The organism is Blautia sp. An249 (assembly GCF_002159835.1).
Lineage (GTDB): Bacteria > Bacillota > Clostridia > Lachnospirales > Lachnospiraceae > Blautia_A > Blautia_A avistercoris.
Genome location: NZ_NFJL01000018.1, coordinates 1 through 57,671, shown reverse-complemented (window position 1 = coordinate 57,671; position 57,671 = coordinate 1). Strand labels below are relative to the sequence as shown.

Genomic DNA, 57,671 nt, shown 5'->3' with positions numbered 1-57,671 from the left:
GGATGCTTATCATATGGAGCCTAAAGAGGTAAGAAGACGAATCCGCCGGGGGGAAATTACATCTCCCACTTCCGGTATGTGCGCCGGATATGCCCAGGCCAATCTGGTGATTTTACCGAAAGATCTGGCCTATGATTTTTTACTGTTTACCCAGAGAAATCCCAAGTCCTGTCCTGTCCTGGAAGTAAGTGACGTGGGAAGCCGGAATCTTTCTTATATTGCAGAGGATGTGGATATTGCCCGGGATATTCCCCGGTACCGCGTTTACGAAAAAGGAGTTCTCACAGGAGAATATACAGACGTGGAGAAATTCTGGAGAGAGGATTTCGTAAGCTTTTTAATCGGATGCAGTTTCTCCTTTGAATCGGAGCTGCTGGAGGCCGGTGTGCCGGTTCGCCATATTGAGGAAAACTGTAACGTTCCCATGTTTAAAACCAGTATTCCCTGTACTCCGGCAGGAATCTTCCATGGAAATATGGTAGTTTCCATGCGTCCCATTCCCTATGAGCAGGTACCGAAAGCGGTTCTGGTAACAGGGGAAATGCCCAGGGTACACGGCGCGCCGGTACACATTGGAAGTCCGGAGGCCATTGGGATTATCGATGTTGCGAAACCGGATTTCGGAGATCCGGTCACCATGAAAGAAGGGGAAGTACCGGTCTTCTGGCCATGTGGAGTTACCCCCCAGAACGTGGTGATGAATGTGAAGCCGGAACTTGTAATCACCCATGCGCCGGGCCATATGCTGATTACAGATATAAAAAATGTAGAGTTAAAATATTAGACCTGCGGGATGGAGGGACCTATGTACGTCGTAGATTTAAACTGTGATTTAGGAGAAAGTTTTGGAAATTATAAATGCGGAATGGATGAAGAAGTTCTTCCCTATATTTCTTCAGCCAATGTGGCCTGCGGATTCCATGCATCGGATCCCCTGGTAATGGAACATACGGTGCAGAAAGCCAGGGAGAATCAGGTCTGTGTGGGAGCCCATCCGGGATTCCCGGATCTGGTTGGCTTCGGAAGAAGAAATATGCAGGTATCCTTTGCAGAGGCAAAGGCAATGGTGAAGTATCAGATTGGAGCCCTGGAAGCATTTCTTCGGGCGGAGGGGATGAAACTGCAGCATGTCAAACCCCATGGAGCCATGTACAATATGGCGGCCAAAGATCCGGAACTGGCCAGAGCCATCTGCCAGGGGATTTATGAAGTGGATCCCGCCCTTGTGCTTCTGGGACAGCCGGGAAGTCAGATGTTAAAAGAAGCCCGGAAGCTGGGGCTGAAAGTGGCAAATGAAGTCTTTGCCGACCGGGCTTATGAAGAGGACGGAACCCTGGTGGCCAGGTCGAAAGCCGGTTCTATGATTACCGATGAAGAAGAGGCAGTGGCCCGGGTAATAAAAATGATTAAAGAAGGGAAAGTAACGGCCATTACCGGGAAAGAGATTGAAGTTCAGGCAGATTCCGTATGTGTTCACGGAGACGGCCCCAAGGCGCTGGCCTTTGTGAAAAAGATCCATAAAGCGCTGGAAGAAGAAGGAATTCAGATACGATCCCTGGGAGAAATCAGCAGAGGAAGGGAATAAATACCATGAGAACCAATCAGAGATGTTATGCGGATATTGATTTAAGAGCCATCGGCCACAACATTGACCAGGTAAAAGGGAAAATCCCTGAAGGTGTAAAGGTAATGGCCGTAATTAAAGCAGATGCCTACGGACATGGAGCCGTGCAGGTGGGAAAATACCTGGAAAATCAGGTGGATTACTTCGGGGTAGCAACCATTGAAGAAGCTGTGGAATTAAGAAAAAGCGGTCTGCAGCTTCCTATTCTGATTCTGGGATATACCCTGAAAGAACAGTATAAAAATGTGGTTTCCTACGGAATCACACAGACCATTTACAGCTATCAGGCCGCCTGCGCTTTAAACGAAGAAGCGCAGAAACAGCAGAAGAAGGCGGTCGTTCATATTGCCCTGGATACCGGGATGACCCGCATCGGATTCCAGACTGAGGAAGAAAGCATTGGAGAAATCCAAAAGATCAAAGAACTTCCCTGGCTGGAAGTGGAAGGAATTTTCTCCCATTTTTCCTGCGCTGATGAAAAAGATAAAACCTATGCCAACATGCAGATGGAAAAATATGACAGTTTCCTGGATCGTCTGGAAGAGGCAGGAGTGGAGATTCCCATAAAACACCTCTGCAACAGCGCGGGAATTATGGAGTTTGATCACCATCGGTACCAGATGGTGCGCTCCGGCATTATTACCTATGGACTTTATCCTTCTGAAGAAGTTGATAAAACAGCTCTGGATCTGCAGCCGGCCCTTACCTGGAAATCCCATGTGGCTCATGTGAAAACAGTGAAAGCCGGACTGGGTGTCAGCTACGGAGCCACGTTTATCACCAGGGAAAATATGAAAATTGCTACCGTGCTGGTGGGATATGCCGACGGGTATCCACGTTCCCTGTCCAATAAAGGAAGGATGCTCATTCACGGAAAATCCGTTCCCATTATCGGCCGCGTGTGCATGGATCAGGTCATGATTGATGTAACTGATGTGGAAAATGTCCAGGTGGAAGATGAAGTGACCCTGGTGGGACGGGACGGAGACGAAGTGATTCCGGTAGAAGAGCTGGCAGCTATGAGCTACAGCTTTAACTATGAATTTGTATGCGATATTAACAAGAGAGTAATTCGTAATTATCTGAAATAACAGAGAAATTAAGGACAAAAGCCGGCGCCGCCTTGAAAAATGGGCAGGGATGGATTATAATAATCCCGTCATGCAGTTTCAGACCGCGCAGGCGTCTTGTCCGCACAAATAAAGGAGTGTGGGGAAAGATGGAGACAGGAACCAGACCAATGGAGGAAACCGTGGAGGACGTGGTACTTCGTCATTCAAATCGTGGTATGAATATCCTGCGTGAATATATGGAAGAAGATTACTGCAAAAAAGCAGTAGAGAGACTTCTTTCACTGGAAAAAGGAAATGTGTTGCTGACTACCGGATTTTATGTTGCAGGACATGCGGAAACCGACGGGCCTGTGGGAACTATGGCAGTGGCAAAAGCGCTGGATAAGCTGGGTTTTCAGCCTACGATTGTAACGGATCAGTACTGCAGAGGATTTTTCGAGATTGAGAACTTAAACGTGGAATATATGGAGCTTCATGCAGGAAGCCGGGATTATGAAGAACTGTTAGAAAAATATCAGCCGGTGTGCCTGATTTCCATTGAACGATGCGGACATAATGTGGAAAATGATTATGCCAATATGAGAGGAATCAGCATTAAGAAAGAGACAGCAAGGGTGGATCGTTTATTTGAACTGGCCATGGACAGAGAGATTCCTACCTTTGGCATCGGGGACGGAGGAAATGAAATCGGGATGGGAAATCTGAAAGAGATTATCGCCGGAAAATTATCCCTGGTTCCCTGTGAAGTGGAGGTGGATGATTTAATTATTGCCACCGTATCCAATTGGGGCGCTTATGCTATGACCGCCTATATGCAGATGATGGAGAATGTTCCCGTACTTCCCAGCTATGAGGAAGTAAAAGCGTATCTGAAAGAGATTGTGAAAATGGGCAGCGTAGACGGCGTAACCAAAGAGCAGGTTCTCAGTGTAGACGGCTTTTCCCTGGAAGTGGAAAAGGAAATCCTGAATGATTTACATAAGGTAGTGGCAACTTCATAGAGAAGAAAGGAGCAGCCATGCCTTCATATCAGGAATTAAGAAAATCATATCCGGAATTTATTTATAAAAATTATAAGATAGAAGAAAACAGCGAGAGGGTACGCCTGGAATTTCAGTTTGAAATTCCGGGCTTATCCTCTTTTTCTCCGTACTGGGAATTCCCCAGGAAAAAAGGGGATACCGCAAGCTACAGCCAAAACGGAACCTTCCATAAAATGGCCTTTTCCCTGGGAATGGTAGAGCTGGTCAGCTACTGGAAACTGACCTGTTCCCCTCTGGTAAAAGTAGAAGCCTCCCGTTTGGATCAGGAACAGATTCAGTGGTGGAAGGACTTATATTTTAATGGTCTGGGAGAGTTTTATTACACCAATGGAATTGAAGAAAACATAGAAGACTTTATGGAGATTCAGTCTGCGGGAGAGGAGACGGACTATCCGGACATGCCCAAAACCGATGCGAAAGGATGTCTGATTCCTGTGGGCGGAGGGAAGGATTCTGCCGTAACCTTAAGCCTTTTAAAAGAAAGCAAACCACAGAATCACTGTTACATCATCAATCCCAGAGGGGCTACCTTAAAGACTGCAGAGCGGGCAGGCTATGGGGAAGATCAGATTGTGGCGGTGAAGAGAACCCTTCATAAAAATATGCTGGAATTAAACGCCAGAGGATTCTTAAACGGACATACCCCCTATTCTGCAATTGTGGCTTTTTCCTCCACCATTGCCGCTTATATGAACGGACTTCGCTATATTGTTTTGTCCAATGAATCCAGCGCCAATGAAAGTACGGTGGAAGGAAGTACGGTCAATCACCAGTACTCCAAAAGTTTCCGTTTTGAGAAGGCGTTCCATGATTATGAAAAGAAATATATACAGAGCAATACCTATTACTTCAGTATGCTGCGTCCTTTAAGTGAATTTCAGATTGCCCGGTATTTCTCCCGCTGCCGTCAGTTCCATGATATTTTCAGGAGCTGTAACGTGGGAAGCAAAGAGGATATCTGGTGCGGCCATTGTCCCAAGTGCCTGTTTGTCTGTCTGATTCTTTCACCCTTTCTGGAGAGGGAGGAAATCTGTACGATTTTTGGGTGCGATATGTTAAATGACGGAAATATGCAGAAGTATTTCGATCAATTGATCGGACTGGAGAAGGAGAAACCCTTTGAATGCGTGGGAAGCCGCGATGAGATCAATGCCGCGGTTCTGCTGACCATAGAGAAACTGGAAAAAGAGAAAAAAGAGCTCCCCCTTCTGCTGAAACACTATCAAGAGACTGGCCTGTATGAGAAGAATTATCCTTACAGAAATCAGTTTTTTACCTATTACGACGAGAGCCATCTGCTTCCGGAAGAGTTTTTGGACATTCTGAAAAAGGAATGTTATTAGAAAGGGGTAAGGACATGCAGAAGTTGATAAGAGAAACCATAGAAGGACAGAGAGTTCTGATTCTGGGATTCGGAAGAGAGGGGAAGTCCACTCTGCGGATGATTGAAAAAGTGGGCGGCTATCAGTCCCTTGCAGTAGCGGATCAGAAACCGCTGCAGATCGATACCCTCTTTTATCCGGAGGATATGGAAGTCATTTATGGAGAGACTTATCAGGATTATCTCAATGAGTTTGACGTAGTATTTAAAAGCCCGGGAATTGTTTTAAAACAGGATCCCGGAGAGTATACCTGCCGGATCGTCTCGCAGACGGAACTGTTTCTGAAACGATTCGGAAAACAGACGGTGGGAATCACAGGGACAAAGGGAAAAAGTACTGTTACCACCCTTTTGCATCACATTCTCTGTAAAGCAGGAAAAAAGGCGATCCTTGCAGGAAACATCGGGATTCCTGTCTTTGATATTGTGGATCAGATTGGGGAAGAGACACCGGTGGTTCTGGAGCTTTCCTGCCATCAGTTGGAATATGCCTCTGTTTCTCCTCGTACGGCAGTCCTTTTGAATCTGTATGAGGAACATCTGGATCATTATAAGACCCTGGAGCGTTATATTGCTGCCAAGCAGAATATCTATGCAAATCAGAAAGCCGGCGATACCTTATTCTGCAATGAGGAAATTCTTCCTGGAAAGCCCGTTCTGGGACTGGAAGGAGAAACGGCCTGTCGGAGATGCCAGGGAGAGGTGATCTCTGTGGGACTAGACAGCAGCAGCGCCCGGATACAGATAAACGGATGCAGGGTTACATGTGAGAATCATGTGTTCCAGATACCGGAAGAGGAAATTTCTCTGGTAGGACAGCATAATTACTTTGACATTGGAGTTGTCTATGGAATCTGCAGAGAAATTTTCCGGATACCGGACGAAGAGTTTTCTCAGGCCCTGAAGACCTATAAACCCCTTCCTCACCGGATGGAATATGTGGGAACCATAGACGGCGTCCGCTATTACGACGACTCCATTTCCACCATCTGCGAAACTACAATACAGGCCTTAAGCAGTATTCCCAAAGTAGACGCAGTGCTGATAGGAGGGATGGACCGGGGGATTGACTATGGTCCTCTGGAAGAGTATTTATCGTCCTCTCAGGTGAAGTTCATTATATTAATGGCAGAAACGGGAAAAAGGATTTATCAGGAAATTATGGAAAAAAATACCAGCTTCAGAAAAAAAGAACGGCTTATCCGGAGGGACACTCTGGAAGAAGCCGTGGCGTATGCGAAAGAAGTCTGTCACCCCGGAAGCTGCTGCGTATTGTCGCCTGCAGCGGCCAGCTATGGAATCTTCAGAAATTTTGAAGAGCGGGGCGATGTGTTTAAAAAACTGGTGAAAGAATAGTATAAAAATACAGGGTGTTACCGTTTGCAGAGCAAAGGTAACACCTTAAGTATGTTTGTAAGTTCTTCATTCCTTCGGATTCGTATCTGTAATATCATTCATTTCATCTAAAATCGGTAAGGAAGTGTAAATGTTTTTAATGGTACGCAGCACATAATGGGTTTTTGTCTGCCGAATCCCGGGCTGATTTTTCAACTGCCGGTGAATCTGCTCCAGATGTTCGGAAGACTGGCAGTTAATCTTTAAAAGAAAATCAAACTCTCCTGTAAGGTAATAACAGGAAATAATAAAAGGATTTTCCTGTATGTGCTTGATAAAAGATTCGTTGTAACTGGGGTGCTCCAGACTGATCTCCATAAGGACTGTTACATCATTGCCGATTTTAGATTCATCCGTAATCACTGTATAGGATTTAATAATTCCGGAAGCTTCCAGTTTTCGGATACGTTCAATGACTGTGGAAACAGAAAGATGAATCTCCTTGCTAATGTCGGAGGCTTTTTTACGGGCGTTTTGTTTCAGCTTTTTCAGAATTTGGTAATCTAGTAAGTCCATGTAACATCTCTCCTTTTTATTTCCTTTATTTTATCATAAACAAGAAGAAAAATGCAAAAAAAATAGAAAAAAGTAGTTGACAGTCTGCCTCACGTTTAAGTGAAAATAATTATGTGATTTCTACTTGAAATATGATTAATTATGTTGTATAATTTTTTTATTCATTTAAATCAATAAGCACAAGTACAAAGGCGTATCATAATCTTATGGTGCGCCTTTCTCTTTACCTGGGTGTCTTCATGGTGCTTACAAAAGTGTTTCAGGTAAAGAAAACAGATGCGGGAGGGAGAAAAAGATGTTTGACGCAATTAATTCATTTGTAACTACGGTAAATGGTTACGTATGGGGATGGGGGATGATTCTGCTGCTGCTTGGAACCCATGTCTTTATGACCATACGAACCAAAGGAATTCAGAGAAAGCTCTTTAAAGGTATCCGTCTTTCTTTTCAGAAAGATCCGGATGCAGAAGGAGAGGTCAGTCAGTTCGGAGCTCTGACTACAGCTCTGGCGGCCACCATTGGAACCGGTAATATTATCGGCGTAGGAACAGCCATCGCCATGGGTGGACCGGGAGCCGTTTTATGGTGCTGGCTGACGGGTGTTTTCGGTATTGCAACTAAGTACAGCGAATCACTGATCGCAGTTAAATACAGAGTGAAGACCAAAGACGGACGGATGCAGGGCGGCGCCATGTATGCCCTGGAACGCGGACTTCATATGAAATGGCTGGCAATTTTATTTGCTGTTTTCGGCGGAGTTGCCTCTTTCGGTATCGGTTGTGCCACACAGGTCAACGCTATTGCCACCGTATGTGAAGAAAATCTGAATATTCCGAACGTAGTGGTAGGCGTTGTAGTAGGACTGCTGACAGCAGTGGTTATTTTCGGCGGTATCCGTTCCATCGCAAATGTATGTGAGAAATTAGTTCCGTTTATGGCAATCTTCTATGTACTGGGATGTATCATTATTCTTGGTATTAATTATGACTTTATTATTCCTGCTTTAAAGACAATTGTTGTTATGGCCTTTAAGCCAGGCGCTGCCGCAGGCGGTCTGGTTGGTTCCGGTATTATGATGGCTATGCGTTTCGGTGTGGCAAGAGGACTGTTTTCCAACGAATCCGGTATGGGTTCTGCTCCTATCGCCGCTGCTGCAGCACAGACCAGAAACCCGGTTCGTCAGGCGCTGGTTTCCAGTACAGGAACTTTCTGGGATACGGTAGTTGTATGCGCCATGACAGGACTGGTATTGGTTACAAGTATTATGAAAAACCCGTCCATTGATATGGGCTCTGTATCTGACGGAGGCGTGCTGACTTCTCTGGCCTTTTCACAGATTCCCTATCTGGGACCGGTAATCCTGGTAATGGGTATGATTTCCTTCGCTTATTCCACCATTCTCGGCTGGGCTTATTACGGAGAGAGATGTGTAGAATATTTCTCAGGGAAGAAAGGGCTGATTCCTTACCGGATTTTATACGTACTTGTAGCAGTGATTGCGCCGGTGGTTTCCCTGAACCTGGTATGGCTGATTGCAGATACCTTAAACGCCTTAATGGCCATTCCGAACTTAATTGCCGTGCTTTTGTTATCCAATGTAATTGTTAAGGAGACCAATAAGTACATCAATAATCTGGACGCCAGGGACGATACAGAGATTCCGACCATAGAAAAATAACTGCCATAGAGCAGAGAGAACAGAAAGTCCGCCTGCAAAGCCGTAAGATGGCTTTTGGGCGGGCTTTTTCCTTGCGCTTGTTTCGGGGAGAGGGTATAATAAAAAAGAATTGCAACGAGAAAAAACAGATGGGGTGGAGAGTATGGAGAAACAGCCTTCGTTTCACATTTATATCTTTGACGGTGCGGAACTGCCGCAGAAAGTGGATTTGAAAAGTTTTCACAGGCCGTTCGTGTCTTTTGGAAGAGGCCAGGACAATGATATTGTGTTAAAGTCCAAATATGTGTCTAAACATCACGGAAGGCTTCATTTGGTAGAGGACCAGATTGTAATTGAGGATACCAACAGTTCCAACGGAACTTTTTTAAATGGAATCAAAGTAAGAGAAAGCATTTTCCGCAGCGGAGATATTCTGCGGATCGACGATATGCAGCAGGGAAAGCGGGACGGTGTTTTAATTATCCGGGACGTTCAGGATTCTATGCTTAGCTGGCAGTGCATTGACATGAGCAAGTTAAATGCCATCCGGATCGGAAGGGAGAAAAGCTGTGAGATCTGCCTTCCCCATATGGGGGTTTCCAAATATCATGCAGTTATTTCCCGCAGTGGGAACCAGTATCAGTTAGAGGACTGTCACAGTACCAACGGAACCTTTCTGAACGGTCATCCAGTCAGGGGAAAGGTGACTCTTGGGGAAAAAGACATCCTCATGATTACCAACAGCAAACTGATTTTTACCAATGGGAGAATTTATTTCTGCAGTTACCGGAGCGGTATCGGTGTAGATGCCCTTCATGTGGTCAAAACGGTTAAGAACCAGGGGAAAACATTTAATATCTGTAATGATGTTACCTTATCCATAGAGCCGGGCGAACTGGTGGCGATTATCGGAGGATCCGGCGCAGGAAAAACTACTTTTATGAATGCCATCAGCGGTTACAGCCAGCCCACCGGCGGCCGGGTATTAATTAATGGAGAAGAACTTTATGAAACCTATGACGCTCTGAAAAATATTATCGGATATGTCCCCCAGCAGGATATTGTTTACGATAATCTGACCCTGTTTTCCATGTTGGAATATGCGGCCAAGCTGCGCCTGCCCGATGATACCACCCAGCAGGAACGTCAGGCCAGAGTTCAGCAGGTTATTGATACGGTAGAGCTGACAGGGAAGGAGCAGACCATGATACGCCGTCTCTCCGGAGGTCAGAAGAAAAGAGCCAGTATAGCGGTGGAACTGTTATCAGATCCCAACCTGTTTTTCCTGGATGAACCGGCCTCCGGCCTGGATCCGGGAACGGAACGAAACTTGATGCAGACGCTGAAAAACATGACCTATTCGGGAAAAACGGTTATTTTAGTCACGCACAGTACTTTGAATCTGCAGGTCTGCGATAAGATTATCTTTATGGGAAGAGGCGGAAATCTGTGTTTCTTCGGCAGTGACCGGGAGGCAAAACAGTTCTTCCAGGTGGATAATCTGGTGGACGTGTACAATATGATAACGGAAGAACCGGAAAAATGGCGGAGAAAATACGATGAAATGGTTCGCAGGAACGGGGAGCAGCCTTCGGGACGAAATGGGGGAGACTTCGGAGGCAAGACCCGCAACAAGCACAGTTCCTTCCGTCAGATGGGCGTTTTAAGCAGCCGGTATTTCCATCTGATGATTAACGACAGACAGAGGCTGATGATGCTGATGCTGCAGGCCCCGATCCTGGCCTTTCTGATTTCTCTGGTAAAAGACGGAAATCAGTTTGAGTATTACGGGACAACCAAATCTCTTCTGTTCGCTCTGTCCTGTTCTGCTTTCTGGGTGGGTATCTTAAACGCCATTCAGGAAGTGTGTAAAGAGCGCAATATACTGAGAAGGGAATATATGACGGGACTTCATCTGGGGCCGTATATTTTATCCAAATTCCTGATTCTGGGCGGGATGTGTCTGGTACAGAGCTTTTTGCTGTCAGGAGTCTTCGCTCTGCTGGTGGGAATGCCGGAAGAGGGGCTTTTATTCCCTGCTTATCTGGAGTTGTTTTTGACCACGTTTTTGACAGCGTTTTCCGCGGCGGCGATGGGTATTTTTGCCTCCTCCTTATTTAAAAACCCGGATCGGGCCATGACAGTTGCCCCTATTTTGCTGATGCCCCAGATTCTGTTTTCCGGTCTTTTATTTGAACTGAGCGGAGCAACCAAGATTATTTCCTGGTTTGCCATCTGCCGCTGGTCCATGGAGGCCTACGGAAGCAGCGCCAATTTAAACGACCTGACTTACATTGTGGAAATGAATGGGAAAGAGACGGAAGTGGTACGGGAAGCAGAAGAATTTTTTGAATATACCAAAGGACATCTGGGAAAAGACTGGCTGCTGATGCTGGCCTTTGTACTGGTTTTCGGTATTTTAAGCGGAATTGTGCTGAGAAATATAAAGAAAAAAGAATAGTAAGAAGAGAAATAGCTGTGGGAGAAACCCTGCAGCTATTTTTATGCAATAGGATCTGCATCTGGCGCGCGAAGAGTACAAGTCCCTCATGAGTGAGGGATATAAGGAGTTGAAGAGGACTTGTACTCTTTGTACAACTTTATATATGAAAAAATTAAATATATGTATTGAAAATATATATTATATGATATATAATATATCAAAAGATGATATATGAAAGGAGGATAATAATGGTTTTTACGTTAAATGCCGGGATGTATGATTTTTTAGTTTTGTCGATTTTGAGGCAGCAGGAAGCCTACGGCTATCAGATTAGCCAGACCATTAAAAAGGTATCTAATATGAAGGACTCTGCGCTCTATCCGGTGCTGCACCGTCTGTTGGAGAAAGAACTGGTAACCGCCTATGATCAGCAGTTCCAGGGAAGGAACCGGAAGTACTATAAAATTACTGCAAAGGGGCTTGCCCAGTGGGAACTGCTGAAAGAAGAGTGGGAGCTTTATACCGAAGAGATTGAGAAGATAGTGAATGGAGGGAATGAATCGTGAGAAAAGAAGAATATATGAAGTGTCTTGCGAAAAGACTGAAAAAGCTCCCTAAAAGGGATTTTGATATGGCCATGGAGTATTTTGAAGAATATTTCCAAGAAGCCGGACCGGACAGGGAAGAACAGGCGATTCTGGATCTGGGGACGCCGGAAGAAGCAGCTTCCCAGATTATTGTAGATATTGCCGCCCGCAATGGGCAGGAGAAGGGGCAAAAGAGTCTTCAGAGAGGATTTTCTGCCGTCTGGGTGGGAATTTTAGCTGTACTGGCAGCTCCTGTGGGAATCCCTCTGGCCGCCAGTTCCATCGTCCTGGCCGTATGCCTGGGCGCATCTGCACTTTTGATTTTAATTTCTGTGATTTTAAGCGTTATCTGTGTAACAGCCGCTTCCATCATAGGGGTAGGCGTTGGCATCTATGGAATGTTTCTCTCACCGGCAGACGGAATTACCATTCTGGGCCTGAGCCTTATGCTGGCCGGAATTTCAGCATTTGCTGTGTGGCTGATTGTAAAGCTGATAAATCTGGTATTGCGGGGACTTACCCGTATGTTTGGAAAAATTATTAAGAAGGAGGCAGGGAAATGATAAAGAATAAAAATAAAATTTTTCTGTGCAGCGCGGCAGGATGTATTCTGGCAGGTGCAGTTTTATTCGGAGCCGGAATTTCCATGGGAGGAAACCCCCAGTTTAGCCTGACGGGAAGCGGTCTGCATCTGAAAAACCTGGAAGAGGAAGGGCAGAAGTATGAGCTTTCCAAAACTTCCATTGATCCGGTATCTGAGATTTCTCTTAAAGTGGATATGGCGGATGTGGAATTTCTGGCCTCAGAGGATCAGAATTGTTATGTGGAGTATTCCCTTTATGGCAATACCCAGAAGCCGGAGTTTCAGGCAGAAGGGGGACGTCTGGTAATAGAGGAAAAACCGGAAAAAGGGGTTCAGGGCTTTCAGTTCGGATTTCTGGGAGATTTCCAGGAAGAGAAATATTATGTGAAGATCTATCTTCCGGAGAAAGTGCAGCCGGAGAAAGTGGAAGTAGACAATGAAAATGGAAATGTTTCCATTAAGAACCTGGAAGCAGATTCCTGTACAGTAAAGGCAGATTACGGTGATATTTTCCTGGAACAGTACACAGGAAAGCAGTTAAGTGTGGAGGCGGACGCGGGAGACATACGGGCAGGAGAGATTGAAGCAGAAGAGGCAGAACTTCTCAGTGACTACGGTGATGTGGAAATAGAGAGCTTCCAGGGAGAGAAAGGGAATGTAGAACTGGAATCCGGGGAACTGAGGATAAAAAAGGCAGACATGAAGAACCTGGAGATCAAAAGCGACTACGGGGATGTGACGCTGGGAAGCAGTTATGACTGGGAAACTTATGATTTGGATTTGTATACCGATTACGGAGAGATTCAGTTAAAAGGCTATGAAGTGGCAAAGGAGTGGGAACAGAAACTGAAAATTGAGAAAGGGCGCGGGAAATCCCTGAAGATTACCTGCGACAGTGGAGATATTACTTTAGAGGAGAAAGAATAACACGTCTTTTTTTCTTCCGGAAGGCATAGGATAGGACAAGTAAATCTTGAAGGAAGAAAATATGAAAGAGTGGCAGATTCGACAGAAGAGAGAAAGGAAAAGGCAGTTCTTCCAAAAAGGGTATGGAGCATTCGGGCATTTTCAGACGCTTTGTTCCATGAGCCCTTATACGAGGGCCTGCCTTTTTCAAAAAGAGGGAAGACAGACGCCGGCCTTTCTGAGAGTCTCCCTGGCGTTCGGAGAATGGGGAACCCCGGATACGGCCAGAAATCTGCGGGGATTTGCAGTGAAATTCCAGACGGACGGAGGTATTTATGATTTGCTTTGTCAGAGCCTGCCTGTGGCGCCGGCCAACAGCCGAAAGGAGAGGAAGGCGGTATACCAGACATTTTCCCGGGATCCGGCGACTGGCCTTGGCTCTCCCGGAAAGTTCTGGGAGCTGGCCGGAGAAGATCCGGGACTGCTGGGATTTGGAATGGCTTATTTTTCCAATCAGGGAACCCCTTACGGATTTATAAATATGAAAAGCTATGGGGTGCAGACCCAGATATGGGAAAACTGGGAGAAAGAACGGTTTCTGGTGCGGTATCACTGGATTCCCCGGGCAGGAGAGAGGCTGTCCACCAGAGAAGAGGCTCTCCTTCGCGCAGGTTTAAATCCGGATGCAGCCGGAGAGGAGCTGTATGGGACTCTGAGCAAAGGAGAACAGGTCAGCTACAATCTTTTCATTCAGATTATGCCTCACGCAAACGGAAATTATCTTCCTTTTCACCCCTTTGATTCTACAAAAACATGGCCGAAGGAGACATTTCCCCTGCGGCTTGTGGGCAGGCTGAATCTGGAGGAAAATCCTGAAAATATGTCAGTAGAAGTGGAACCGGCAGAATTTTCCGGGGAGAATCGGATTGACGGGATTTTGCCAAAACAGCAGGCAGAGTTCCGGTCGGATCGGGAGCAGAGTTTCCGGCAGATCAGAAGATTTCTGGAAGAGCTTTCCCTGTCGGAAAAGAGAAATCTCACAGATAATCTGGCTGTGGAGTTAAATAAGCTGGAGGATGAACTGAGAGAAGAGACGATCCGAAACTTTCGCCTTGCAGATTCGGAACTGGGAGAGAAATTAGAGGGAAGAGTGCAGTGGTACCAGAAAAATGTTACCGGAGAGAGAATCTGAGGCGGGACAAAGCCCGCCCCGGATTATTTTTCCCAGCGGCCCGAAGCCCCGCAGGGGAGGATCAGTCCGCTTTGGGAGACAGGAAGTCCGATTTCCTGAGCCTCCACATGTCCGCCAAAGTTTTTCAGCTCCGTGGAGAGCATATAGGTCAGGACCGAGGGAGCCAGTCCCGTGGTGTAAGAATTTACCAGGAAAAACAGAGGATCCCTGCTGAGAAGTCTGGTGCAGAGCCGGATAAAAGGATAGATGGAATCTTCGATTTTCCAGATCTCGCCTTTCGGACCCCGGCCGTAAGAAGGGGGATCCATAATAATGGCGTCATAGTGATTCCCTCTGCGGATTTCCCGCTCCACAAATTTTACGCAGTCATCCACCAGCCAGCGGACAGGCGCTTCTTTTAATCCGGAAGCGGCGGCGTTTTCCTTTGCCCAGGTCACCATTCCCCTGGAGGCGTCCACATGAGTGACAGAGGCGCCGGCAGCGGCAGCGGCCAGGGTAGCCCCGCCTGTGTAGGCAAAAAGGTTTAACACTTTCACAGGTCTTTGAGCCTGACGGATTTTCTGACCAAACCAGTCCCAGTTGACTGCCTGCTCCGGGAAAAGACCGGTGTGCTTAAAGCTGAAAGGCTTTAAATGAAAGGTTAATTCTTTATAATGAATCGTCCACTGTTCCGGGAGGCTGAAGAATTCCCATTCACCGCCTCCTTTTTTGCTGCGGTGATAATGTCCGTCCGGCTTTCTCCATCCTCTGTGTTCTCTGGGGGTATCCCAGATGACCTGGGGATCCGGACGGATTAACAGATAATCTCCCCAGCGTTCCAGTTTTTCTCCTTTCGATGTATCAATAACTTCGTAATCTTTCCAACCATCTGCAATCCACATAGACAGCAATCCTTTCTGTAAATATATAAAAATAGCGTTCTTACCCATGGAAAAGGGCAGTTTCTCTTAGTATATTTTATAACAGAGCCAGAATCAAGAAGTAATTAAAATACTTGACAATGCGGGAAACCGCATACTAGAATAAGAAATAGCATTATTAGACGTACGAGGAGGATATTATGAAAGCATATCAGGAGATGAGCAGAGAAGAACTGCTGGAACTGCAGGAAGAATTAACGAAACAGTACGAAGAGATTAAAGCAAAGGGATTATCCCTGGATATGTCCAGAGGGAAACCGTCTGCAAGCCAGCTGGATATTTCCATGGAAATGATGGATGTTTTAAACAGCAAAACGGATTTAAAATGCGAGACAGGAGTAGACTGCCGCAATTACGGAGTACCGGACGGAATTCCGGAAGCGAAGAGACTGCTGGGAGAAATTTCTGAAGTAGATCCGGATCACATTCTCATTTACGGAAACTCCAGTCTGAGCGTGATGTTTGATTCTGTTGCACGTTCTATGACTCAGGGTGTTATGGGTCACACTCCCTGGTGCAAATTAGATAAAGTAAAATTCCTGTGTCCGGTTCCCGGCTATGACAGACATTTTAAAATTACAGAATTTTTCGGCATTGAGATGATCAATGTGCCGATGCTGTCCACCGGCCCGGATATGGATATGGTAGAGAAGCTGGTCAGCGAAGATGCATCCATTAAAGGTATCTGGTGTGTACCCAAGTATTCCAATCCTCAGGGAATTACTTATTCCGATGAAACAGTCAGAAGATTTGCCAGACTGAAGCCGGCTGCTGAGGATTTCCGTATTTACTGGGACAATGCATACAGCGTTCACCATCTGTACGATGAGGATCAGGATTTTCTGATTGAAATTCTGGAAGAGTGTGTAAAAGCAGGAAATCCGGATATTGTTTACAAATTCACCTCCACTTCCAAAATCAGCTTCCCGGGTTCTGGAATTGCAGCCGTGGCCGCATCAAAGGCAAACCTGGAAGACTTCCGCAGATATATGCAGATTCAGACCATCGGTCATGACAAACTGAATCAGCTTCGCCATGTGCGTTTCTTTAAGAACCTGGACGGAGTTCATGAACAGATGAGAAAACATGCGGAGATTATCCGTCCCAAATTTGAAACGGTTGAAGCGACTCTGGAGAAAGAGCTGGGAGGCCTTGGAATCGGCCAGTGGACCAAACCCAAGGGAGGCTACTTTATTTCCTTTGATTCCATGGAGGGATGTGCCAAAGCAATTGTTGCCAAAGCCAAAGAGGCCGGCGTGGTAATGACCGGAGCAGGAGCGACCTTCCCATACGGAAAAGATCCAAAAGACTCCAACATCCGAATTGCCCCCACCTTCCCGGAACCGGAAGAACTGGCAATGGCCACTGAGATTTTCGTTTTAAGTGTGAAACTGGTAAGTATTGCGAAATTACTGGAAAATAAATAAGAGTTCAGAAAACACGATTAGAGGAAGAAAATGAAAGAAAAGGAAAAAATGGGAACCGGAAGGAAAATACTCCTGATTATCATCACAATTTTACTTTTAATGAGCGCGGCGCTTTATTTTGGAGGGGTCTTTTATTTCTCTTCCCATTTTTTGCCCAATTCCACCATTGATGGGATCGCATGTTCTTTCATAACGGAAAAAGAGGCCCAGAACCGGATTTCAGACGGCATTTCGGCCTATGTGTTAGCCATCAATGAGAAAAATAACGGCGTGGAGAAAATTACGGCCAAAGAAGCAGGTCTTCGTTATGTGGCGGATGAAACTGTGGGAGAGCTTCTGAAGAAACAAAACCGCTGGCTCTGGTTTCTGTCTCTGGGAAAGAGCAACGCCCTGGAGATGAGCGCAAGCACCACTTACGATACAGAAAGTCTCAGGAAGGCCGTTGAGAGTCTGAACTGTTTTCAGGAAGAGAATGTGACGGCGCCGGAAGATGCGCGGATTGAAGAAACAGATTCCGGTTATGAGATTGTGGCGGAAACAGAAGGAAATCAGTTAAATAAGGAAAAGACGTTACAGGTTATTACAGAAGCTGTGGAAAATGGAAAAACAGAGGTTTATCTGGAAGAAGAGGGCTGCTATGAGAAACCCGCTGTTTCTGAGAATGACGCCACATTAAAGAAGCAGCTCGAGCAGTTAAATCAGCTTACAGACGTAATGATTACTTATGATTTTGAAGACCGGGAAGAAGTGGTGGATCGGGAAGTAATCAGGGGATGGCTGAAAAAAGACGAAGAAAACAATTATGTGCTGGATAAAAGCAAGGTTGCAGAGTATGTAAATCAGTTAGGATATAAGTACGACACTTTCGGATGTACCAGAACGTTTGAAACCTATGACGGAAGAACCGTAACCGTAAAAGGCGGAGACTATGGCTGGGCCATTGATCAGGAAAGAGAGACGGCCGCACTGATGAAAGCAGTAGAGAGCGGCGAGACCCAGGTGAGAGAGCCGATTTATTCCTATGAGGGATGGAGCCGGACAGAAAATGATATTGGCAGTACCTATGTGGAGATCGATCTTACCAATCAGAGGATGGTTTTCTATTTAAACGGAGATCCGGTAGTGGACACAGAGGTAGTGACAGGAAATCCCGGTATGGGGTGGGAGACACCCACGGGAGTTTATGCAGTGGATGCCAAGAAATCGCCTGCAGTTCTCACAGGGGAAGATTACGAGAGCCCGGTGACCTACTGGCTGCCCTTTGCAGGGAATGTGGGAATCCATGACGCCCCATGGAGAACAGAGTTCGGCGGTGAACTGTATCAGACGGAAGGCTCCCACGGATGTGTGAACACCCCTTATGATCAGGCAGAGATTATTTATGAGAATCTGGAAATAGGCGCGCCTGTGGTGGTCTATCAATAAACAGTCATAAAAGGAGTAGAATTATGAAGATTGTGGTATTAGCTGGCGGCAACAGTACAGAGAGAGAGGTATCCATTGTTTCTGGAAGCGGCATCTGCAGGGCGTTAAGATCTAAGGGGCATCAGGCTGTCCTGGCAGATCCTTTCTGCGGACAGGAAACAGTGGACTGGGAAGATCCTTTTCCCAAGGAATATGATGTGGAACAGGCGACAGAATATATCCGGAGCTTTAATGGAAAAATTGAAGAAATGAAAAAGACAAGAAAAGAATTCTTCGGAGAGAATATTCTGGAGCTGTGTAAAGCAGCGGACTTCGTTTTCCTTGGGCTGCATGGAGCAAATGGAGAGGACGGACGAATTCAGGCGGTTTTTGATCTGATGGGTATCCGTTATAGCGGAAGTGACCATCTCAGCAGCGCAATGGCCATGGATAAGGGAATTACGAAACAGATTTTCCTGATGAATGGAATTCCCACTCCCCGCGGCCTGACCATGAATAAGAAGAAATATATCCGCAACCCGGAGGAGATCGGAATGGATTTCCCGGTGGTAGTAAAGACCTGTAATGGCGGATCCAGCATCGGCGTATACATTGCCGGAAATCAGAAGGAATACGATAAAGCGCTGGAAGAAGCCTTCCGTTATGAAGATAAGATCTTACTGGAAGAGTATATCAAAGGGACCGAATATACGGCAGCTGTTGTGGACGGGGAAGCCTATCCGGTTGTGGAGATTGTTCCGGTAAAAGGGTTTTATGATTATGAAAACAAATATCAGCCGGGAGCGACTAAAGAGACGTGTCCGGCGCCGATTTCCAAGGAGCTTACCAGAAAGATTCAGGAATACTCGGTAATGGCTTATCACGCCCTTGGACTGAAGGCATATGCACGGTTTGACTTTATTATGACAGAGGAGGAAGAGCTTTTCTGTCTGGAGGGGAATACCCTTCCCGGTATGACGCCCACCAGTCTGATTCCTCAGGAAGCTCAGGTTCTGGGAATGGACTATGCAACCTTGTGCGAGAAATTGATGGAGGTATCCCTGAAATAGAAGAGATACGAAGAGAGCAGGAGAACTCATGAAGAATTTAACGTTAAGAAACATTGCCCGCGTCTGCGGCGGTATTTATCACGGATCCGGGTACAATGCAGATACAGAAGCAGTGAAAATTATTACAGACAGCAGGATGGCAAGCCCGGGCTGCGTCTTTATTCCCATTGTGGGCGAACGGGCGGACGGCCATACATTCATTCCGGATGTGATGAAGAAGGGCGCGCTGGGAACCCTGTCTGAGAGAGAACTTCCGGAGGCAGACTTCCCTTATGTTCAGGTAGAGTCTTCCTTACAGGCTTTAAAAGATATTGCCGAATTTTATCTTCAGCAGGTGGGAATTCCTGTGGTGGGAGTTACAGGCAGTGTGGGGAAAACCAGTACCAAAGAGGTGATTGCAGCCGTTTTAAAAGAGAAATATCAGGTGCTGAAAACCCAGGGAAATTTCAACAATGAGATTGGACTGCCTCTGACCATTTTCAGGATTACGCCGGAAGATGAAATTGCCGTTCTGGAAATGGGGATCAACCATTTCGGAGAGATGACGAGACTGGCCAAGATTGCCAGGCCGGATACCTGTGTGATTACGAATATCGGCCCCTGTCACCTGGAATTCTTAGGAGACCGGGACGGGGTTTTAAAGGCGAAGACAGAAATTTTTCAGTATATGAAAGAAAAGGGCCACATTATTTTAAACGGCGACGATGATAAACTGGCAACTGTGGGAACCCCCGGGGGAATCCAGCCGGTGTTCTTCGGTCTGGAGGATGGAAATCAGATTTATGCCGATGAGATCGAAAGCCGGGGATTAAAGGGAATGTTCTGCAGGATTCATACGCCCCAGGGAAATTTCCATGTCTGGGTGCCTATGCCGGGACGGCACATGGTATACAATGCCCTCGCAGCAACGGCAGTGGGGCTGGCGTATGGTTTGTCCCTGGAACAGATACAGGCGGGAATCGAAAGTCTGGAGCCGGTCAGCGGCCGTTTCCGCATGATCGAAACTGACAGATTCTTAATTGTGGATGACTGCTACAATGCCAGTCCGATTTCTATGAAAGCTTCTTTAAATGTCCTCCAGGACGGAGCAGGCCGCCGGGTGGCGATTCTGGGAGACATGGGAGAACTGGGAGAAGAAGAAATATCCCTTCATGAAGAAGTGGGTGTCTGTGCGGGAAACTGCAGCATCGACGTATTAATCTGTGCAGGAGAGCTGAGCGCACATATTGCCCGCCGGGCAAAGGAGACGAATCCGGAGCTGGAAGTCGTTTACGAAAACGATCTGGAGAGCCTGCTGAAACACCTGAGCGGTTACGTGAAAAAAGGGGATACCATCCTGGTAAAGGCGTCCCATTTTATGCAGTTTGAAAAAGTGGTAAAGGCTTTGGAAGAGGAATAGTTAAAAACCGTGTAAGAGAAATCTTATGCGGTTTTTCTGATCCCGATACACCTTCCAAAAAGAAGTGCATATACTATAACAGATTCTAGGAAGAGGAGAATTTCTTTTTGATGTATCATGATAAGTATTTTCCGTTCTATGTGGCATATGCAAATCCCATGCTGTATGACGGGGAAAAGATTCAGGAAAAAGAGTACCAGATGATGAAAACCTATTATCCTGAAATTACCCGCCGGATACAGAACCATGTGGAAGAAGAATGCGACCGCCTGGATTATGAAGGCAGTATGCTGTATGACGAATATCCCGATAAATATACCCTCTATCATCTGTGCAGTAAAATTCATAAAAAAATAGAAGAAGAAATGCCTCAAAAGGAAATGGGTTCTCAGGAGAGGCGCGGACCGGATAAAAACTTTATGGATGAACTGATTCAGGTGCTGCTCTGCCAGGAACTGGTGAGAAGGCGCTGCAGGCGGAGCAGACGGAGACATTATTTTTAGCTTGTGATTTTAAGGTAAAACGATTACAATAAGAGCATGATGGATAAAATAAGTAAATTTTTAAAAGAAAATGTAAATGAGAATATGTTCCGGCTCATTCTGAGCGGAAACAGAAAAAGCGACGGACCTTCAAAAGTGAAGATTCGTCCCGTCCGGTTAAGGGACGGGCTGTATTACCAGGCTTCAGAGACCTGGGGAACAAAAGTACTCCATAACAATTATACAAAAGAGAATCTGATTTCCTATGTGGAAGAGAAGGCAGGCCAGGGGTTCAGTCAGATTCAGCTTCAGGGAGAGACCCGAGACGGGAGTATCTTAATCAGTAAAAAGGGAACCGTAACGGTGAAAACACGGCTGCATCCCAGAGAAGAAAGAACCATCCCCACTGAGCATAACCGGAAGAAAAAATATCTTCTGGAAGAGGGAACGGCGGTCCCGTTTCTTCAGGATTTGGGAGTTATGACCCAGAATGGGAAAATTGTGGCAAAACGGTATGATAAATTCCGGCAGATTAACCGTTTCCTGGAATTTATAGAAGACATCCTTCCTCAGCTTCCCAGAGACAGGACCCTGAAAATTCTGGACTTCGGCTGTGGGAAATCCTACCTTACCTTTGCCATGTACTATTATTTAAAACAGGTAAAAGGCTATTCTCTGGAAATTATCGGCCTGGATCTGAAGGAAGACGTCATTTCCAGATGCAATGAACTGGCACAGAAATACGGCTATGAAAATCTGCATTTTTACCAGGGAGACATTGCCTCCTATGAAGGCGCGGATCAGGTGGATTTGGTGGTAACTCTCCATGCCTGCGACACCGCTACAGATTATGCCCTGGCCAAGGCGGTATCCTGGAACGCAGGAGTGATCCTTTCCGTGCCCTGCTGTCAGCATGAATTAAACCGGCAGATGGAAAACGAGATGCTGGATCCGGTGCTGTCCTACGGGATTCTGAAAGAGAGAATGGCCGCTTTAATTACAGACGGACTGCGGGCGAAATTGTTGGAGGAAGCCGGATACGAAGTGCAGATTCTGGAGTTTATTGACATGGAGCATACACCGAAAAATCTTTTGATTCGGGCGGTTAAGAAAGGAAAGAGGAAGAAGACCGACAGAAAGCTGGAGACGTGTATGGAAGCTCTCCATGTAAATCCCACCCTGAAAAGACTTCTCGAAGAGCAGAAGGGAGAAGGCTGATGAAGAAAGTGTTGCGAAGAGCAGGAATCCTGTTTGGGGTTTTCCTGCTGGGAGTGATTGGAACGTCTCTTTTGTTAAACAGCGAGACAACTGATGACAGAACGGAGATGGAGAGCACGACACTGCCGGAAGTTTTTGCAGACATTGATGGAATCCGGGCGAACCGGATGTATGGATACCGTCAGAGAATGCAGGCGGATTTTATGCGGGACAGTCTGACGCCTATCGGTACTTCCCAGAAGGTGGACATTCTCATTGAGCCCTATGGGGAAACGATAAAGGGAATGTCCTACGAAATACGTACTTCTGACGGAAGTAAAGTGCTGGAAAATAGAAATCTGAAGAATCTGGAAGAAGAGGACACCTGTCTGAAGGGAACCATATCCGTGGAGAGCGATATGCGTATGAGTCAGGAGTATTCTCTGGAGATTACAGTGGATACGGAGGCAGGTCCTGTGTATTATTACACCCGGATTGTACAGAGAAGCAATCTGAATACAGGGAAATACCTGCAGTTTGCCCTGGATTTCAGTGAGAAAAGTCTGAATAAAGCCCAGTCTGAAGAGCTGACCGATTATCTGGAAGCCAATGTCCCTTCTGCAGACGGGAATTATTCCAATGTCAGTATTCAATCTTCTCTTTCTACAATTAACTGGGGGAGTTTAAATCCACAGATTTACAGAAGAGGGACCCCGGTAGTGAAAGAGATTAACGAGACCACAGGAAGTGTGGCTCTGGAATATCAGGTTTCTGCCCAGGATGACAACGGTTCTATGGAAGTTTACGATGTGGAGGAATTTTACCGGCTGCGTTATGATCAGAACCGGATTTATCTGCTGGATTTTAAACGGCAGGCCAGTCAGGTATTTAACGGAGAAAATGTGACTGTGGGAGAAGACGGTCTGCTGTTGGGCGTCCGGAATCGGAATGTGGACTATCAGACCAGTCCCCAGGGAGATATTGTAGTATTTGTCCAGGAGGGAGATCTCTGGGAATACCATATTGCTTCCGGCAAAATAGGACGGGTCTTTTCTTTCCGCCAGGAAGACAGCTCGGATATGCGGGATATAAGAACGGAACACGATATTAAGATTATCCGGGTAGAGGATAACGGAGATGTGGACTTCGTATTATACGGCTATATGAACCGGGGCGATCATGAAGGAATGGTGGGGGTAGGCGCTTACCATTACAACAACGATCAGAACGTGGTGGAAGAAAAGGTATTTATTCCCAGTACAGAATCCTTTGAATTTTTAAAACACGATTTGGAAGTGCTTTCGTATGTAAACCAGCAGAACCAGCTCTTTTTGTTCCTGGCAGAGAAGCTTTATCAGGTAGAGATTGACGAAAATTCCTATGAAATTCTGGAAGAAAATATTTCATCCGATAATTTCTATACTTCCGAAACAGGCTCCCATGCAGCCTGGACCAAAACGGCCAAAGACGGGATGTCAAAAGCAGAGGAAATTGATTTTGAGTCGCTGGAAAGAAGAACAGTAAGCGCTCCTGACGGCCAGAAACTAAAGCTGTATGGCTACATGAACGAGGATCTGGTCTACGGTCTTGCCGGGGAAGGAGATATTGTCTCGGAAGGGAACGGAAATGAGATTTTCGGCGCCAGTCAGTTAAAGATAGAAGGGTTTGACGGGACGGTGAAGAAAGAGTACCAGCCCCAGGGAACATACATTACTCAGGTGGACATCGGAGCGACTCTGATGGAAATGGTTTTGTCCCAGAAGAACGGTTCCACTTACCAGGCTGTACAGACGGACAGCATTATGAACAATGTGAAAGCTTCTTCAAGGCAGGTGGAAGTGGAGAACATTCTTACCACAAGACAGGGAACCGTAATTCGTCTGGCATTCTCCCGGCAGGTAGATAACGATCAGCCGGTTGTGGTTTATGCAAAGATGAGGACTCTGAAAGAAGATAAGGAAATCAGGCTGGAAACAAAAATTCCGGAAAACGAGATGTATTATGTGTATGCAGGAGGACAGCTCCAGGGGATTTACCGGAATCCTTCTCAGGCTGTTCAGATTGCCGACGAGAATACAGGCGTTGTCCTGAACCGGGCCCAGCAGTATGTATGGGAGCGGGGAAATAAAAAAGAAAAGATTCAGCTTAGTATTGCGGATATTCCGGAGGCGTTGCGTCAGGCAAGTCTGGATGTGGGGGCGTTAAAAGAAGCTGTCAAAGAGGAGGGAACCGTCCTGGATCTTACGGGATGTACCCTGGACAGTGTATTATACGAAATCAGCGCCCAGAGACCGGTCATCGTAAAAACAGGAGAGAATACCAGTCTGCTGATGGTAGGCTATGACGCATATAATACCTACCTTTACGATCCGGCAACCGGGGAGACTTCTCCTTATGGAATGAATGACAGTACAGCGTTATTTGAAAAAGCGGGAAATGTATTTATCACTTATATAGAAGCAATATAATATAACAAAGTGTGCAGGCCCCCTCAACTTTCGTTTTCCACATTCCTGAGAGCTGTTGTATAGGAGACATCTTATACAATAGCTCTTTCTTTTTCGGGCTCTTCTTTATGAAAACCGGAGATTCTGAGGCATTTCGGGATTTTTGAGAAGGTTCCTGTTGAAAGGGCGAAAGAAAGTGCTTATAATAAACATTACGAAAATATTAATTTTAGTTTAAATGAGGGAGTTTTTTATGTCAGACGGGAGAAGAAAAACAAGTAGAAAGAAATGGTTTTGCTGGTTGCTGGCTGCGGTAGTTCTGGTATCGGGAACCCCTGTTTCGGCGGCAGAGCTTCAGGAGGAACCGGAAGAGCTTACCGGATTTTCTATAGAGAGTTCTGAGGCGGTTTCTGCAGAGCCGGAAACAGATCCGGACCTGGAAGAACCCCGGGAACTTTGTACGGTAACGTTTGCCGAACAGCCAAAAGAAGACGGGGATTCTGCGCTGGAGTATGAAGAACTTCGCATGGAAGTAACAGAAGGAACAGAGATTACGCTGCCCCAGGTACCCGAAGAAGAAGGTTACAAAGCTTTCGGCTGGTCTTTGGATGATGAAGAGACAAAGGAAGCGGGAAGTACCTATGTGGTGTCCGGCGATGTGACTTTCTATGCTGTCCGTCAGGAAGCGTATCTGATAGAATTCTGCGATGCAGACGGAACGCCTCTGGCTGAGACGGAACCTGACAATCAGGAGAAATGGACGTATCAGGCAGTAAAAGGCGAGACGATCTATTTTCCGGAACTTCCCCAAAACCAGACCGGTTATAAGAACCTGGGGTGGAGTGAGAAGAAAAATGCATCCCAGATTTCCTATGCTCCCGGAGAAGCTTATACGGTTCAGGGCCATATGAAATTTTACCTGACCCGCGGGAAAACGGTGTTAATTAAATTTGCAAACCCTACGGGAACCATGTATCCTTCCGGTTCCTGGCAGTATGAGTGCGTTGTGGGAGAAACCATTACCCTTCCGGAGGGGCCGGCACTGGACGGTTGGACAAATCTGGGCTGGGCTTCTGCGAAAAACTCACAGAAAGCAGAATACAAACAGGGAAAAAGTTATAAGGTAACAGGGGCGAAGACCTTTTATCTGGTAAGGAGCTGCAGCGTATATTTTGCAAATCCGGCCGGAGCTGTTTATACAGGGACTTCCGCCGCGAAATTCCAGGTATCTCCCCAGACGATGTACGCCGTAGGCGGTGTACGCGTTCCGGAAGGCCCGCCTCTGACCGGTTATAAGAATCTGGGCTGGACCACTGTGAAAGGTTCTTCCGTGGTGGAATATAAAGCCGGAGATTACGTGCCGGTAAATAAGCAGGTAACCTTATATTTAATCAGAGGGAAAAACTGCAAGATCACCTTTGCCAATATGGCGGGGAAAAATCAGACAGGATATGCCAAATACAACATAACCGGCGGAGCCGGAGAGAAAGTGACTCTTCCCACAGGTCCCAATATCAGCGGATACGCTTTTTTGGGATGGTCCACAAAAATTAACGCCACATCAGCTACGTATGCGGCAGGTGCAGGTGTGACATTGAAAAGCAATTTGAACTTATATGCGGTTTATAAAAAAGGAGCCACCTGTACCGTCGCTTTTAATAATCTGAACGGCAATACAACCTGTGCAGATTACACAAAGCTTCAGAAGAAGGTGACGGCCGGAAATACCATCACCATTCCGGAAGGCCCGAAGATCGCAGGATATATCAATGTGGGCTGGTCCACAAAGAAAGGATCCACAACGGTAGCCGTAAAAGCCGGGGAAAAATATAAAGTAACCAAAAGCCAGACTCTGTATCTGGTAAGAAGACAGGGATACTACATTACATATAAAAGCTTTACAGGAGCCCTTACTTATAGTACCCAGGCAGTAATAAAGGGGAATTCCGTATATCTGCCAAGTGTGGCCAATATTTCGGCAGGAGTAAAAAACCGGGACGGCCAGACGCTGATTGGCTGGTCTTTAAAAACCCGCCAGCGTTCCAAACCTTCCTATGAAATCGGACAGAAAATTACCCCGCAGAAGAATATGATCTTCTATCCCGTTTTCCAATATAACAACACCATTGCCACACCTTCCAAGGCGGCTCTGTTAAAGGTCAAGGTTCCCTCCCAATACGGAAAAGTAATCTTCGTGGGGGACTCCAGGACCGTGCGGATGTTTAACATGGTAGAAGCCTATCTGGGAGCCAGACCGGCCAATGTTGACTGGGTGGCCGAGGGAAGTATGGGATTCGAGTGGCTGAAAAGTACTGGGTATCCGCTGCTTCTGGATAAATTAAAGCAGGATGCCAAAGGCGGAGCCGCCCGGAAACCAACGGCAGTGATTTTCAACATTGGAGTCAACAGTCTGGATCAGGGCAGCGAGTGCGTTCAGTTTATGAACCAGAAAGCTGCGGAAATGAAGAAGTATGGATGCCAGTTGTACTATATGTCTGTAAATCCTACCAACAATTCTACTATGCTGAATTTTTACGGAGCAAATACGACGCCGCGTACCGGATACCAGATTATTTCTTATAATAATCTTTTAAAGACGAAGCTGTCTGCCGACTATCAGTATCTGGACGCTTACAGCTATCTGATTCAGAGTGGCTATGCATTTGACCGCTGTCGGTATGGCTATGACGAAGGAATTGACGATGGCCTGCACTATAATGCAGGAACCTATATGAAGATATACAAATATTGTATGGAACATATCTGAAAAACAAAAAATGTCTGGGAACAGAAAGAAGAGACTTCGGTTCCCGGACATTTTTATTCCTGCAGGAAAGTCCTTCGGGCTTGCACTTGGGAGATGAATCGACTATACTATTAGGAAGAAAGAGATGAGAAAAGGAGTAAGAAGCGATGAAGCTTACCACAGTAAAAGAAATATACAGAAACAGAGAGGAATATTTAGATAAGGAAATTTCAGTAGGAGGATGGGTCAGAAGTATCCGCGACTCCAAGACCTTTGGTTTTTTAGTGCTGCATGACGGTACTTTTTTTGATACGCTGCAGGTGGTATACCATGACAGCATGGAGAATTTCAGTGAAATCAGTAAATTAAACGTGGGGGCGGCAGTGATTGTCACAGGAACATTAGTAGCTACGCCTCAGGCGAAACAGCCCTTTGAAATACAGGCGAAAGAAGTGACGGTAGAAGGAGGTTCCGCACCGGATTATCCTCTGCAGAAGAAACGCCACAGTCTGGAGTATTTAAGGACAATCTCTCATCTTCGTCCCAGAACCAACACATTCCAGGCAGTCTATCGGGTGCGCTCTCTGACCGCTTTTGCCATTCACCAGTTTTTCCAGGAGAGAGGATTCGTTTATGTAAATACTCCCCTGATTACAGGAAGCGACTGTGAAGGAGCAGGAGAGATGTTCCGGGTAACGACTCTGGATATGGAGAATCCGCCCAGGGATAAAGAGGGAAAAGTTGATTATTCTCAGGATTTCTTCGGAAAAGAGACAAACCTTACGGTCAGCGGTCAGTTAAACGGGGAAACCTTTGCCCAGGCGTTCCGCAATATTTATACCTTTGGACCCACCTTCCGTGCAGAGAATTCCAATACCACCCGCCATGCGGCGGAATTCTGGATGGTAGAGCCGGAATGTGCCTTTGCAGATCTGCAGGATAACATGGATCTGGCGGAAGCAATGCTGAAATATGTGATTTCCTATGTACTGGAACACGCGCCGGAAGAGATGAACTTCTTTAATTCCTTTATTGATAAAGGGCTGCTGGATCGGTTAAACCATGTGGTAAAATCGGATTTTGGTCATGTGACTTACACAGAAGCCATTGAAATTTTAGAGAAAAATAATGATAAATTCGATTACAAGGTACACTGGGGAAGTGATCTGCAGACAGAGCACGAGCGGTATCTGACTGAGGAAGTATTTAAGAAACCCTTGTTCGTAACGGACTATCCAAAGGAAATCAAGGCATTTTATATGAAACTGAATGAGGATGGAAAGACAGTTGCCGCTATGGACTGTCTCGTTCCGGGTATCGGAGAGATTATCGGCGGAAGCCAGAGGGAAGACGACTATGATAAATTAAAGACCAGAATGGCAGAACTGGGCCTGAAAGAGGAAGACTACGGATTTTATATGGATCTTCGGAAATACGGATCCACCCGCCATTCCGGCTATGGACTGGGATTTGAACGCTGTGTCATGTATCTGACAGGAATGTCCAATATACGAGATGTCATTCCATTCCCGAGAACCGTGAAAAACTGCGAATTATAAGAAGAAAAGGACTGCCGTAGGAGAAGATTTCTTTTATCGGCAGTCCTTATTTAAAAGAGGAAAAAAATGAAATTTATTCATATTGCAGACGTTCATCTGGGAGCGAGCCCTGATTTAGAATACCCATGGGGAGCTGACCGAAAGCAGGAGATTTGGAATACTTTTGGCAGGGTGATTGAGGAAACGAAAAGAGAGAAAGCAGATCTTCTGCTGATTGCAGGGGATCTCTTTCACAGGCAGCCTTTAAAAAAAGAACTGAAAGAAGTAAATGGGCTCTTTCGTTCCATCCCGGATACAAAAGTGGTTCTGATTGCCGGAAATCACGATTTTATTCAGAAGAATTCCAACTACCGGACTTTTTCCTGGGCGTCCAATGTAACCGGACTTTGGGGGAGAGAGATGGAAATGGCGGAATTTCCGGAAATCAATACCTGTGTTTACGGGCTCAGTTACTGGAGCAGAGAAATCAGAGAACCTGTTTACGAAGGGATCTGCCCCGGGAAACCCGCCGGTTTTCAGATTCTGCTGGCCCACGGCGGAGATGAAAAGCATATTCCCATACGAAGGGAGGCTCTGGGACGGCTGGAATTCGATTACATTGCCCTGGGTCATATACACAAGCCTCAGGTGCTGATAAAGGACAGAGCAGCCTATGCGGGGGCTCTGGAGCCCATCGACAGAAACGACACGGGTCCCCATGGATATATTCAGGGAGAATATAACGAAAGAGGGGAATGCCGGATAGAATTTCGCCCTCTGGCCGCTCGTTCCTACTGGGATCTGGAAGTGTCCGTTCCTGAGAATTCCACCTGGTTTGAACTGGAAGACAGCATAAAGAAACAGATAGAAGCCAGAGGATCACAGAATATTTACCGGCTGACCCTGGACGGCATTCGGGAGGAAGGCGCGGCTCTTGGAACCGAACATTTAAAAACACTGGGCAACATTGTGGAAATCCGGACGAAGTTCCGGGAAGAATGGGGATATGCTCAGCTTGCAAAGAAATACGAAGGTACTTTCTTAAGCGAATATATCCGTCAGTTTCAGGGAAGAGAGTTAAATGAGACAGAAAAGAAGGCCTTGTACTACGGAGTAAAGGCTCTGATGGAGACGAGACGGGAATGATTATCAGAGAATTGGAAATTAAAAACTTCGGAAAACTGAAAAACAGGAGGCTGGTTCTGAAAGAGGGAATCAATCTGGTTTACGGGGAGAATGAAAGTGGAAAATCCACACTTTACGCCTATCTGAAGGGAATGCTGTTCGGGCTTCCCAGGATGAGAGGAAGAGCTTCCAGAAAAGACAATTATACCAGATACGAACCCTGGGAGAATCCCTGTCGTTACGGAGGAAGTCTGCGCTTTTCCTGCGGTTTAAAAGACTTTGCCCTGTACCGGAATTTCCACAAAGACCACCAGGAAGCGGTGCTGCTGTGCGAAAGCGACGGAGAGCAGCTTCGTGTGGAAGACGGGGATCTGGATATTCTTCTTGGAGAAATCAGCGAGGCTGTATATGAGAATACAGCCGCCGTGGGTCAGATTAAAACCGTTCCCGGAAAAACACTGGCAGAGGAAGTAAAGCGGTATCTGCTGAATTATGAGACAGGCAGAGACGGAGATTTGGACTTAAAGGAAGCGGAAACCTATCTGAAAGCGGAAAAAAAGGACAGGAAAGAAAAGAGCCGGGAAGAAAAACAGAAACTCGTGGAAAAAAGAATAAAAGTTACGTCCCGGATGGAATATCTGGAAGAGGAGATCGGCCAGTTTGAACTGCAGTATCACAGGCTGGAAGAGAAAGAAACAGCCGAAAAAGGTGCAGCCGCAGGAGTCAGAAAAAAGGATTCCAGGGTTTGGAAAGCAGGAGGAGGAATTGCTGTACTGACCCTGCTTTTATGCTGGTTCCTGCCGGGAATCGGAAAAGGAATTGTGGTTCTGTTGGGGATTTTGGCAGAACTGTTCTGTATCTTTCTGTGGCTGATACAGAGGAATCCAAGGGTCGGCAAAACAGAAGAAAAACGGGAGCGGGAGAAAAAAGCGGTCTGGAAAAGAGCGGATTTGCTGGAACAGAAAAAGGAAAAGGAGATCCGCCTGTCCAATCTCCGGGAAGAATACCAGGAGCTTCTGGAAGAAGAGGCCCGTAAGAATATCTGGGAAGAAGAGGAAGAGGCCATAGATCTTGCGTTGGAGACGATGCAGAATCTGGCAAAGACGATGCAGAAAAAGACCTCGGCAAAGCTGCAGGCACGGACGGAGGAAATCCTTTCTGATTTAACGAATGGGAAATACGGAAAGCTTCTGATAGACGGAGACTTGAATATAAAACTTTATACACAGGAAAAATGGACCGATCTGGAACAGGTCAGCCGGGGAACCATAGAACAGGTTTATTTTGCCCTGCGGATGGCGGTTTCAGAGACCTTTGAAGAAGGAGAGGGCCTTCCTGTCATCCTGGACGAGAGCTTCGCCATGTATGACGAGGAACGGCTTAACAGCGCACTGATCTGGCTGTATCGGTGTGGACGGCAGGTAATTCTTCTGACCTGCCAGAAGAGAGAAGAAGAATGTTTAAAAAAACTGGAAATTCCCCACCAGTTTCTTACCCTTTAAGAAGGTGGGCTTGCCCCTTTGGCGATAAAAGTAGGAGGTTTTGATATGCTGAAAAACAAACTGGGAATTGACAATTTTGCAGAGCTTGCGCGCCAGGAAGAAAAAATAAGTAAAAAAAAGGCTCTTGCACTTTTTGAAAATGGAATGCTGGATAGGCTGGAAACCGGAAGATTTTCCGCATTGCGGGCGATCCACAAGTATTTATTTGAAGATATTTACGATTTTGCAGGCGAAATCAGGACGGTGAATATAGCAAAGGGGAATTTCCGGTTTGCGCCCCTTATGTATCTGGACGCGGCCCTTGCTCAGATCGATAAGATGCCTCAGTCAAACTTTGATGAGATTATCGAGAAATATGTGGAAATGAATATTGCCCATCCTTTCAGGGAAGGAAACGGACGCAGTATGCGTATCTGGCTGGATGCCATTTTAAAGGCGGAAATCGGGAAGGTAATCGACTGGAGCAAGGTGGACAAAGAAGAATACCTGATGGCTATGGAACGCAGTCCGGTCAAGGATATTGAAATTAAATACATCCTGAAAGCGGCTCTTACAGATGAGATTGATAGCCGGGAAGTTTATATCAAAGGAATCGACCACAGTTACTATTACGAAGGATATACAGCCTTTAAAACAGAAGAACTGTAAAAAGAAAAACACAGTTGAAAACAGGTTCAGATGTTTTCAACTGTGTTTTTTGCTCTTTCTTTTACTGATTCTGCTGTTCTTTATACTGTTCGATACAATTCTTAATACGATCCACAGGATTCAGAAGGTGGCTGATGGAAGAATCGTGATTTAAGGTATCAATAAGCAGCGCGATGTATTTACTCATATCACAGGAAGTATAATAAGGTTTCTGCAGCAGTTCCGCAGTCTGATAAACCAGGTTGGTGGTCAGCAGACGGTCAAACAGGCCGTTTTGATAAGCCTTATCAAACTTCTTCAGGCCGTTGGTGAAGATTCCGAAGGTGGAGAACAGGAAAATGCGGCGCGCATTGCGTTCTTTCAGCAGAGCGGCGATTTCCAGCATGGTATCTCCGGAAGAGATCATATCATCCAGGATGATCATATCTTTACCGCTGACCTTAGCGCCTAAAAATTCATGGGCAGCTACAGGGTGGCGTCCGTTGACCGTAACGGAATAATCCCGGCGTTTATAGAACATTCCCATATCAACCCCTAATACATTGGCCAGATAAATCGCGCGGCCCATCCCTCCCTCATCGGGACTGATCACCATGAGGTGATCCGGATCAATCTGAAGATGTTTCTCTGCATGTAAAAGAGCCTTAATAAACTGATAGGTGGGCGGAATCGTCTCAAACCCATGAAGAGGAGTGGCATTCTGCACTCTTGCATCATGAGCGTCAAAGGTGAGGATATTCTCCACTCCCATATTGATCAGCTCCTGAAGGGCTGTGGCACAGTCCAGAGATTCTCTGTTATTTCTTAAAAACTGGCGGCTTTCATAGAGATAAGGCATAATCACATTCAGACGCCGTGCCTTTCCGCTGACAGCGGCGATGACACGCTTTACATCCTGGAAGTGATCATCCGGTGACATTAAGTTTGTAAACCTTCCGATAGGGTATTTCATACTGTAGTTACACACGTCCACCATCACATAAATATCATCGCCCCGGACAGATTCGCCCACAACGGCTTTGGCTTCTCCGGAACCGAATCTGGGAACCTGGGTAGGAATAATATAGGAGTCTCTTTTGTAACCGTCGAAGGGGATAGAGTTGGGGCGGTTTCCCCGTTCCGTTCTCCACTGAACCAGCCACTGATCCACTTTCTGGCCCAGTGAGGCGCAGCTTTCCAGCGGGATGAATCCTAATCGTCCTACGGGAATTGTGTGTACTTCTTTACTTGTTCTTTTACCCATGTTTTTCCTCCTAGAAACATTTTTTCTGAATACGAATATCTTTACCAATGAGTTTAATCAATTCATAATTGCTGATGATTCTTGAAAAAGTACGCTCGGAATACAAATCAAACAGACTGTTTATGGTCAGATTGGTGGAAATAATTGTAGATTTGTTCCGCATAATCCGTTCATTGACGCACAGAAAAAACTGGGAAGAGATAAAGCTGTTGGTCAGCTCCGTTCCCAAGTCGTCAATAATTAAAAGGTCACAACTGAATATGAAATCATCCAGGGCTTCCCGGGATATATTTTTGGAAAAAGCGCTCTGGGAGAGCAAATCAAACAAATCAAAGGCAGAAAAATAAACGACGCTGTGCCCTGACTCGATTAATTCCTGGGCGATGCAGTGGGAGAGAAAGGTCTTTCCCACTCCGGTATCTCCGTAAATCAGAAGATTCTTCCAGGAAGTATCAAAGCCGTCAATAAATAAATGAGCCTTTTCTACCGCCTGCCGCGCCGTCTCCCGTTCGCTGAGACCAGTTGCTTCATTTTTTATTTTATCAGAATAATAATCGAAAGAAAAGTGAGCGAAATTTTCTTTTTTTAAAATTTCTTTCAGATTGGACTGCGCATAAAGCAAATCAATGGCAGCCTTACGGAAACAGGTGCATTTTTCCATGCCGATATATCCGGTGTCCTGGCAGAGAGGACAGGTATAATGCATTTCCAGATAATCTGCCGGATAGCCGTGAGAAAGCAGCAGCGCCCTGCGTTCCTCCGCCAGAAGGGCGATCTGTGCTTTCAGATCCGAGGCAGAAGTTTCTCCTCTGGTCAGCATGGCCCGTATTTTGGAGGCGGATAACGTGGCGACTTCCTCATCAATCTCCTTCAGTCGGGGAATCTCCCCGTAAGCCTTCTTCCTGCAGATTTCCTGACGGTGTTTGTTTTCTAACTGCCGTCGGTTATATTCCCGCATGATTTCATCGTACTGAATATTTTTTAGAGGCATATGCCCTCCTTACTTGTTCGAAAAACGTTTCTCCAATTCTTCAAAGTCATAATCTCTCTGATGGAAATTGTTGAAACGATTGGTGGAGGAACCTTTTCTGGATGTGGTTTCTTTGGCGGTCCCTTTTTTCTGGTTTTTCTTAAACTCTGCATCTAAAGCAGAAAGTTGGGAAATATGATGAATCTTCCGTTTCTTCCAGTCTTTTAAAATGGTGTCTGCATACTGGAAACTGGCCTGGCCTGTCTGCAGAACAGTCCGGGTGCAGGCCTCACAGATCAGATCTAACGTAAAGCCATAATCGTTTATCCAGGTATCCATGATGGAGATTTCCGTATGTACCGGATTCCTGTTTCGGATTCCCAGAGCCTTTAAAATAGTGAAATATTTCTTATTGTAGGAATGGGATTCTTCCTTGGCCATCTTCACGGTGGAAATTCCCTTCTGAGCCCAGGATAAAGCAACCGCTTCTATGTAATGCATACTCCGGTTTCCCTTGGAAACGCAGTACTCAATTAAATACTCAATTAAGTCTGCCGGAAGTTTTAAATCTTCATAGAAATATAAAATCCGGTTGGTGTCTGTGGGAGTCAGAGTTTTCCCCAGATACTGCTCTGCAATAAACAGAAGCTGGATAATATCTTCGTTTTCCTTTAACTCCTTTACCCGATCCGGAGTGAGGGTGCTTTCTTTCTTCGGCTGAGGCTCAGCGGAAGCCGGGGCCGGAGTCTGTGCGGCCGCCGGCTTAGGGGACGGCTCGGAAACGCCGGTCAGAGCAGTCAGGGAGATTCGGCAAAGTTTTTTATCTTCTCCGTAGGTAAGGACGGCCAGTCCTTCCTGTTCCCAGTACTTAAGGGCGCGCAGAATGTCCCGCTCTGTACAGTACAGGGTATCGGCTGCTGAGGCAAGCTGAAAATCCCCGTCAGGCTGAGACAGCAGACGGGCGAGATAGAGATAAATTTTGACAAATTCTCCGTTGGCTTTCGGCATATACTGATCAATAAACCAGTTCGGAATCATTGTTACATTGGGCGAAAAATTACTTTCAATTCTAATGCCACTCATGAAAAACAGCACTCACTTTCTAATGAACTATCAGGATTATAGCACAACCTTTAAAAAATGAGAATAGGCATTTTTACCTATAAAAGTTTTTCCGATTGTGGGAGGAAAAATGTGGGAAATGTGGATAATGTGGATAAAAATATGGATAAATAGATTATGGAAAATCCCCAATGTCGAAAAAACAGCATAAAATAGGGAAAATGTAATTTTCCGGTGTCAAATTATGTAAATCAGGTTATGCACAAAAAAATCCACATGTTTCACACAGAAAAAATGTGTATAAACATGTGGATAATGTGGATAACTATTGACCAAGAAGGTGTTCTCCTATATTTACCACGTCTCCCGCCCCCATAGTTATCAACAAATCGCCTTGTGTACAATTTTCCAGAAGAAAATTTTCGATTTCGTCAAAGGTTGGGAAATATTCGCAGGGAGTTCCCAGTTCCAGAATACGTTCCTGGAGGACTTTGGAGGTAATTCCCAGAGTGTTTTTCTCTCTGGCTGCGTAAATATCGGCCAGTACAATGTGATCGGCATCTGTCAGAGCTTTGGCAAAGTCATCCAGAAGAGCCTGGGTTCTTGTATAAGTATGGGGCTGGAAAACGCACCAGATCTTTTTATGTGGATAATTATGAGCTGCCTTTAAGGTAGCTGAAATTTCTGTGGGATGATGGGCATAATCGTCGATAATGGTAACGCCGCCGATCTCCCCTTTTAACTGGAAACGTCGATCGGTTCCGGTAAATGAGGACAGGCCTTCCCGGATGATTTCCAAAGGAAGATCCAGTTTCCGTCCCAGAGCGATGGAAGCCAGAGCGTTAGAGACGTTATGGGTACCCGGAACGGATAAAGTAAACTGTCCCAGAGAGACGCCTTTTTCCACAGCAGTAAAAGTGGCAAAGCCTTTTTCATTAAACTGGATCTGGGAAGCGGTGTAATCAGCAGGATGTTCCAGGCCATAGGTAGTTACCTGACAGGGGAGATCCTTTGCAATCTCTTCGTATTTGGGTGTGTCACTGTTTATAATCAGCGTACCATCGGAAGGCAGAAGCTGTGCAAACTTCCGGAAGGAAGAGCGGATGTCATCAATGTCCTTAAAGAAATCCAGGTGATCTGCATCCATATTTAAAATAATGCTGATTTTAGGGAAAAAGCTTAAAAAGCTGTTGGTATATTCGCAGGCTTCGGTTACGAAGGTTTCCGAATTTCCCACCCGGATATTGCCTCCGATAGCCGGAAGAATACCGCCTACGGATATGGTCGGATCACAGTCGCCCTTTAAGAGGATGTGGGAAACCATGGAAGTCGTGGTGGTTTTTCCGTGGGTACCGGAAATGGCGATGGGAATTTCGTAGTTTTTCATAATCTGTCCCAGAAGTTCCGCCCTGGTAAGCATGGGGATTCCTTTCTCACGGGCGCAGGCAAATTCCGGATTATCCGGATGGATAGCCGCGGTATATACAACCACATCAATGGAATCTTCTATATTAGAAGCCCGCTGTCCGTAGAAAATTCTGGCTCCCTTTTCTTCCAGCATATGGGTAAGAGCACTCTGTTTGGCATCTGAACCGGAAACTGTGAAATTTTCTTCCAGCAGGATTTCGGCCAGACCGCTCATACTGATGCCGCCGATTCCGATGAAATGAATATGAAGCGGATTGGAAAAGTCTATCTTATACATGTTCTTGACTCCTTCGAATTTTTTTCGGATTTAATAGGAAAATAATCCAAATTATAATAATTTATTATACCTCTAACAGGAGGAAATGAAAAGTCTTTCTTGGTTTTGTCGATTTTTAGGAGGAAATGTAAAAATATACAAAAATTTGAGAGAAATTATTGCAAAAAAACGAATTCAGAGAAGAAAAATGGAAGAGGATGGTTAAAAAAATGACAATTAACACAAAAACAACGGGATTTAAGATTAAAAAATTGTAATAAATGTTCACTATCCATAGAAAGTGTGATATAATAAGAGAACCATAACGTACAAGAGGTGATTGCATGATTAAGAAAGAAATGATCGCCATGCTTCTAGCGGGCGGGCAGGGCAGCAGGTTAGGTGTGCTTACTAAGAAAGTTGCAAAACCTGCCGTTGCTTTTGGAGGGAAGTACCGGATTATTGATTTCCCTTTAAGTAACTGCATTAACTCAGGGATTGATACAGTGGGTGTGCTGACGCAGTATCAGCCTCTTCGGCTGAATACCCATATCGGTATTGGGATTCCCTGGGATTTAGACAGAAATGAGGGTGGAGTAACCGTTCTTCCTCCTTATGAGAAAAGTACAAGCAGTGAATGGTATACAGGAACTGCCAATGCTATTTTTCAGAATATGGCTTATATGGAACAGTATAATCCGGATTATGTGCTGATCCTGTCAGGAGATCATATTTATAAGATGGATTACGAAGTAATGCTGGACTTCCATAAGGCGAACAAGGCAGATGTGACAATTGCAACCATGCCGGTTCCCATTGAGGAGGCAAGCCGCTTTGGTATTATGGTAACGGACGATACGGGCCGCATTACCGAATTTGAGGAAAAACCGGAAAAACCAAGCAGCAATCTGGCTTCTATGGGAATCTATATCTTTAACTGGAGCGTTCTGAAAGAAGCGTTATACACCAATGAAAATCAGAAGGGCTGCGACTTTGGAAAACATATTCTTCCCTATTGTAAAGAGAAGAACCAGAGACTGTTTGCCTATGAATATAACGGATACTGGAAAGACGTGGGAACTCTTGGCTCTTATTGGGAAGCCAACATGGAGCTGATTGATATTATTCCGGAATTCAATTTATATGAAGCGTTCTGGAAGATTTATACGAAAGGGGACACCATTCCGCCCCAGTATCTTTCCAATGAAGCAGTAATTGATAAATGTCTGATTAGCGAGGGAGCAGAGATTTATGGCGAGGTACATAATTCTGTTCTCGGACCTAATGTAGTTGTGGGAAAAGGCAGCGTTATCCGTGACTCCATTATCATGGGAAATGTGGAAATCGGAGAAGGGGTAACGATGGATAAGGCGATTATCGCAGAAGATGTAAAAATCGGAAATAATGTAGTAATCGGATGCGGCGAGGAAGCAGAGAATGTTCTGAAACCGGCAGTCTATTCCTTCGGCATTGCAACCATCGGCGAGAAGAGTGTGGTTCCGGATAATGTGAAAATCGGAAAGAATACAGCCATCTCAGGTGTAACAACGGCAGCAGATTATCCTGAAGGACAATTGGCCAGTGGACAAGTGATAGCGAAGGAGTGATGGAAAGATGAGAGCGATTGGAATCATTTTAGCGGGTGGAAATAACAACCGCATGAGAGAATTATCGAATAAAAGAGCGATTGCAGCAATGCCGGTGGCAGGCAGCTACCGCAGTATCGATTTTGCATTAAGTAATATGGCAAATTCTCATATTCAGAAAGTGGCTGTGCTGACCCAGTATAATGCGAGAAGCTTAAATGAACATTTAAGTTCCTCCAAATGGTGGGATTTCGGAAGAAAGCAGGGCGGACTGTATGTATTTACTCCTACCATTACCAAAGACAACAGTTTCTGGTATCAGGGTACGGCCGACGCCATCTATCAGAACCTGTCCTTCCTTAAGAACAGCCATGAACCCTATGTGGTAATTGCATCCGGAGACGGAATTTATAAGATGGATTACAATAAGGTTCTGGAATATCATATCGCCAAACGGGCAGATGTAACGGTTGTATGCACTACCTGTAAAGATCCGGATGACATTGAGCGTTTCGGCGTGCTTAGGATGAACGAAGACTGCCGGATCGAAGACTTTGAAGAGAAACCTATGGTATCCCAGTATAACACGGTATCCACAGGTATCTACGTAATAAGAAGAAGACAGTTAATTGAACTAATCGAAAAATGTGCCCAGGAGGGCAGACATGACTTTGTAAAAGATATTTTAATCCGCTATAAAAACCTTAAGAGAATATACGGATATAAGATTGAGGATTACTGGAGCAACATTTCCACAGTGGATTCCTATTATAAAACCAATATGGATTTTCTGAAACCGGAAGTAAGAAATTACTTTTTCAAAGGGCAGCCGTCTGTCAAAACCAAGATTGACGATCTGCCTCCGGCCAAATACAATCCGGGCGCCGTGGTGAAAAACAGCCTGGTGGCCAGCGGATGTATTGTCAACGGTGTCGTTGAAAATTCCATTCTGTTTAAGAAAGTTTTTGTGGGAAACAATTGTGTGATTAAAAATTCAATCATTCTGAATGATGTTTATTTGGGGGATAATACACATATTGAGAACTGTATAGTAGAGAGCAGGGATACCATTCGGGCGAACTCCTACTACTGCGGTGAGGGAGAAATTAAGATAGTTATTGAAAAAAACGAAAGATACGTATTATAAACGATACGAAAATGCGTATGAAAGGGGCAAAATCAATATGAATATTACAGATGTGAGAGTGCGTAAAGTTGCAAAAGAGGGAAAAATGAAAGCGGTTGTTTCGATTACCATTGACGATGAATTTGTGGTTCATGACATTAAAGTAATCGAAGGTGAAAAAGGATTGTTTATTGCAATGCCGAGCCGTAAGGCTACGGACGGAGAATACAGAGATATTGCACATCCGATTAATTCTCTGACCAGGGACAAGATCCAGAAAATCATTCTTTCCAAGTTTGATGAAGTGATGGAGGCGGAAGCTCAGGCAGAGGATGTTCAGGAACTTGCTTAATCATGCAAAAATAAAATAAGGAAAAGGGGCTGTCGGCGGCAAGCGATTCCGCGACAGCCCCTTTTCCTTTATCCGTGAAGGGAGAATAAATTTTTTACCGGAATTTCCAACGCATCTGCAATACTGAAAAGTTTATCCAGAGAAACCGAAGTTCTCGCATTGGGAGCTTCAATATTACTTACGTGTGTCCGGCTTATGCCAGTGGCATCTGCCAGCTGCTGCTGACTCATTCCTTTTAATTTACGATAATAAGCAATGGTCAATCCCAGTTCTCTATACTGCCTTAAGTGTTTCTCGTCCATGTATTTTAAGCATCCTCCTCTATATTATCAATAGTTTATGAAATTCAGAAGGTTTTTAAAACAATTCATAAACATATCTATGCACATTTTTGAGTTGCTTATCCCCGGAAAAACTGGAAGTAAAAGGAAGTAGAGAAGAGAAGTATAACAAAAAAACGGCGAAATCTTAACAAATGTTACGTATATGTTACAAAAATTAAGCGAAAGTATTGATTTTTGAAAAGAATATGTTATACTAGGGGAGAATTAAAAAATGTGAGGTGCAGATACTATGAAGAAAAGAAAGGTACTTCCTCTGCTGATGGCAGGAATTCTTGCTACGGCAACAGCTCTGCCAGTCAGTGCGGCTACCACAGAAGAACAGATTGCAGATGCCAGAGCGCAGAAGCAGAGTGCAGAGTCCAGCTTGTCAGCCACACAGGAACATATCAGTAGTCTGGAAAGTCAGAAGAGAGAACTGGAGAGTTACTTAAATGAACTCAACACACAATATACAAATTTAACAAAAGAAGTAGGAGAGCTTTCAGAAAAAGCGGCGTTAAAGCAGGAAGAGCTTCAGAATGTTCAGAAAGAACTGGAAGAAGCGAAAGAAGAACAGGCAAAACAGTATGAGGATATGAAGCTGCGAATTGCCTATATGTATGAAAATGGGACAACTTCCTATATTAATCTTCTTTGCGAAGCGAACAGTTTCGGAGAATTCTTAAGCCGTGCTGAAAATATTTCTCAGATCACAAAGTACGACAGAGAAATGCTGAAGAAGTATGAGGCAACTTCAGAAAAAATAGCGGAACAGGAAACTAAGGTAGAGCAGGAAGCAGAAGAGATTAACAATCTCCGGGCCGAAAACGCGGCAAAACGTCAGGAAGTCAAAGAACTTGCCGCTTCCACAAGCGACAATGTACTGGCGTATGCAGAGGAAATCAGCAGCAATTACGCGCAGGCTCAGAGCTTGGTATCTCAGGTGAACAGTGCCAACGACAGCTTATACGGACTGATGCAGCAGGCGGCCGAAGAGCGCAGAGCCGCACAGGAAGCCGAGGAACAGGCGGCTGCAGAGCAGGCAGCGTTGGAAGAGCAGGAAACTTCACAGGAGACAGAAGAAGCAGAAGAAGTTTCCTATGAAGAAGAAAGTACAGAATCTTCTGAGGAAACAGAAAGCCAGGATGAAACCTACACAGACGAAGGTGAATCAGAAGAGACAGCAGAAGAAGATTACAGTGAAGAAACAGAAGAAGTTCAGGAGGAATCCGGAGATTCTGCACAGGATAATAGTTCAGACGAGAATGTTTCTGATGAATCAGCAGGGTCTTCAGAAGATACTTATGAAGAAGAAAGTTCTTCCGGTTCTTCTTCCAGTCAGGGTACATATTTAGGAAACTTTAAATTAACTGCTTATTGTAACTGTGCACAGTGCTGCGGAACAGCCGGGAATCAGACAGCCAGCGGAACATGGCCTCAGGCAGGAAGAACCGTGGCGATGGCAGGAGTTCCTTTCGGAACCCAGCTTCTGATTAACGGAAATGTATATACGGTAGAGGATTTGGGAACACCGTACGGACATGTGGATATTTACTTTAACAGCCATTCTGAGGCCCTTGCCTTCGGCCTGCAGTATGCGGATGTTTACCAGTTATAAGAAAAAAGAACATGAAGCGGACTTTCAGTTTTGGAAAGTCCGCTTTTTCTGATTGGCCCAGAAAATTTAGGCAGATAATTTCGGGGAATGGGAGTTGGATTTCCTGAAAAAAAGTTGTATACTTGTAAAAAAGAAGGGGAATCTGCTCTTTCAAAACAAAAATACGGAAATAAGCAGAGAGGAGAAGAGAGATGTTTTGCCCGAAATGTGGAAAAGAAGTAAATGAGACCTGGGGCGTTTGCCCGTATTGTGGAACCCCACTTCAGGCGCAGCCCGGTTACGGGAATCAGAATCATGCAGGAGGAGGCCGGGCGCCTAAGAAAAATACCAATATGCTGCCGGTGATTCTGGGAGGAGTGATCGGCGTTCTGGTAATTGCAATCGTTCTGATCTTAGTAGTGACACAGCTGAAAGGAAAGGATAGTTTTGACGCAGAACAAAATCTGGCGGATGTAAAACTTGGATATCTGGGAGACTACGATATGGTTCCGGTGAAATCTGTCCTGGAGCATGTATGGGCAGGGGGAAGCTGGGATTCCTTTGAAACAGATGACAAACAGATTGTAGAATATGCCGGAGCGGACAGAAACGAGAATCTGATTCAGTTTGCTGTTAAGCCGAAAAAAGAGACCTTTGAGGTGGTGTACTTTAAAAAGGATGGTTCGGTCATTGAGTCCGCAAGCGATATTAAATGGGAACTGGATTCCTTCTATCAGGAATTTGCCGGTGATTATCCTTCTCTGGGAATTCAGGTAGACAGCTCCCAGGAAAATGATACGGTGAACGGAAACTTTGGTCCCATAGATGAGCCGGAAGCAGTGAAGACAAAGGCAAAAGAAGAGCCTGTGGCAGCAGTGGATGCGGAACCTACGGCGGTTCCGACCTTTACGCCGATACCAACCCCGGTACCAACCGCCACTCCCATTCCGACTCCGGTGCCCCAGCAGCCGGTAAATACAAAGACAGACAGTACTTATATTATTCCGGACAGCAGCTATCGGTATTTATCCTACGGCGACTATTCCGGCCTGAATAATGATCAGAAACAGATGGCAATTAATGAAATTTATGCACGTCACGGAAGACTGTTTACCATTCCTCAGGTGCAGGCATACTTTGACAAAAAGACCTGGTATACAGGAACTACAGCTCCGGAGTACTTTAATGAAGGAGTATTTAACGCCTATGAAAAGGCAAATATTAAAACGCTGGCTGATGCGATGACGGCGCCTTCTTCAGCGAATCCGGCGGCTTCTGTGGGCGGCTGATAAGAATAACTGATAAAAAAGAGTGCCCTTTGGGCACTCTTGATTTTTATGTAATAGGAAATTCCGTCGGATTTCCTATTACATAAAAATCGCTCCGCTGTGGATGCGTTTGTTTATCTAAATTTATCCAACAATTCCAAATCTTCTTTTTTGAGTTTCAGATTGGAGGATAAGGTTCGGTTGTCCGGAGTTTTTACCTGGATTTGGATCACAGTTCCTTCAACCAGGGCAGTTTCCCATACTGCATATAAAAATTTTGTGAACTTGGGGTGGTTTTTGGCGAATTGGTTTTTCAGGCTTTTCAGATTCATAAGTTTTACCGGGTTTAGCATAATCCTACCTCTTTTCCTGTTTCTATCCGTTAGTATTTCCAATTGCTACTATAATTCAAACTGAGAAAAATTGTCAAGAATAAGAGAATGAATAAAAAGAATGAGAGGTCAGGTGAAGAAAATGAAAATCTGCGGATTAAATAAAACGACGATGCTGGATTATCCAGGCAGGCTGGCGGCAACGGTTTTTCTTGGAGGATGCAATTTCTGCTGTCCCTTTTGCCATAACGGTCCGTTGGTGATCGCTCCTGAAAAAGCGGGAAATATTTCCGAACAGGAGATCCTGAAATTTTTGGAGAAGAGAAGAGGCATTTTAGAAGGGGTCTGCATTACAGGCGGAGAACCTACTATATATAAGGAGCTGCCCCGATTTCTGCTTTCTGTCAGAAAGCTGGGGTATCAGATTAAACTGGACACCAATGGGACCAATCCAGGCATGGTAAAAGAACTGGAAAGAGAAGGGCTGATTGATATGGTTGCCATGGATATTAAAGCGGCGCCTGATAATTATATCCGGGCCGCAGGGGTACAGAATCCTTCGATGGAGGCTGTTTTTGAAACTGCAGACTACCTGCTTCATGGACAACTGGACTATGAATTTCGTACCACGGCTGTGAAAGGAATCCATACCCGGGAAGATTTTATGCAGATTGGAAAGTGGATTAAAGGGGCGAAGGCATATTTTCTTCAGTCTTACAGAGAATCCCAGGAAGTCCTTTGTCCTGGATTTGAAAGCTTTACCAGGGAAGAACTTCTGGGATTTTTAAGAATTCTGCAGGCAGAAATACCCAATGCAGCCATAAGAGGTGTGGATTAGTGAAAGGACGGAGGATAAATACAGCGATACCAGTATCCGCCTCTTCCCTGGGGGATTTCCAGAGAGCGGCTGGCTTTAAAATGGGGGAAACCAAACATATTTGCCATAAACCGTTCCTGCTGATCACAGATTCCCGGAACACCCAGAATATACTGTCCGTCTGAAGAACGTCTGCCAATGATTAAATGGCCGAAGTTATAATAACCATATAACAGGAACCGGTTGTTTTTTAATGCCCAGTCTCTGCGGTGCAGACAGGGAAAGTCCTGATGGGTGATTTTCCGGCATTCCACAATCTCATCGTCATCAAAAAGCCGGAGAAGGGGAAGGTTGCAGGAGGAAGCTTCTTTGACTTCTTCTGTTTCCATCTGCATTGGTTCCTGTACGGGCGCCTCCGGCGGTGAATCAGGCCCGGAGTCGGCGGAAGATTCAGACCCGGCGGCAGATTCAGGCTCAGAGTCAGAAGGAGAGATCGTCTGAGGAGAAGGAATGCGCTCTTGAGGAGGGTTCTCCTTTGGAGGGGCGGGAGTTTCCGGGAGGGAAGGCTCGGGATTTCCCTGAGGTACCGTATCTTCCTGAACGGGTAAAGCAGCGGAAACTTCGGGTTCCTGTTCCAGGAACTGTCCGGGAAGAATGGGTTGATCGTCCCACTCGGTGCCATAGAAACCATTGCTTTCTGTCAGAAGGATCATGCCGTTTAAATCAGATAGAGAGAAACCGCCTTTTCCCATTTTTCCTTCCTGCAGTTCCAGGGTTCCCTGAATGCTGTCTTTTTGTGTGGAACACTGCCCCAGCAAAACACCGTTTAGTTTTCCGGAGGTTCGGATGAAGCCGTAAACTTTACAGCTGAGGCCGGAGGCCAGAGCCGGGATTTTCAGATGAATCTCAATAGAACAGCGGCTGTTTCTGAGCTCCACTTTCAGAAAACCCCGGTTGGGGCCTTTTTTTTCCTGTTGATATTCATAAACATATGCTACAAAGCGGTTATAGCCAGACAAAAAAATGCCTCCTTAACAGGTTGAATTAATAATATATATGAAAAAATATCCATTTCATTCAAAAAAGAAAAAAATATCATTGACAAATGCACCTAAAATGAATATAATATTTCTTGCACATGGCAAAAAGCACAAATCTGTCGAAGCGTGGCTCAGTTTGGTAGAGCGCTGCGTTCGGGACGCAGAGGCCGCAGGTTCGAATCCTGTCGCTTCGATTCAGGATTGCGAGGGGAAGCAGTTTCCGAAAGGAAACTGCTTTCTTTCATGTAACAGGAAATTCCATGGGGTTTCCTGTTATATAAAAAGGTTCTTTTTTATGGTGAGAAATCAGAGAGGGGAAAGATGAACGAAGCAGAAAAATATATGAAGGAAGCCATTCGGCAGGCAAAAAAAGCATATGCATTAAAAGAAGTTCCCATAGGCTGTGTGATTGTCCAGGGAGAGAAAATCATTGCCAGGGGATACAATCGGAGAAATACGGATAAAAATACCCTTTCTCATGCGGAGCTGAACGCAATTCGCAAAGCCAGCAGAAAACTGGGGGACTGGAGGCTGGAAGGCTGTACCATGTATGTAACTCTGGAACCCTGCCAGATGTGCGCGGGAGCGTTGGTGCAGTCCAGAATCGACCGGGTGGTGATTGGCTGTATGAACAAAAAAGCAGGCTGTGCAGGTTCTGTTTTGAATTTGCTGGAAATGGACGGTTTCAACCATAAAGTGGAAGTGGTAAGAGGGGTTCTGGAGGAAGAATGCTCTTCAATGCTTTCGGCGTTTTTTAAAGAACTGAGAAAAGAGAAGAAGGAAAATAAAAAAATAAGGGGCTGAAAAATCAGTCCCTTTTTTGCTCTTTTACGCGCGCCGCACCTCGAAATATTTCCACGGACGGTACCTTTACAGTTAACTCGATCCAGGCGCCCTTACGGCACACAGAATGGTCTGCTTAGTGCTGCTTCATTCCTGACCTGACACGGTTCACAGAGTTCTGTTGCGTAAGACCCAGACGTCAGCGCCACTTATAAAGGGCAGCTCCGCAGAGAATAAGCCTCAGATTGGCATCACCCCTGCTATAGCGGATTGCAGGTACAGGGCACCGCTATCTCCCCGGCTGCGCGGTAATTAATTATAGCCTATCTTAGGAGAGATTGTCAAGCCTGGAATATAAAGGGCGGAAGACAGGCCGGGATTGAAATAATAATTGAGATAAATGGAAAAATAAGATATAATAAATCATACGATAAAAAACGCAAAATTAGTGGGGCGTTGAAAAGATTTAAAAGGAAAGGGTGGGTAACAAGATGAAAAAGAGAATTGGACTATTAACAAGCGGCGGCGACTGTCAGGCGCTGAATGCAACCATGCGGGGCGTGGTGAAAGGACTGTCAAATTCTTTAGACGATTTGGAAGTATATGGTTTTGACGATGGATATAAGGGATTAATCTACGGAAAATACCGGATGCTGACTTCCAAAGATTTTTCCGGTATTCTTACACAGGGCGGAACCATTCTGGGAACTTCCAGACAGCCGTTTAAACTGATGCGTGTACCGGATGAGAAGGGTCTGGATAAGGTAGAAGCAATGAAGCAGACCTACTATAAACTGTGCCTGGACTGCCTGGTTATCCTGGGCGGAAACGGAACACAGAAGACAGCCAACCTTTTAAGAGAAGAAGGCTTAAATATTATTCATCTGCCAAAAACTATTGACAACGACATTTGGGGAACCGATATGACTTTCGGCTTCCAGAGCGCAGTAAATATCGCAACCAATGCAATCGACTGTATCCATACCACAGCAGCATCTCATGGCCGTGTATTTATTGTGGAAGTTATGGGACATAAAGTAGGTTCCCTGACCCTTCATGCAGGACTGGCAGGCGGAGCAGATATTATCCTGATTCCGGAAATTCCTTATGATATTAAGAAAGTGGTGGACGCCATTAAGCGTCGTGCAAAAGCCGGAAAACGCTTCACAATTCTGGCAGTTGCAGAGGGAGCTATTTCTAAAGAAGAGGCACAGCTTTCGAAAAAGAAATACAAAGAGAAACTGGCAGAGCGTGCCAAGAAATATCCGTCTGTATCCTATGAAATCGCAGACAAGATTCAGAAAGAAACCGGAAATGAAGTTCGTATTACAGTACCCGGACATACGCAGAGAGGCGGAGAGCCCTGTCCTTACGATCGCGTACTTTCCACAAGAATCGGTGCAGGGGCAGCCGAAGCAATTCTGGATGAAGAATACGGAATTATGGTGGGAATTGTAAACGGAAAAATTAAGAGAGTACCTCTGGCAGAATGCGCAGGCAAGCTGAAGATGGTATCTCCGAAAGATCAGACAGTAAAAGCAGCAAAACGGATTGGAATCAGTTTTGGCGACTAAACAGAGAATTAGAACAGGAGTAATAGTATGAGCTACACTGCTCTTTACAGAAAGTTCCGGCCCGACAACTTTCAGGATGTCAAAGGCCAGGAGCACATAGTGACCACATTGACGAACCAGATAAAGGCAGACAGGATCGGCCATGCCTATTTGTTCTGCGGAACCAGGGGCACCGGAAAGACCACAGTGGCAAAAATACTGGCTAAAGCAGTAAACTGCCAGAATCCTGTGAATGGAAGCCCCTGTAATGAATGTCCTTCATGCAGAGCAATTCAGGCAGGAACCGCAATGAATGTAATAGAAATTGATGCAGCATCCAATAACGGCGTGGACAACATCCGGGAAATCCGGGAAGAAGTGGCTTACCGCCCCACAGAAGGAAAGTATAAAGTCTACATTATCGACGAGGTTCACATGCTTTCTTCCGGAGCTTTTAACGCATTGCTGAAAACTCTGGAAGAGCCTCCCTCTTATGTGATTTTTATTCTGGCAACCACCGAGGCCCATAAAATACCGGTGACCATTTTATCCAGATGCCAGCGGTATGATTTCCACAGGATTACCATAGACACGATAGCAGACAGACTGAGCCAGCTTCTGAAGGCAGAACAGGTGGAAGCAGAGGAAAAGGCGGTCCGCTACGTGGCCAAGGCTGCAGACGGTTCCATGAGAGATGCTTTAAGTCTGCTGGATCAGTGCATCGCCTTTTATCTGGGACAGACATTAACGTATGACAGAGTTTTGGAAGTGCTGGGCGCAGTGGACGTGGAAGTATTCAGCCGTCTGCTGAGGAGAATTCTGGAAGGAGACGTGACGGGCTCGATCCGCATTCTTGAAGAGCTAATCACAGGAGGAAAAGAGTTAAGCCAATTTGTAGGGGATTTTACCTGGTATATGAGGAATCTGCTTCTGGTTAAGACGTCGGAAGATGCGTATGATGCCATTGATGTTTCCAGAGAAAATCAGAAGCTTCTGGAAGAAGAAAGCCAGATGGTAGAAGTAGAAACTCTGATGAGGTATATCCGTGTATTTTCAGAACTTGCAGGACAGATTCGATACTCCACCCAGAAACGGATTTTAATTGAGATGGCTTTGATTAAGCTGTGCCGTCCGGCAATGGAAACGAATCTGGATTCTCTTTTTGACAGAATTCGTGTTTTGGAGAAGAAAATAGAAGAACGGCCTGTGGTGTTTTCCCCTTCCGCAAGTTTGCAGACGGCACAGAACCCGAATCTGCGGATGGACGAAAAACCGGCTGAAGAAGCCAGAGAACCGGCAAAAGCAGCGCCGGAAGATCTGAAGAAAATTGTGGCCGGGTGGCGAAGCATTGTGGGAGAGACCGGCGGAATGCTGAAGCAGATGCTTAAAAAAGCCATTCCCAAATACAATGCAGATACAGGAGAACCGGTACTTTTCATTGAGTTCCAGGATTTCCTGGCAGAGCCTTATGTGGAAAATGAAGAGGTGAAAGCACAGCTAACAGAGATTATTGCCAGACAGACAGGAAAAAAGGTTAAGATACAGATGCTGATGTCCAGTCAGAAGAAACCTCAGGGGCTGGCTGAAATTTCCATAGAGCAGGCAATGAAAGAAAATATCCGGATGGATGTGATTGTAGAAGAATCTTAATTCCGTCTTCAGGATAGATTTTAACAAAATGATCGAAGAAAGGTAGAGAAGAAATGGCAAAACGCGGTGGATTTCCAGGAATGCCTGGAAACATGAACAATTTAATGAAGCAGGCGCAGAAAATGCAAAAGCAGATGGAGGAGAACCAGAAAGCCCTGGAAGAGAAAGAGTTTACAGCAACTGCAGGGGGATCTGCAGTAGAGGTAACCGTCAGCGGAAAGCGGGAAGTTCTGAAAGTGAAACTGGCAGAAGAAGTGGTGGACCCGGAGGATGTGGAAATGCTGGAAGATTTGATTGTAGCGGCCACCAACGAGGCGCTCAGAAAAGTAGAGGAAGAAACCAGCGCTGTAATGTCCAAATTGACCGGCGGTCTTGGCGGAGGTTTCCCATTCTAAAGCGGAAGGGGAGAGTTGAAGTTGGATTATTACAGTAAACATATCAGCAAACTAATTGAACAGCTTTCCTATTTGCCCGGAATCGGCGCCAAATCCGCCCAGAGACTGGCGTTTCATATTATGAATATGCCCAGAGAACAGGTGGAACAGCTTACTCAGGCGATTCAGGGAGCCAGAGAAAACGTAAGGTACTGCAAAAACTGCTATACATTAACCGATCAGGAACTGTGTCCTATCTGCAGCAACCCGAAACGGGATCACAGTACGATTATGGTGGTGGAAAATACCAGAGATTTGGCAGCGTACGAGAAAACAGGCAAGTTTGAAGGCGTTTATCACGTTCTCCATGGAGCCATTTCCCCGATTCTGGGAATCGGGCCGGATGACATTAAACTGAAAGAATTGATGCAGAGGCTGCAGGGAGAGATAAAAGAAGTTATCATTGCCACCAACTCCAGTCTGGAGGGAGAAACAACGGCAATGTATATCAGCAAACTGATTAAGCCGACAGGAATCTGCGTCAGCAGAATTGCCAGCGGAGTTCCTGTGGGAGGCGATTTGGAGTATATTGATGAAGTGACGCTTCTGAGAGCCCTGGAAGGAAGAGTGGAGCTGTAGAAAATCCACTTATTATTTCCGGTTATCCCTGGAATTTTGTGGCTTTTTCAGTGGATTTTTATGGGAAAACATCTTGACCATACATGTGCACAAGTACTAGGATAAAGATGTAAAGAAAAACAATAAAAAATAAGTATTGGAGGGTGTTTTATGAGATTTTTTATTGATACTGCAAAGGTCGAAGATATTCGCAAAGCAAATGATATGGGAATTATCTGCGGAGTAACTACAAATCCTTCTCTGATTGCAAAGGAAGGCCGTGTATTTGAAGAAGTAATCAAAGAAATTACTTCCATTGTTGACGGCCCCATCAGCGGTGAAGTAAAAGCTACCACTGTCGATGCAGAAGGCATGATTGCAGAAGGAAGAGAAATTGCTAAAATTCATCCCAACATGGTAGTTAAAATCCCTATGACTGCAGAGGGACTCAAAGCTGTAAAAGTGCTGAACAAAGAAGGTATCCATACCAATGTGACGCTGATTTTTACAGCAAACCAGGCGCTTCTGGCAGCCAGAGCAGGCGCTACTTATGTATCTCCGTTCCTGGGCAGACTGGATGATATTTCTGTAGACGGAGTGGAATTAATCCGTGAAATTGTGGAAATTTTCTCAGTAGCCAATATTCAGACGCAGATTATTGCAGCAAGCGTAAGACATCCGATGCATGTAACTCAGTGTGCGGAAGCAGGCGCAGATATTGCTACAGTTCCGTATAAGGTTTTAGAGCAGATGATCAACCATCCTCTTACCACCACAGGAATTGAAAAATTTCAGAAAGATTATATTGCCGTATTCGGAGAATAGAGGTAATATAAGAAAGAAGATTGACGAGCATCACGAGTTGGGGGTTGCTTGAACAAAATAAAAAGGAGTAAATAGTATGAACAAGTTAGAGCTTCAGAAAACTGCAAATGAAGTCCGCAAAAGTATTGTGACTTCTGTACATGCAGCAAAGGCCGGCCATCCGGGCGGATCTTTATCAGCAGCAGATGTTTTTACATATCTGTATTTTGAAGAAATGAATATCGATCCCAAAGATCCGAAAAAGGAAGACAGAGATCGTTTCGTATTATCCAAAGGCCATACGGCGCCGGGACTGTATTCCGTACTGGCAGAGAGAGGATATTTCCCGAAAGAAGACTTAATGGGACTTCGTAAATTAGGCTGCTATCTGCAGGGTCATCCGGATATGAAACATATTCCGGGCGTGGATATGTCCAGCGGTTCTCTGGGCCAGGGAATCTCTGCCGCAGTGGGAATGGCAATTTCAGCAAAATTAAGCAACAAAGATTATCGTGTCTATACCCTTCTGGGAGACGGTGAAATTCAGGAAGGCCAGGTATGGGAAGCATCTATGCTGGCAGGCCACAGAAATCTGGATAATCTGGTAGTTATCGTGGATAATAACGGACTGCAGATCGATGGTAAAATCGAAGATGTCTGCTCTCCATATCCCATTGACAAAAAATTTGAAGCATTTAATTTCCATGTAATTAATGTTGCAGACGGAAACGACATGGATCAGTTAAAGGCTGCTTTCGACGAGGCAAAAGCAACCAAAGGTATGCCAACAGCGATTATTATGAAAACTGTAAAAGGAAAAGGCGTTTCCTTTATGGAAAACCAGGCCGGATGGCATGGAAAAGCTCCAAACGATGAGGAATATGCAATTGCAATGGCAGATTTAGAAAAGGTAGGTGAAGCATTATGTCAGAAGTAAAGAAAATTGCCACAAGAGACAGCTACGGCAACGCATTAGTAGAACTTGGAAAGAAACATGAAGATTTAATCGTACTGGATGCGGATCTGGCTGGTGCTACAAAAACCGGCGTATTCAAAAAAGCATTTCCGGAACGTCACATTGACTGCGGAATCGCAGAGTGCAACATGACAGGAGTAGGCGCAGGTTTATCCACAACAGGAAAAGTTCCCTTTGTCAGCACATTTGCTATGTTTGCTGCAGGACGTGCTTATGAGCAGGTTCGCAACTCCATTGGTTATCCTCACTTAAATGTGAAAATCGGCGCTACACACGGCGGCATCTCCGTAGGAGAAGACGGTGCAAGCCATCAGTGCAACGAAGACTTCGCTCTTATGAGAACCATTCCGGGTATGGTTGTAGCCTGCCCGTCTGATGATGTGGAAGCGAAAGCTCTGGTTGAAGCTGCTTATGAACATGAAGGTCCTGTCTACATGAGATTCGGAAGAATGGCTGTTCCGGTTATCAATGACAGACCAGACTATAAATTTGAATTGGGAAAAGGTATCGTTCTGCGTGAAGGCAAAGACGTTACCATTATTGCCAACGGACTTTGTGTAGCCGCTTCTCTGGAAGCTGCTGAAAAACTGGCTGCAGAGGGAATTGATGCAAAAGTAATCAATATGCATACCATTAAACCTCTGGATGAAGAATTAGTACTGGCAAGCGCAAAAGAAACAGGCAAGATCGTAACTGTGGAAGAGCATTCTGTAATCGGCGGTCTCGGCGGAGCTGTCTGCGAATGTCTCAGCGAAAATATGCCTGTTCCTGTAAAGAGAATCGGTATTAAAGATGTATTCGGCGAATCCGGAGCAGCAGCCGCACTTCTGGAAAAATACGGACTGGATGCAGAAGGTATCTATAAAGAAGTAAAAGATTTTGTAAAATAATTATCTGGTTTTTTCCAAAGCAGCCGCGCTGAGGAAGTGGCGGGGACGCAGAGAGCAGAGGATACCCTGAAGGATGGTGTCGGCCAGTGAAAGAACGGTTGACAACCGGGTAGTCTGCAGGGTCAGATGCTCCAGAAAACCAGCAGTATTTACAATACCTGTAATATAAATATCTCCTACGGGAGAAAGAGTTTTAGAAACACCGGCACCTGGGCTGAGAGAACCATTACCAATGGTTACATAGCCCAGGTGCTTTTTTGTTCCCAGAGAGGCGTCGATGGCAATCACAAGGGCATGAGGATGTTTCCTTTGAATATACTGTATGGATTTGTCCAGATTCAGAGCATGGATGGGTTGTTCCAGGGTTCCGTAAACGGTAATGCCCCGCAGAGGATACCGTAAAAGCTGCTGACCGATGTAAGGCCCCAGACAGTCTCCGGTAATCCGGTCGCTGCCGATACACAGAAAAACAATTTCCTTCCACTCGCCGCAGTGCCGCTGAATGCATTTTGTAAGAAAGTAAGAGATTCTCTCCGGTGAAGCTTCTTTTTTTGAATTAATATAAAAAGCCATGGGCATTCCTCACATAATAAGATCTTTATGTTTCATCTTATCCAGTATTTTCGGAAATATGCAAAAAACTGTCGTCAAAAAATTTTTTTCACCTCTTAGATTCTGATAAAATCTGCAAATAGACTGTGCTATCTTAATGCAAAAGGGGTGATAAAACATGATAGAGGTTATTTATAAGGAGGAAAAAAAGACAGCACAGGGAAACGATGAGTTTTTCCATATTCCGAAAAACATCAGGCAGATAGGACTAATCAGCGATGCCTGTAAGATATACGTGGAAGATTATGTATATACATTTCTTGGAAAAATTGCAGCAGAAGGAAAAGAAAAAGGGAAACTGGCTCTTTTGTTGGGACAGACCAACTGGAAGGAAGGGGTTTCCTATCTTTTTGTAAGATGTGCGCTGGAAATTTCTGATACAGATGCAACCCCGGAACATATTGGATTTACGGAAGAAGTCTGGAAAAAAATCCAGGAAGAAATCGGCGTTCATTTCCAGGGGCAGCAAATCATAGGATGGTTTTTCTCTTATCCGGGAATCCCCATGGAAATCACCCAGGTACTGCAGAAGGTCCATCAGAATCATTTTGGCGGCAGTGATAAAATATTGTTTCTGATGGAACCTGCGGAAAAGGAAGACGCTATCTTCCGCTATGAAAACGGATATTTAAACCGTCAGCCCGGATATTATATATATTATGAAAAAAATCCACTGATGCAGGCGTACATGATCGAAAAATCGAAAAATGTGCCTATGGAGCCGGAAGAACAGGTGGCGGATACAGCAATACGGAATGTGAGAAAAATCATTCAGCAGAAAAAAGAGAAAAAGGAAGAAGAAAGCCAGAGGAAATCATCCATGGTTACCTATGCGGCAACTGCCTGTGTGGCAATTGCGGCTCTAACCGTGGGGATAAACTTTGTCAATAATTATCAGAAAATGGAAGAAGTCACGGAGAAAGTAGAGGAGGCTTCTGTGCAGTCAAAAGAGGTGAAAAAGGAAGTGGAACCTCTGCCGACGGCTTCACCGGCACAAAAAGATCCTACGCCTACGCCCAAACCGGAAATTTCCACTACGGAAAAGGAGGCTTCGGATAAAAATCAGCTAAAAGGCGCAGGGAAAGAAACGATGGGAAAGGTTGCCTCCCGGGAAGAATCAGATGAAGCCCAGGAGAAAACAGAAAAAAACAGCGCAGATGATGCGAAAGAAGAATCCGAAGAAAGCAGCTCTGCATCTGTGCATGAGTCATATGTAATACAGCCGGGAGATACTCTGTTTAAAATCAGCATGGAAAGATACCATTCCATGGATGCTATGAAAGAAATCTGTGAATTGAATGACTTATCTTTAGAAGAAATTATTTATCCGGGACAAATAATTGTATTACCGTGAAGAGATGTGCTATAATGGCCAATGAAAGCGAAACAGGGAAGATACAAAGGAATAAGGGAGTGTTTTATGAGCAGCCTATTTAAGAAATTAAGAAGAAGAAAGAAACGGAAACAGAGCCACGAGGCAGCAAGGGGAAGTTCTCAGTATAACGAGATTGAAGTAGAGGATGTATATTCCCACCGGGGTCTGAGCCAGAAAAAGAAGGCGCTGATTCGGAGCGGAGTGACCATTGCGGCAGTTGTGGCAATTGTTGCAGGAGTTTTTTTGTTTATTCAGAGAAGAAGTTACGGAGATTATAAAGTAGTAACCAGGAGTGAACAGGAAGACACCGTTTCTACAAAGTACATGGATATGAATGGGAAGGTGTTCCGCTATAGCACTACGGGAGCCTCTCTGGTAGATACCAGTCAGGACACCCTCTGGAGTTCTACGTATGAAATGGAAACACCGGTGGCAGACATCTGTAATGATACAGCCGTTGTCTACGATCAGGGCGGAACTTCCATGGTAGTTTTTGATAAAGACGGAGAGAGCGGAACAATTTCGGCTTCTTATAATATTGTGAAAGCGCGGGTGGCAGGCCAGGGAGTTGTGGCGGCTATTTTAGACGGAGGAGAAGATACCTGGGTCAATTTCTATGCCAAGGACGGCAGTTTGATTGCTGAGAACCAGACCAGAGTGGACGATCCCGGCTATCCCCTGGACATCGCTGTATCAGAAGACGGTCTGATTATTATGGTGGCCTATCAGTTTGTGGACGGAGGTACTACCACCAGCTATGTGGCGTTTTATAATTTTGGCACTGCAGGACAGAACCAGATTGACAATATAGTCAGCGGATACGAGTATGAGGGAGTAGTAGTTCCCCAGACTGCCTATCTGAAGGACGATGTTTCCGTAGCTTTTAAAGATAATGGATTTGTAATATATGAAGGCAGACAGATTCCAAAGGAAAGCGCCAATGTGGAGGTGGAAGAGGAGATTGTCAGCACATTTTACGACGAAAGCCATATAGGACTGGTATTTCGGGATGACGGGAAAGATAAAATGTATACAATGAAAGTATATAATACCAGCGGAAAAGAGCTGTTTCAAAAATCTTTCAATATTCCATATACAGAAATTAAGATGTCCGGCGGCCAGGTGGTAATGTACAATGCTTCTCAGATTTGTGTAATTAGTATGCAGGGAGTGGAAAAGTTCAATGGCACAGTAGATGAGGGAAGTATTAACGACTTCTTTAAAATCGGATGGAACAAGTATGTGCTGGTATTGGACAATGGCGTAGACGTTATTAAGTTTAAGTGATAAAGTACAAAAGGAGCGCTACGAATGGAATTTGACAGTACATGGCTGGGCATAGGAACGGCAGCGCTTTTGCTGTTATTTGCATTTATGGGCTATCGCAGAGGATTCGTAAAAGAGGTGGTAAGCACCTTCCTTGTTATACTAACTTTAGTAGTGGTATGGGGGATCAATCCTTATGTGAAGATAGCTCTGGAAAATACTCCGGTATATTCCCGGGTGGAAAAGGAATGCGAGACATTCATCCAGGATAAAATGGAAGAGGAGGCACAGGAGAAGGAGGATTCTCTGATAGAAAGTCTGCCTCTTCCCCAATCTATGAAAAGTGAAATTGCACAGAACAATACAGGAGAAGTATATCAGTATCTTCAGGTAGATACCTTTGCTGAATACATTGCCCGTTATCTGGCGTCTGTTTTATTAAACGGCATCAGTTTCATTCTGTCTTTTATTCTGGCATCGATTCTTATAGGGCTTGCAGTCCATGCGCTGGATCTGATTACGAAACTGCCGATTCTTCATGGCATTAATAAAGTTGCCGGGATTGCGGTGGGAGGAATGAAGGGGATTCTGTTTGTCTGGATCCTCCTTCTGATTCTTACGATTTTCTGTAAAACACCTGTTGGAAAAGTATGTATGGAGATGGTAAGCCAGGATCCTTTTTTGAGTTTTTTATATGAGAAAAATATTTTGGTAGATATATTTCTGAGTATTTTCTACTAGAAGAAAGCCGGTATTTTCCAAAGAACTGCCTGAGAGACTGACAGGAGTTCTGGAAGAAAAATACCGGCTTTTCTGGCTGAATAAGGGATGAAAAATAAAAATAAAAAAATATTAAAAAAAGTGTTGACACCTTTTGACAAGTATGGTATATTAATCAAGCTGACGCGAGAGAGAACAGAAAAACACAGCGGACAGCGAAGAACCATGATAACTGAACAGTAAAACACAGACCCGAAAATTCTTTACAAAAACGAACGGTTCACGAACCGAAACAGTAAAAAAGGAACAAGGATAGCCAAAGGTTATCCTGGGACAAGAAACTAA

51 protein-coding genes, 1 tRNA gene and 1 other RNA gene (1 of these 53 running past the window's edge) are annotated in these 57,671 nt (G+C 45.2%); 42 read left to right on the top strand and 11 right to left on the bottom strand.

Annotated features, from left to right (window positions below):
* The 6 genes from B5F53_RS15050 to murD form a co-directional block, all read left to right on the top strand.
* Window positions 1–784: the 3' portion of a putative hydro-lyase gene (locus tag B5F53_RS15050; protein WP_087224879.1), read on the top strand. The gene continues 2 nt to the left of window position 1, outside the view; the window shows 784 of its 786 coding nt (coding positions 3–786); its start codon straddles the left edge of the window (only 1 of its three bases is visible, at window position 1); its stop codon occupies window positions 782–784.
* A gap of 21 nt (window positions 785–805) precedes the next feature.
* The gene (locus B5F53_RS15045) at window positions 806–1,585 is read left to right on the top strand and encodes a LamB/YcsF family protein (RefSeq protein WP_087224876.1); all 780 of its coding nucleotides are present in this window, start codon (window positions 806–808) and stop codon (window positions 1,583–1,585) included.
* Between the two features lie 5 nt (window positions 1,586–1,590).
* Window positions 1,591–2,715, top strand: a complete 1,125-nt coding sequence (gene alr, locus B5F53_RS15040) for an alanine racemase (RefSeq protein WP_087224873.1) — start codon at window positions 1,591–1,593, stop codon at window positions 2,713–2,715.
* A gap of 128 nt (window positions 2,716–2,843) precedes the next feature.
* Complete coding sequence (locus tag B5F53_RS15035) at window positions 2,844–3,698, top strand: DUF4392 domain-containing protein (RefSeq protein ID WP_087224870.1); 855 nt, start codon at window positions 2,844–2,846, stop codon at window positions 3,696–3,698.
* Between the two features lie 17 nt (window positions 3,699–3,715).
* A complete protein-coding gene (locus tag B5F53_RS15030; protein WP_087224867.1) occupies window positions 3,716–5,083 on the top strand; it encodes a hypothetical protein in 1,368 nt (455 codons plus the stop codon).
* Window positions 5,084–5,097: 14 nt separating this feature from the next.
* Entirely contained in the window at window positions 5,098–6,477 is a 1,380-nt protein-coding gene (murD, locus tag B5F53_RS15025) for a UDP-N-acetylmuramoyl-L-alanine--D-glutamate ligase (RefSeq protein ID WP_087224864.1), read from the top strand.
* Window positions 6,478–6,543: 66 nt separating this feature from the next.
* Here murD and B5F53_RS15020 read toward each other — a convergent pair whose 3' ends face one another.
* On the bottom strand, window positions 6,544–7,032 hold the full coding sequence (locus tag B5F53_RS15020) for an Lrp/AsnC family transcriptional regulator (protein WP_087224861.1): 489 nt from the start codon (window positions 7,030–7,032) through the stop codon (window positions 6,544–6,546).
* 295 nt (window positions 7,033–7,327) lie between these two features.
* Between B5F53_RS15020 and B5F53_RS15015 the strand changes: the two genes are divergently transcribed.
* The 6 genes from B5F53_RS15015 (at window position 7,328) to B5F53_RS14990 (ending at window position 14,400) form a co-directional block, all read left to right on the top strand.
* Window positions 7,328–8,710, top strand: a complete 1,383-nt coding sequence (locus B5F53_RS15015; RefSeq protein WP_087224858.1) for an alanine/glycine:cation symporter family protein — start codon at window positions 7,328–7,330, stop codon at window positions 8,708–8,710.
* Window positions 8,711–8,852: 142 nt separating this feature from the next.
* Window positions 8,853–11,150: an FHA domain-containing protein gene (locus B5F53_RS15010; protein WP_087224854.1), complete on the top strand. Its 2,298-nt coding sequence runs from the start codon at window positions 8,853–8,855 to the stop codon at window positions 11,148–11,150.
* Between the two features lie 230 nt (window positions 11,151–11,380).
* Window positions 11,381–11,698 (top strand): PadR family transcriptional regulator, encoded by a 318-nt coding sequence (locus tag B5F53_RS15005; RefSeq protein WP_087224851.1) that lies wholly within the window; start codon window positions 11,381–11,383, stop codon window positions 11,696–11,698.
* Entirely contained in the window at window positions 11,695–12,282 is a 588-nt protein-coding gene (locus tag B5F53_RS15000) for a DUF1700 domain-containing protein (RefSeq protein ID WP_242970340.1), read from the top strand. The genes B5F53_RS15005 and B5F53_RS15000 overlap by 4 nt, the downstream gene beginning before the upstream one ends.
* The gene (locus B5F53_RS14995) at window positions 12,279–13,229 is read left to right on the top strand and encodes a DUF4097 family beta strand repeat-containing protein (RefSeq protein WP_087224847.1); all 951 of its coding nucleotides are present in this window, start codon (window positions 12,279–12,281) and stop codon (window positions 13,227–13,229) included. Before B5F53_RS15000 ends, B5F53_RS14995 begins: the two co-directional genes overlap by 4 nt.
* Before the next feature lie 61 nt (window positions 13,230–13,290).
* Window positions 13,291–14,400: a catalase gene (locus tag B5F53_RS14990; RefSeq protein WP_087224844.1), complete on the top strand. Its 1,110-nt coding sequence runs from the start codon at window positions 13,291–13,293 to the stop codon at window positions 14,398–14,400.
* Between the two features lie 23 nt (window positions 14,401–14,423).
* On the opposite strand, the gene B5F53_RS14985 is transcribed toward B5F53_RS14990, so the two are convergent.
* Window positions 14,424–15,281, bottom strand: coding sequence for a class I SAM-dependent methyltransferase (locus tag B5F53_RS14985; protein WP_087224938.1), 858 nt, complete (start codon window positions 15,279–15,281; stop codon window positions 14,424–14,426).
* Between the two features lie 179 nt (window positions 15,282–15,460).
* Between B5F53_RS14985 and B5F53_RS14980 the strand changes: the two genes are divergently transcribed.
* From B5F53_RS14980 to fic, 12 genes are all read left to right on the top strand, one after another.
* Window positions 15,461–16,747, top strand: coding sequence for an aminotransferase (locus tag B5F53_RS14980; RefSeq protein ID WP_087224841.1), 1,287 nt, complete (start codon window positions 15,461–15,463; stop codon window positions 16,745–16,747).
* A 30-nt stretch (window positions 16,748–16,777) separates the two neighbouring features.
* Entirely contained in the window at window positions 16,778–18,172 is a 1,395-nt protein-coding gene (locus B5F53_RS14975; RefSeq protein ID WP_242970339.1) for a L,D-transpeptidase family protein, read from the top strand.
* A gap of 23 nt (window positions 18,173–18,195) precedes the next feature.
* Complete coding sequence (locus tag B5F53_RS14970) at window positions 18,196–19,221, top strand: D-alanine--D-alanine ligase family protein (RefSeq protein WP_087224838.1); 1,026 nt, start codon at window positions 18,196–18,198, stop codon at window positions 19,219–19,221.
* A gap of 28 nt (window positions 19,222–19,249) precedes the next feature.
* A complete protein-coding gene (locus tag B5F53_RS14965) occupies window positions 19,250–20,620 on the top strand; it encodes a UDP-N-acetylmuramoyl-tripeptide--D-alanyl-D-alanine ligase (RefSeq protein WP_087224835.1) in 1,371 nt (456 codons plus the stop codon).
* 110 nt (window positions 20,621–20,730) lie between these two features.
* Window positions 20,731–21,123 (top strand): hypothetical protein, encoded by a 393-nt coding sequence (locus B5F53_RS14960; RefSeq protein WP_087224832.1) that lies wholly within the window; start codon window positions 20,731–20,733, stop codon window positions 21,121–21,123.
* A 39-nt stretch (window positions 21,124–21,162) separates the two neighbouring features.
* Window positions 21,163–22,320 (top strand): class I SAM-dependent methyltransferase, encoded by a 1,158-nt coding sequence (locus tag B5F53_RS14955; protein WP_087224829.1) that lies wholly within the window; start codon window positions 21,163–21,165, stop codon window positions 22,318–22,320.
* Entirely contained in the window at window positions 22,320–24,767 is a 2,448-nt protein-coding gene (locus B5F53_RS14950) for a hypothetical protein (RefSeq protein ID WP_087224826.1), read from the top strand. Before B5F53_RS14955 ends, B5F53_RS14950 begins: the two co-directional genes overlap by 1 nt.
* Before the next feature lie 232 nt (window positions 24,768–24,999).
* Window positions 25,000–27,513: an InlB B-repeat-containing protein gene (locus B5F53_RS14945; protein ID WP_162610624.1), complete on the top strand. Its 2,514-nt coding sequence runs from the start codon at window positions 25,000–25,002 to the stop codon at window positions 27,511–27,513.
* Between the two features lie 146 nt (window positions 27,514–27,659).
* Entirely contained in the window at window positions 27,660–29,051 is a 1,392-nt protein-coding gene (asnS, locus tag B5F53_RS14940) for an asparagine--tRNA ligase (RefSeq protein ID WP_087224820.1), read from the top strand.
* Window positions 29,052–29,117: 66 nt separating this feature from the next.
* Window positions 29,118–30,176, top strand: a complete 1,059-nt coding sequence (locus B5F53_RS14935) for a metallophosphoesterase family protein (protein WP_087224817.1) — start codon at window positions 29,118–29,120, stop codon at window positions 30,174–30,176.
* Window positions 30,173–31,657, top strand: coding sequence for an ATP-binding protein (locus tag B5F53_RS14930; RefSeq protein ID WP_087224814.1), 1,485 nt, complete (start codon window positions 30,173–30,175; stop codon window positions 31,655–31,657). Before B5F53_RS14935 ends, B5F53_RS14930 begins: the two co-directional genes overlap by 4 nt.
* Before the next feature lie 45 nt (window positions 31,658–31,702).
* On the top strand, window positions 31,703–32,305 hold the full coding sequence (fic, locus tag B5F53_RS14925) for a protein adenylyltransferase Fic (protein ID WP_087224811.1): 603 nt from the start codon (window positions 31,703–31,705) through the stop codon (window positions 32,303–32,305).
* Window positions 32,306–32,366: 61 nt separating this feature from the next.
* Here fic and B5F53_RS14920 read toward each other — a convergent pair whose 3' ends face one another.
* The 4 genes from B5F53_RS14920 to murC form a co-directional block, all read right to left on the bottom strand.
* Window positions 32,367–33,548, bottom strand: a complete 1,182-nt coding sequence (locus B5F53_RS14920; protein ID WP_087224808.1) for a ribose-phosphate pyrophosphokinase — start codon at window positions 33,546–33,548, stop codon at window positions 32,367–32,369.
* A 10-nt stretch (window positions 33,549–33,558) separates the two neighbouring features.
* Complete coding sequence (locus B5F53_RS14915; RefSeq protein ID WP_087224805.1) at window positions 33,559–34,539, bottom strand: ATP-binding protein; 981 nt, start codon at window positions 34,537–34,539, stop codon at window positions 33,559–33,561.
* A gap of 9 nt (window positions 34,540–34,548) precedes the next feature.
* Window positions 34,549–35,601 (bottom strand): DnaD domain protein, encoded by a 1,053-nt coding sequence (locus B5F53_RS14910; RefSeq protein WP_087224802.1) that lies wholly within the window; start codon window positions 35,599–35,601, stop codon window positions 34,549–34,551.
* A gap of 304 nt (window positions 35,602–35,905) precedes the next feature.
* On the bottom strand, window positions 35,906–37,285 hold the full coding sequence (gene murC, locus B5F53_RS14905; RefSeq protein WP_087224799.1) for a UDP-N-acetylmuramate--L-alanine ligase: 1,380 nt from the start codon (window positions 37,283–37,285) through the stop codon (window positions 35,906–35,908).
* A 323-nt stretch (window positions 37,286–37,608) separates the two neighbouring features.
* On the opposite strand from murC, the gene B5F53_RS14900 reads away from it, so the two are divergent.
* The 3 genes from B5F53_RS14900 to spoVG are packed head-to-tail and all read left to right on the top strand — an operon-like array spanning window position 37,609 to window position 40,328.
* On the top strand, window positions 37,609–38,871 hold the full coding sequence (locus B5F53_RS14900; RefSeq protein ID WP_087224796.1) for a glucose-1-phosphate adenylyltransferase: 1,263 nt from the start codon (window positions 37,609–37,611) through the stop codon (window positions 38,869–38,871).
* A gap of 7 nt (window positions 38,872–38,878) precedes the next feature.
* Window positions 38,879–39,997: a glucose-1-phosphate adenylyltransferase subunit GlgD gene (gene glgD, locus B5F53_RS14895; RefSeq protein ID WP_087224793.1), complete on the top strand. Its 1,119-nt coding sequence runs from the start codon at window positions 38,879–38,881 to the stop codon at window positions 39,995–39,997.
* 37 nt (window positions 39,998–40,034) lie between these two features.
* A complete protein-coding gene (spoVG, locus tag B5F53_RS14890) occupies window positions 40,035–40,328 on the top strand; it encodes a septation regulator SpoVG (protein ID WP_087224932.1) in 294 nt (97 codons plus the stop codon).
* Between the two features lie 68 nt (window positions 40,329–40,396).
* Here the strand turns inward: spoVG and B5F53_RS14885 are convergent, their stop codons facing one another.
* Window positions 40,397–40,630: a helix-turn-helix domain-containing protein gene (locus tag B5F53_RS14885; RefSeq protein ID WP_087224791.1), complete on the bottom strand. Its 234-nt coding sequence runs from the start codon at window positions 40,628–40,630 to the stop codon at window positions 40,397–40,399.
* A gap of 271 nt (window positions 40,631–40,901) precedes the next feature.
* Between B5F53_RS14885 and B5F53_RS14880 the strand changes: the two genes are divergently transcribed.
* Complete coding sequence (locus tag B5F53_RS14880) at window positions 40,902–42,269, top strand: PcsB-like coiled-coil domain-containing protein (protein ID WP_087224788.1); 1,368 nt, start codon at window positions 40,902–40,904, stop codon at window positions 42,267–42,269.
* Window positions 42,270–42,460: 191 nt separating this feature from the next.
* Window positions 42,461–43,537, top strand: a complete 1,077-nt coding sequence (locus tag B5F53_RS20590) for a YARHG domain-containing protein (protein ID WP_087224785.1) — start codon at window positions 42,461–42,463, stop codon at window positions 43,535–43,537.
* Between the two features lie 113 nt (window positions 43,538–43,650).
* Here B5F53_RS20590 and B5F53_RS14870 read toward each other — a convergent pair whose 3' ends face one another.
* A complete protein-coding gene (locus tag B5F53_RS14870; RefSeq protein WP_176350965.1) occupies window positions 43,651–43,869 on the bottom strand; it encodes a hypothetical protein in 219 nt (72 codons plus the stop codon).
* Window positions 43,870–43,990: 121 nt separating this feature from the next.
* Here B5F53_RS14870 and B5F53_RS14865 point away from each other — a divergent pair, with 121 nt between their 5' ends.
* Complete coding sequence (locus B5F53_RS14865; RefSeq protein WP_087224926.1) at window positions 43,991–44,686, top strand: anaerobic ribonucleoside-triphosphate reductase activating protein; 696 nt, start codon at window positions 43,991–43,993, stop codon at window positions 44,684–44,686.
* Here the strand turns inward: B5F53_RS14865 and B5F53_RS14860 are convergent.
* Window positions 44,683–45,684 (bottom strand): DUF6128 domain-containing protein, encoded by a 1,002-nt coding sequence (locus tag B5F53_RS14860; RefSeq protein ID WP_087224782.1) that lies wholly within the window; start codon window positions 45,682–45,684, stop codon window positions 44,683–44,685. The genes B5F53_RS14865 and B5F53_RS14860 overlap by 4 nt on opposite strands.
* 141 nt (window positions 45,685–45,825) lie before the next feature.
* Here B5F53_RS14860 and B5F53_RS14855 point away from each other — a divergent pair.
* Both B5F53_RS14855 and tadA read left to right on the top strand, forming a co-directional pair.
* Window positions 45,826–45,899, top strand: a tRNA-Pro gene (locus tag B5F53_RS14855).
* 127 nt (window positions 45,900–46,026) lie between these two features.
* Window positions 46,027–46,509 (top strand): tRNA adenosine(34) deaminase TadA, encoded by a 483-nt coding sequence (tadA, locus tag B5F53_RS14850; RefSeq protein ID WP_087224778.1) that lies wholly within the window; start codon window positions 46,027–46,029, stop codon window positions 46,507–46,509.
* 26 nt (window positions 46,510–46,535) lie between these two features.
* Here the strand turns inward: tadA and ffs are convergent.
* Window positions 46,536–46,797, bottom strand: an RNA gene (gene ffs / locus B5F53_RS14845) — signal recognition particle sRNA large type.
* Between the two features lie 182 nt (window positions 46,798–46,979).
* On the opposite strand from ffs, the gene B5F53_RS14840 reads away from it, so the two are divergent.
* The 7 genes from B5F53_RS14840 to B5F53_RS14810 all read left to right on the top strand — a co-directional run bounded on the left by B5F53_RS14840 (window position 46,980) and on the right by B5F53_RS14810 (window position 53,353).
* A complete protein-coding gene (locus B5F53_RS14840; protein WP_087224775.1) occupies window positions 46,980–48,062 on the top strand; it encodes a 6-phosphofructokinase in 1,083 nt (360 codons plus the stop codon).
* A 27-nt stretch (window positions 48,063–48,089) separates the two neighbouring features.
* A complete protein-coding gene (gene dnaX, locus B5F53_RS14835) occupies window positions 48,090–49,691 on the top strand; it encodes a DNA polymerase III subunit gamma/tau (protein ID WP_087224772.1) in 1,602 nt (533 codons plus the stop codon).
* Window positions 49,692–49,744: 53 nt separating this feature from the next.
* Window positions 49,745–50,086 (top strand): YbaB/EbfC family nucleoid-associated protein, encoded by a 342-nt coding sequence (locus B5F53_RS14830; RefSeq protein WP_087224769.1) that lies wholly within the window; start codon window positions 49,745–49,747, stop codon window positions 50,084–50,086.
* Between the two features lie 21 nt (window positions 50,087–50,107).
* The gene (recR, locus tag B5F53_RS14825; protein ID WP_087224766.1) at window positions 50,108–50,704 is read left to right on the top strand and encodes a recombination mediator RecR; all 597 of its coding nucleotides are present in this window, start codon (window positions 50,108–50,110) and stop codon (window positions 50,702–50,704) included.
* A gap of 150 nt (window positions 50,705–50,854) precedes the next feature.
* On the top strand, window positions 50,855–51,508 hold the full coding sequence (gene fsa, locus B5F53_RS14820; protein WP_087224763.1) for a fructose-6-phosphate aldolase: 654 nt from the start codon (window positions 50,855–50,857) through the stop codon (window positions 51,506–51,508).
* A 76-nt stretch (window positions 51,509–51,584) separates the two neighbouring features.
* Entirely contained in the window at window positions 51,585–52,424 is an 840-nt protein-coding gene (locus B5F53_RS14815; protein WP_087224760.1) for a transketolase, read from the top strand.
* Window positions 52,412–53,353 (top strand): transketolase family protein, encoded by a 942-nt coding sequence (locus tag B5F53_RS14810; RefSeq protein ID WP_087224757.1) that lies wholly within the window; start codon window positions 52,412–52,414, stop codon window positions 53,351–53,353. The genes B5F53_RS14815 and B5F53_RS14810 overlap by 13 nt, the downstream gene beginning before the upstream one ends.
* On the opposite strand, the gene yyaC is transcribed toward B5F53_RS14810, so the two are convergent.
* A complete protein-coding gene (gene yyaC, locus B5F53_RS14805) occupies window positions 53,354–53,926 on the bottom strand; it encodes a spore protease YyaC (RefSeq protein ID WP_087224754.1) in 573 nt (190 codons plus the stop codon).
* A 157-nt stretch (window positions 53,927–54,083) separates the two neighbouring features.
* On the opposite strand from yyaC, the gene B5F53_RS14800 reads away from it, so the two are divergent.
* From B5F53_RS14800 to B5F53_RS14790, 3 genes are all read left to right on the top strand, one after another.
* Window positions 54,084–55,319 (top strand): LysM peptidoglycan-binding domain-containing protein, encoded by a 1,236-nt coding sequence (locus B5F53_RS14800; protein WP_087224751.1) that lies wholly within the window; start codon window positions 54,084–54,086, stop codon window positions 55,317–55,319.
* Between the two features lie 66 nt (window positions 55,320–55,385).
* A complete protein-coding gene (locus B5F53_RS14795; protein WP_087224923.1) occupies window positions 55,386–56,627 on the top strand; it encodes a DUF5711 family protein in 1,242 nt (413 codons plus the stop codon).
* Between the two features lie 24 nt (window positions 56,628–56,651).
* The gene (locus tag B5F53_RS14790; protein WP_087224748.1) at window positions 56,652–57,347 is read left to right on the top strand and encodes a CvpA family protein; all 696 of its coding nucleotides are present in this window, start codon (window positions 56,652–56,654) and stop codon (window positions 57,345–57,347) included.
* Window positions 57,348–57,671 lie beyond the last annotated feature (324 nt).

Coding starts and splice junctions, on each gene's coding strand:
- B5F53_RS14810 (WP_087224757.1), top strand. CDS start 52,412: ATGTCAGAAGTAAAGAAAATTGCCACAAGAGACAGCTACGGCAACGCA.
- tadA (WP_087224778.1), top strand. CDS start 46,027: ATGAACGAAGCAGAAAAATATATGAAGGAAGCCATTCGGCAGGCAAAA.
- B5F53_RS14930 (WP_087224814.1), top strand. CDS start 30,173: ATGATTATCAGAGAATTGGAAATTAAAAACTTCGGAAAACTGAAAAAC.
- B5F53_RS14945 (WP_162610624.1), top strand. CDS start 25,000: ATGTCAGACGGGAGAAGAAAAACAAGTAGAAAGAAATGGTTTTGCTGG.
- B5F53_RS15020 (WP_087224861.1), bottom strand. CDS start 7,032: ATGGACTTACTAGATTACCAAATTCTGAAAAAGCTGAAACAAAACGCC.
- B5F53_RS15015 (WP_087224858.1), top strand. CDS start 7,328: ATGTTTGACGCAATTAATTCATTTGTAACTACGGTAAATGGTTACGTA.
- B5F53_RS15005 (WP_087224851.1), top strand. CDS start 11,381: ATGGTTTTTACGTTAAATGCCGGGATGTATGATTTTTTAGTTTTGTCG.
- yyaC (WP_087224754.1), bottom strand. CDS start 53,926: ATGGCTTTTTATATTAATTCAAAAAAAGAAGCTTCACCGGAGAGAATC.
- B5F53_RS14995 (WP_087224847.1), top strand. CDS start 12,279: ATGATAAAGAATAAAAATAAAATTTTTCTGTGCAGCGCGGCAGGATGT.
- B5F53_RS14955 (WP_087224829.1), top strand. CDS start 21,163: ATGGATAAAATAAGTAAATTTTTAAAAGAAAATGTAAATGAGAATATG.
- dnaX (WP_087224772.1), top strand. CDS start 48,090: ATGAGCTACACTGCTCTTTACAGAAAGTTCCGGCCCGACAACTTTCAG.
- B5F53_RS14790 (WP_087224748.1), top strand. CDS start 56,652: ATGGAATTTGACAGTACATGGCTGGGCATAGGAACGGCAGCGCTTTTG.
- B5F53_RS14980 (WP_087224841.1), top strand. CDS start 15,461: ATGAAAGCATATCAGGAGATGAGCAGAGAAGAACTGCTGGAACTGCAG.
- fic (WP_087224811.1), top strand. CDS start 31,703: ATGCTGAAAAACAAACTGGGAATTGACAATTTTGCAGAGCTTGCGCGC.
- B5F53_RS20590 (WP_087224785.1), top strand. CDS start 42,461: ATGTTTTGCCCGAAATGTGGAAAAGAAGTAAATGAGACCTGGGGCGTT.
- B5F53_RS14800 (WP_087224751.1), top strand. CDS start 54,084: ATGATAGAGGTTATTTATAAGGAGGAAAAAAAGACAGCACAGGGAAAC.
- murD (WP_087224864.1), top strand. CDS start 5,098: ATGCAGAAGTTGATAAGAGAAACCATAGAAGGACAGAGAGTTCTGATT.
- alr (WP_087224873.1), top strand. CDS start 1,591: ATGAGAACCAATCAGAGATGTTATGCGGATATTGATTTAAGAGCCATC.
- B5F53_RS14990 (WP_087224844.1), top strand. CDS start 13,291: ATGAAAGAGTGGCAGATTCGACAGAAGAGAGAAAGGAAAAGGCAGTTC.
- B5F53_RS14950 (WP_087224826.1), top strand. CDS start 22,320: ATGAAGAAAGTGTTGCGAAGAGCAGGAATCCTGTTTGGGGTTTTCCTG.
- fsa (WP_087224763.1), top strand. CDS start 50,855: ATGAGATTTTTTATTGATACTGCAAAGGTCGAAGATATTCGCAAAGCA.
- B5F53_RS14965 (WP_087224835.1), top strand. CDS start 19,250: ATGAAGAATTTAACGTTAAGAAACATTGCCCGCGTCTGCGGCGGTATT.
- B5F53_RS14975 (WP_242970339.1), top strand. CDS start 16,778: ATGAAAGAAAAGGAAAAAATGGGAACCGGAAGGAAAATACTCCTGATT.
- B5F53_RS14985 (WP_087224938.1), bottom strand. CDS start 15,281: ATGTGGATTGCAGATGGTTGGAAAGATTACGAAGTTATTGATACATCG.
- murC (WP_087224799.1), bottom strand. CDS start 37,285: ATGTATAAGATAGACTTTTCCAATCCGCTTCATATTCATTTCATCGGA.
- B5F53_RS14920 (WP_087224808.1), bottom strand. CDS start 33,548: ATGGGTAAAAGAACAAGTAAAGAAGTACACACAATTCCCGTAGGACGA.
- B5F53_RS15030 (WP_087224867.1), top strand. CDS start 3,716: ATGCCTTCATATCAGGAATTAAGAAAATCATATCCGGAATTTATTTAT.
- B5F53_RS15035 (WP_087224870.1), top strand. CDS start 2,844: ATGGAGACAGGAACCAGACCAATGGAGGAAACCGTGGAGGACGTGGTA.
- B5F53_RS14885 (WP_087224791.1), bottom strand. CDS start 40,630: ATGGACGAGAAACACTTAAGGCAGTATAGAGAACTGGGATTGACCATT.
- asnS (WP_087224820.1), top strand. CDS start 27,660: ATGAAGCTTACCACAGTAAAAGAAATATACAGAAACAGAGAGGAATAT.
- B5F53_RS15010 (WP_087224854.1), top strand. CDS start 8,853: ATGGAGAAACAGCCTTCGTTTCACATTTATATCTTTGACGGTGCGGAA.
- B5F53_RS15045 (WP_087224876.1), top strand. CDS start 806: ATGTACGTCGTAGATTTAAACTGTGATTTAGGAGAAAGTTTTGGAAAT.
- B5F53_RS14870 (WP_176350965.1), bottom strand. CDS start 43,869: ATGCTAAACCCGGTAAAACTTATGAATCTGAAAAGCCTGAAAAACCAA.
- B5F53_RS14960 (WP_087224832.1), top strand. CDS start 20,731: ATGTATCATGATAAGTATTTTCCGTTCTATGTGGCATATGCAAATCCC.
- glgD (WP_087224793.1), top strand. CDS start 38,879: ATGAGAGCGATTGGAATCATTTTAGCGGGTGGAAATAACAACCGCATG.
- B5F53_RS14900 (WP_087224796.1), top strand. CDS start 37,609: ATGATTAAGAAAGAAATGATCGCCATGCTTCTAGCGGGCGGGCAGGGC.
- B5F53_RS14935 (WP_087224817.1), top strand. CDS start 29,118: ATGAAATTTATTCATATTGCAGACGTTCATCTGGGAGCGAGCCCTGAT.
- spoVG (WP_087224932.1), top strand. CDS start 40,035: ATGAATATTACAGATGTGAGAGTGCGTAAAGTTGCAAAAGAGGGAAAA.
- B5F53_RS14915 (WP_087224805.1), bottom strand. CDS start 34,539: ATGCCTCTAAAAAATATTCAGTACGATGAAATCATGCGGGAATATAAC.
- B5F53_RS14795 (WP_087224923.1), top strand. CDS start 55,386: ATGAGCAGCCTATTTAAGAAATTAAGAAGAAGAAAGAAACGGAAACAG.
- B5F53_RS14865 (WP_087224926.1), top strand. CDS start 43,991: ATGAAAATCTGCGGATTAAATAAAACGACGATGCTGGATTATCCAGGC.
- B5F53_RS14830 (WP_087224769.1), top strand. CDS start 49,745: ATGGCAAAACGCGGTGGATTTCCAGGAATGCCTGGAAACATGAACAAT.
- B5F53_RS14815 (WP_087224760.1), top strand. CDS start 51,585: ATGAACAAGTTAGAGCTTCAGAAAACTGCAAATGAAGTCCGCAAAAGT.
- B5F53_RS14970 (WP_087224838.1), top strand. CDS start 18,196: ATGAAGATTGTGGTATTAGCTGGCGGCAACAGTACAGAGAGAGAGGTA.
- B5F53_RS14910 (WP_087224802.1), bottom strand. CDS start 35,601: ATGAGTGGCATTAGAATTGAAAGTAATTTTTCGCCCAATGTAACAATG.
- B5F53_RS14840 (WP_087224775.1), top strand. CDS start 46,980: ATGAAAAAGAGAATTGGACTATTAACAAGCGGCGGCGACTGTCAGGCG.
- B5F53_RS14880 (WP_087224788.1), top strand. CDS start 40,902: ATGAAGAAAAGAAAGGTACTTCCTCTGCTGATGGCAGGAATTCTTGCT.